53 protein-coding genes (1 of these 53 cut by a window edge) are annotated in these 56,422 nt (G+C 66.9%); 25 read left to right on the top strand and 28 right to left on the bottom strand.

What is annotated here, in order from left to right:
- Positions 1-193 carry the 3' portion of a fimbrial biogenesis chaperone gene (locus tag ARC23_RS01890; RefSeq protein ID WP_057495658.1) on the top strand. The gene continues 548 nt to the left of window position 1, outside the view, so only the last 193 of its 741 coding nucleotides appear in the window; the start codon falls outside the window, past its left edge; the stop codon is at positions 191-193.
- A gap of 19 nt (positions 194-212) precedes the next feature.
- On the opposite strand, the gene ARC23_RS01885 is transcribed toward ARC23_RS01890, so the two are convergent.
- The 9 genes from ARC23_RS01885 to ARC23_RS01845 all read right to left on the bottom strand — a co-directional run bounded on the left by ARC23_RS01885 (position 213) and on the right by ARC23_RS01845 (position 9,026).
- The gene (locus ARC23_RS01885) at positions 213-956 is read right to left on the bottom strand and encodes a fimbrial biogenesis chaperone (protein WP_057495657.1); all 744 of its coding nucleotides are present in this window, start codon (positions 954-956) and stop codon (positions 213-215) included.
- Between the two features lie 14 nt (positions 957-970).
- Positions 971-2,035 carry a hypothetical protein gene (locus ARC23_RS01880; protein ID WP_152985183.1) on the bottom strand — a complete coding sequence of 355 codons (1,065 nt, stop codon included), beginning with the start codon at positions 2,033-2,035 and terminating at the stop codon, positions 971-973.
- A 14-nt stretch (positions 2,036-2,049) separates the two neighbouring features.
- The gene (locus ARC23_RS01875) at positions 2,050-4,623 is read right to left on the bottom strand and encodes a fimbria/pilus outer membrane usher protein (protein WP_238985163.1); all 2,574 of its coding nucleotides are present in this window, start codon (positions 4,621-4,623) and stop codon (positions 2,050-2,052) included.
- Between the two features lie 90 nt (positions 4,624-4,713).
- Positions 4,714-5,454, bottom strand: a complete 741-nt coding sequence (locus ARC23_RS01870; protein WP_057495654.1) for a fimbrial biogenesis chaperone — start codon at positions 5,452-5,454, stop codon at positions 4,714-4,716.
- A gap of 62 nt (positions 5,455-5,516) precedes the next feature.
- Positions 5,517-6,038 carry a fimbrial protein gene (locus tag ARC23_RS01865; protein ID WP_057495653.1) on the bottom strand — a complete coding sequence of 174 codons (522 nt, stop codon included), beginning with the start codon at positions 6,036-6,038 and terminating at the stop codon, positions 5,517-5,519.
- A gap of 167 nt (positions 6,039-6,205) precedes the next feature.
- Entirely contained in the window at positions 6,206-6,889 is a 684-nt protein-coding gene (locus ARC23_RS01860) for an outer membrane protein (RefSeq protein WP_057495652.1), read from the bottom strand.
- Positions 6,890-6,973: 84 nt separating this feature from the next.
- The gene (locus ARC23_RS01855) at positions 6,974-7,894 is read right to left on the bottom strand and encodes a hypothetical protein (protein ID WP_057495651.1); all 921 of its coding nucleotides are present in this window, start codon (positions 7,892-7,894) and stop codon (positions 6,974-6,976) included.
- Between the two features lie 126 nt (positions 7,895-8,020).
- A complete protein-coding gene (locus ARC23_RS01850; protein WP_152985182.1) occupies positions 8,021-8,254 on the bottom strand; it encodes a hypothetical protein in 234 nt (77 codons plus the stop codon).
- Between the two features lie 82 nt (positions 8,255-8,336).
- Positions 8,337-9,026, bottom strand: a complete 690-nt coding sequence (locus tag ARC23_RS01845) for a response regulator (RefSeq protein WP_057495649.1) — start codon at positions 9,024-9,026, stop codon at positions 8,337-8,339.
- 83 nt (positions 9,027-9,109) lie between these two features.
- Between ARC23_RS01845 and ARC23_RS01840 the strand changes: the two genes are divergently transcribed.
- Complete coding sequence (locus tag ARC23_RS01840; RefSeq protein ID WP_057495648.1) at positions 9,110-9,757, top strand: response regulator; 648 nt, start codon at positions 9,110-9,112, stop codon at positions 9,755-9,757.
- A gap of 26 nt (positions 9,758-9,783) precedes the next feature.
- On the opposite strand, the gene ARC23_RS01835 is transcribed toward ARC23_RS01840, so the two are convergent.
- Together ARC23_RS01835 and ARC23_RS01830 are read right to left on the bottom strand one after the other, a co-directional pair.
- Positions 9,784-13,161 carry a hybrid sensor histidine kinase/response regulator gene (locus ARC23_RS01835; RefSeq protein WP_057495647.1) on the bottom strand — a complete coding sequence of 1,126 codons (3,378 nt, stop codon included), beginning with the start codon at positions 13,159-13,161 and terminating at the stop codon, positions 9,784-9,786.
- A gap of 32 nt (positions 13,162-13,193) precedes the next feature.
- Positions 13,194-15,875, bottom strand: coding sequence for a sensor histidine kinase (locus tag ARC23_RS01830; protein ID WP_057495646.1), 2,682 nt, complete (start codon positions 15,873-15,875; stop codon positions 13,194-13,196).
- Positions 15,876-15,956: 81 nt separating this feature from the next.
- On the opposite strand from ARC23_RS01830, the gene ARC23_RS01825 reads away from it, so the two are divergent.
- Positions 15,957-16,979, top strand: coding sequence for a hypothetical protein (locus tag ARC23_RS01825; protein WP_238985162.1), 1,023 nt, complete (start codon positions 15,957-15,959; stop codon positions 16,977-16,979).
- 36 nt (positions 16,980-17,015) lie between these two features.
- Here the strand turns inward: ARC23_RS01825 and ARC23_RS01820 are convergent, their stop codons facing one another.
- Entirely contained in the window at positions 17,016-17,441 is a 426-nt protein-coding gene (locus ARC23_RS01820) for an organic hydroperoxide resistance protein (RefSeq protein WP_057495644.1), read from the bottom strand.
- Positions 17,442-17,773: 332 nt separating this feature from the next.
- On the opposite strand from ARC23_RS01820, the gene pip reads away from it, so the two are divergent.
- On the top strand, positions 17,774-18,733 hold the full coding sequence (gene pip / locus ARC23_RS01815; protein ID WP_057495643.1) for a prolyl aminopeptidase: 960 nt from the start codon (positions 17,774-17,776) through the stop codon (positions 18,731-18,733).
- Between the two features lie 74 nt (positions 18,734-18,807).
- Here the strand turns inward: pip and ARC23_RS01810 are convergent, their stop codons facing one another.
- Positions 18,808-21,294, bottom strand: coding sequence for an autotransporter family protein (locus ARC23_RS01810; protein WP_057495642.1), 2,487 nt, complete (start codon positions 21,292-21,294; stop codon positions 18,808-18,810).
- A 356-nt stretch (positions 21,295-21,650) separates the two neighbouring features.
- Here ARC23_RS01810 and ARC23_RS01805 point away from each other — a divergent pair, with 356 nt between their 5' ends.
- The 6 genes from ARC23_RS01805 (at position 21,651) to ARC23_RS01780 (ending at position 27,977) form a co-directional block, all read left to right on the top strand.
- A complete protein-coding gene (locus tag ARC23_RS01805) occupies positions 21,651-21,950 on the top strand; it encodes a hypothetical protein (protein ID WP_057495641.1) in 300 nt (99 codons plus the stop codon).
- Positions 21,951-22,013: 63 nt separating this feature from the next.
- A complete protein-coding gene (gene mgtA / locus ARC23_RS01800; protein ID WP_057495640.1) occupies positions 22,014-24,773 on the top strand; it encodes a magnesium-translocating P-type ATPase in 2,760 nt (919 codons plus the stop codon).
- 30 nt (positions 24,774-24,803) lie between these two features.
- Positions 24,804-25,541 carry an MgtC/SapB family protein gene (locus tag ARC23_RS01795; RefSeq protein WP_005416700.1) on the top strand — a complete coding sequence of 246 codons (738 nt, stop codon included), beginning with the start codon at positions 24,804-24,806 and terminating at the stop codon, positions 25,539-25,541.
- A 198-nt stretch (positions 25,542-25,739) separates the two neighbouring features.
- A complete protein-coding gene (locus tag ARC23_RS01790) occupies positions 25,740-26,795 on the top strand; it encodes a sensor histidine kinase (protein WP_057495639.1) in 1,056 nt (351 codons plus the stop codon).
- Entirely contained in the window at positions 26,788-27,429 is a 642-nt protein-coding gene (locus ARC23_RS01785) for a response regulator transcription factor (RefSeq protein ID WP_057495638.1), read from the top strand. Before ARC23_RS01790 ends, ARC23_RS01785 begins: the two co-directional genes overlap by 8 nt.
- The gene (locus tag ARC23_RS01780; RefSeq protein ID WP_057495637.1) at positions 27,426-27,977 is read left to right on the top strand and encodes a DUF1697 domain-containing protein; all 552 of its coding nucleotides are present in this window, start codon (positions 27,426-27,428) and stop codon (positions 27,975-27,977) included. The genes ARC23_RS01785 and ARC23_RS01780 overlap by 4 nt, the downstream gene beginning before the upstream one ends.
- A gap of 69 nt (positions 27,978-28,046) precedes the next feature.
- On the opposite strand, the gene ARC23_RS01775 is transcribed toward ARC23_RS01780, so the two are convergent.
- Together ARC23_RS01775 and ARC23_RS01770 are read right to left on the bottom strand one after the other, a co-directional pair.
- On the bottom strand, positions 28,047-29,219 hold the full coding sequence (locus ARC23_RS01775; RefSeq protein WP_057495636.1) for a low temperature requirement protein A: 1,173 nt from the start codon (positions 29,217-29,219) through the stop codon (positions 28,047-28,049).
- 9 nt (positions 29,220-29,228) lie between these two features.
- Positions 29,229-29,495: a hypothetical protein gene (locus ARC23_RS01770; protein WP_057495635.1), complete on the bottom strand. Its 267-nt coding sequence runs from the start codon at positions 29,493-29,495 to the stop codon at positions 29,229-29,231.
- A 204-nt stretch (positions 29,496-29,699) separates the two neighbouring features.
- Here ARC23_RS01770 and ARC23_RS01765 point away from each other — a divergent pair, with 204 nt between their 5' ends.
- From ARC23_RS01765 to blaL1, 4 genes are all read left to right on the top strand, one after another.
- Complete coding sequence (locus ARC23_RS01765) at positions 29,700-30,224, top strand: RNA polymerase sigma factor (protein ID WP_057495634.1); 525 nt, start codon at positions 29,700-29,702, stop codon at positions 30,222-30,224.
- Positions 30,221-31,066, top strand: coding sequence for a FecR family protein (locus ARC23_RS01760; protein ID WP_057495633.1), 846 nt, complete (start codon positions 30,221-30,223; stop codon positions 31,064-31,066). The genes ARC23_RS01765 and ARC23_RS01760 overlap by 4 nt, the downstream gene beginning before the upstream one ends.
- 70 nt (positions 31,067-31,136) lie before the next feature.
- Positions 31,137-33,566 (top strand): TonB-dependent receptor, encoded by a 2,430-nt coding sequence (locus ARC23_RS01755; RefSeq protein WP_057495632.1) that lies wholly within the window; start codon positions 31,137-31,139, stop codon positions 33,564-33,566.
- Between the two features lie 95 nt (positions 33,567-33,661).
- Positions 33,662-34,534 carry a L1 family subclass B3 metallo-beta-lactamase gene (gene blaL1 / locus ARC23_RS01750; protein ID WP_057495631.1) on the top strand — a complete coding sequence of 291 codons (873 nt, stop codon included), beginning with the start codon at positions 33,662-33,664 and terminating at the stop codon, positions 34,532-34,534.
- A 142-nt stretch (positions 34,535-34,676) separates the two neighbouring features.
- Here the strand turns inward: blaL1 and ARC23_RS01745 are convergent, their stop codons facing one another.
- Entirely contained in the window at positions 34,677-35,216 is a 540-nt protein-coding gene (locus ARC23_RS01745) for a DUF411 domain-containing protein (protein ID WP_080392989.1), read from the bottom strand.
- Positions 35,217-35,698: 482 nt separating this feature from the next.
- Positions 35,699-37,984 carry an FdhF/YdeP family oxidoreductase gene (locus ARC23_RS01740; RefSeq protein WP_057495630.1) on the bottom strand — a complete coding sequence of 762 codons (2,286 nt, stop codon included), beginning with the start codon at positions 37,982-37,984 and terminating at the stop codon, positions 35,699-35,701.
- 243 nt (positions 37,985-38,227) lie between these two features.
- On the opposite strand from ARC23_RS01740, the gene fdhD reads away from it, so the two are divergent.
- The gene (fdhD, locus tag ARC23_RS01735; protein WP_057495629.1) at positions 38,228-39,076 is read left to right on the top strand and encodes a formate dehydrogenase accessory sulfurtransferase FdhD; all 849 of its coding nucleotides are present in this window, start codon (positions 38,228-38,230) and stop codon (positions 39,074-39,076) included.
- Positions 39,077-39,115: 39 nt separating this feature from the next.
- Here fdhD and ARC23_RS01730 read toward each other — a convergent pair whose 3' ends face one another.
- Positions 39,116-39,652, bottom strand: a complete 537-nt coding sequence (locus tag ARC23_RS01730) for a carboxymuconolactone decarboxylase family protein (protein ID WP_057495628.1) — start codon at positions 39,650-39,652, stop codon at positions 39,116-39,118.
- 106 nt (positions 39,653-39,758) lie between these two features.
- Between ARC23_RS01730 and ARC23_RS01725 the strand changes: the two genes are divergently transcribed.
- Entirely contained in the window at positions 39,759-40,640 is an 882-nt protein-coding gene (locus ARC23_RS01725; protein WP_057495627.1) for an AraC family transcriptional regulator, read from the top strand.
- A 92-nt stretch (positions 40,641-40,732) separates the two neighbouring features.
- Here the strand turns inward: ARC23_RS01725 and ARC23_RS01720 are convergent, their stop codons facing one another.
- From ARC23_RS01720 to ARC23_RS01685, 8 genes are all read right to left on the bottom strand, one after another.
- Positions 40,733-41,293 carry a TetR/AcrR family transcriptional regulator gene (locus ARC23_RS01720; protein ID WP_057495626.1) on the bottom strand — a complete coding sequence of 187 codons (561 nt, stop codon included), beginning with the start codon at positions 41,291-41,293 and terminating at the stop codon, positions 40,733-40,735.
- Between the two features lie 4 nt (positions 41,294-41,297).
- Positions 41,298-42,830: an MFS transporter gene (locus ARC23_RS01715; RefSeq protein ID WP_057495625.1), complete on the bottom strand. Its 1,533-nt coding sequence runs from the start codon at positions 42,828-42,830 to the stop codon at positions 41,298-41,300.
- Positions 42,831-43,012: 182 nt separating this feature from the next.
- Positions 43,013-43,759 carry a hypothetical protein gene (locus ARC23_RS01710; RefSeq protein WP_057495624.1) on the bottom strand — a complete coding sequence of 249 codons (747 nt, stop codon included), beginning with the start codon at positions 43,757-43,759 and terminating at the stop codon, positions 43,013-43,015.
- Complete coding sequence (locus ARC23_RS01705) at positions 43,759-44,379, bottom strand: DUF3299 domain-containing protein (RefSeq protein ID WP_057495623.1); 621 nt, start codon at positions 44,377-44,379, stop codon at positions 43,759-43,761. Before ARC23_RS01705 ends, ARC23_RS01710 begins: the two co-directional genes overlap by 1 nt.
- Positions 44,369-44,920, bottom strand: a complete 552-nt coding sequence (locus ARC23_RS01700; RefSeq protein ID WP_057495622.1) for a DUF3299 domain-containing protein — start codon at positions 44,918-44,920, stop codon at positions 44,369-44,371. The genes ARC23_RS01705 and ARC23_RS01700 overlap by 11 nt, the downstream gene beginning before the upstream one ends.
- Before the next feature lie 2 nt (positions 44,921-44,922).
- Positions 44,923-46,176, bottom strand: coding sequence for an ABC transporter permease (locus tag ARC23_RS01695; RefSeq protein WP_057495621.1), 1,254 nt, complete (start codon positions 46,174-46,176; stop codon positions 44,923-44,925).
- Positions 46,169-46,864, bottom strand: coding sequence for an ATP-binding cassette domain-containing protein (locus ARC23_RS01690; protein WP_057495620.1), 696 nt, complete (start codon positions 46,862-46,864; stop codon positions 46,169-46,171). The genes ARC23_RS01695 and ARC23_RS01690 overlap by 8 nt, the downstream gene beginning before the upstream one ends.
- Positions 46,861-47,394, bottom strand: coding sequence for a ZrgA family zinc uptake protein (locus tag ARC23_RS01685; protein ID WP_057495619.1), 534 nt, complete (start codon positions 47,392-47,394; stop codon positions 46,861-46,863). The genes ARC23_RS01690 and ARC23_RS01685 overlap by 4 nt, the downstream gene beginning before the upstream one ends.
- Before the next feature lie 32 nt (positions 47,395-47,426).
- Here ARC23_RS01685 and ARC23_RS01680 point away from each other — a divergent pair, with 32 nt between their 5' ends.
- A complete protein-coding gene (locus tag ARC23_RS01680) occupies positions 47,427-47,900 on the top strand; it encodes a MerC domain-containing protein (protein WP_057495618.1) in 474 nt (157 codons plus the stop codon).
- A gap of 64 nt (positions 47,901-47,964) precedes the next feature.
- On the opposite strand, the gene ARC23_RS01675 is transcribed toward ARC23_RS01680, so the two are convergent.
- Positions 47,965-48,867, bottom strand: coding sequence for a LysR family transcriptional regulator (locus tag ARC23_RS01675; protein ID WP_057495617.1), 903 nt, complete (start codon positions 48,865-48,867; stop codon positions 47,965-47,967).
- 118 nt (positions 48,868-48,985) lie between these two features.
- On the opposite strand from ARC23_RS01675, the gene dkgB reads away from it, so the two are divergent.
- The 8 genes from dkgB (at position 48,986) to ARC23_RS01635 (ending at position 55,533) form a co-directional block, all read left to right on the top strand.
- Positions 48,986-49,789 carry a 2,5-didehydrogluconate reductase DkgB gene (gene dkgB, locus ARC23_RS01670; RefSeq protein ID WP_057495616.1) on the top strand — a complete coding sequence of 268 codons (804 nt, stop codon included), beginning with the start codon at positions 48,986-48,988 and terminating at the stop codon, positions 49,787-49,789.
- Between the two features lie 11 nt (positions 49,790-49,800).
- Positions 49,801-50,748, top strand: coding sequence for a TIGR03571 family LLM class oxidoreductase (locus ARC23_RS01665; protein WP_057495615.1), 948 nt, complete (start codon positions 49,801-49,803; stop codon positions 50,746-50,748).
- Between the two features lie 19 nt (positions 50,749-50,767).
- A complete protein-coding gene (locus ARC23_RS01660; RefSeq protein ID WP_080392987.1) occupies positions 50,768-51,706 on the top strand; it encodes a cyclase family protein in 939 nt (312 codons plus the stop codon).
- Positions 51,703-52,026, top strand: a complete 324-nt coding sequence (locus ARC23_RS01655) for a MoaF-related domain-containing protein (RefSeq protein ID WP_057495614.1) — start codon at positions 51,703-51,705, stop codon at positions 52,024-52,026. Before ARC23_RS01660 ends, ARC23_RS01655 begins: the two co-directional genes overlap by 4 nt.
- Positions 52,027-52,152: 126 nt before the next feature.
- Positions 52,153-52,530 (top strand): copper homeostasis periplasmic binding protein CopC, encoded by a 378-nt coding sequence (gene copC, locus ARC23_RS01650; protein ID WP_057495613.1) that lies wholly within the window; start codon positions 52,153-52,155, stop codon positions 52,528-52,530.
- Between the two features lie 10 nt (positions 52,531-52,540).
- A complete protein-coding gene (gene copD / locus ARC23_RS01645; protein ID WP_057495612.1) occupies positions 52,541-53,425 on the top strand; it encodes a copper homeostasis membrane protein CopD in 885 nt (294 codons plus the stop codon).
- Between the two features lie 45 nt (positions 53,426-53,470).
- Positions 53,471-54,169, top strand: a complete 699-nt coding sequence (locus ARC23_RS01640; protein ID WP_057495611.1) for a heavy metal response regulator transcription factor — start codon at positions 53,471-53,473, stop codon at positions 54,167-54,169.
- Positions 54,166-55,533 (top strand): heavy metal sensor histidine kinase, encoded by a 1,368-nt coding sequence (locus tag ARC23_RS01635; protein WP_057495610.1) that lies wholly within the window; start codon positions 54,166-54,168, stop codon positions 55,531-55,533. The genes ARC23_RS01640 and ARC23_RS01635 overlap by 4 nt, the downstream gene beginning before the upstream one ends.
- 65 nt (positions 55,534-55,598) lie before the next feature.
- Here ARC23_RS01635 and ARC23_RS01630 read toward each other — a convergent pair.
- On the bottom strand, positions 55,599-56,422 hold an 824-nt coding region (locus ARC23_RS01630), incomplete at its 5' end, for a LysR family transcriptional regulator (RefSeq protein WP_057495609.1).

The following is a 56,422-nucleotide window of genomic DNA, read 5'->3' as shown; positions in this document are numbered from 1 at the left end:
CCAGCTGATCCTGGATGGCCGGCCGGTCGCCATCGACCCCGGCTCCGCGCAGGTTCCGCCGATGGGTAGCTGGACCCACGAGGTTGCCGAGACCCTTCCCGGTCGCCCGCAGCATGTGCCATTGACGTTTGTGTGGATCGACGCACGTGGCGTCGAGCACTCGGCTGCTGGCGACGCCGTACACGCCGAGTGACACGCCCTGGCGAGCACTCTCATTCCCGGGTGCCGCTCTCAGCGTGCCCAGTCCATTCGTGGACCAGGCCTTCGTCATCAATCCAGGCGAGCTGCAGCGATGGATGCGAGGAATAGGCAGACGGCTCCTGGTCCAGCTCTCGGCTCCACTCACCGAATGGGGGAATAGCGGCGTCAATCGCGCTCACAGGAAGTGCCCGCCCGTTCAGCGTTACCGTTCGTAGACTGACATAGTACGGGCACGGGTTGAGCGCGCGAAGCACAGGCGCGCCCGACGCCGAGCGCCCGATACGCCATTGCAGCGCGTCAACGGCCGCCTCGGGCTTGCCAGGCAGGCCTGCAGGCCGATGGAAGACCTTCAGTCGCACATGCACCGCCTGCTCGACAGTCGTGCGGCTCTGATCCGACGTACGAGCAGGAACATCAAGAATATTCAGCCAGAACAGAGATTCACGGTTCAACGGCAGCTGCCCAGGTTCAACCACGCGCACGTTGATGTTGCGACGCTCACCTGGATTCAAGCGAAACATCGGCGTCGTTGCAGTCAACGGCACACGCAGCAGCTCCGGCTTCGTGTCAGCGTCGCCGCCGCCAACCCAGCTCTGCACAAGTACCGGCGCATCACCGGTATTGCTGATCCGGATGGCACCCGCCTGCACAGCGCCATCCAGTACAACCCGCGTGCCATGTAGCTTCAGGTCCGCTGCCACTGGAAATGACAACAACAGAAGCAGAACGTAACTGATGACATTCAATGGGCGCATCGGCCTACCTCCAGCTAGAAGAACGACAGATGCACCGTCATGCTGCTGCTTGCATTTCCTGGCTTGAGAACGTCCTTGTTCCTGCGGAATCGAACCTGCATCTCCTGGCTGCCTATGTCCGGCAAGGGAGTTCCCCGGCCGTAGTGATGCGAGGCCCACCAGTGTGTACCCAGTGGAACCGGCATCTGGTTCCCATACCTGTCTTTCATTGTGACCAGCATATCGACACCACTGGCATCCCCGTCTACACGCAGCAGGCCGTTTGACGTGCCCAGCGCCTTGCTTGAGGTGAACTGGAAATCAGCGCCACCTCCACGGTCATCCCCTCCCTCGCATCGCCATGCGAATGAGAAATCCACCGCCGGCCCAACGTCGCCTTCCGCCCGCAGATTGACCACACTGGTGCTCGCCAGCGCCAGCGTACTGGGTGGACTCCGCGTGTAGTCACAGGACGCATACACGTAAGGACGAACCAGGAAGCCTGTTACAAACGCGCCGGAAAGGTCCTGGCTGTAGCTGTGGTCCTGAAGTTCGAACGGCGGATCCAGTTCACCGACCTCGATGCGCTCAGTGCTGCTGACATCACGCAGCGCGATGAAGAACACCTCGACCCGCAGGGGGAGACCCGTCAGCGGGATGTTCCTGTCAAAGACCGGTTTCGCGTTAAATCGCCGACTGCTGCTACCCACGTAAGCCCAGTCTGACCACGTCTCCGTACCAAGGTGGGCCGCTTCCAGGTATTGGTAGCGCAACTGGACGCCCACAGCGTCACTTGAAGTACGAAACGTCGGGGCTCCATCTACTTCACCGAGATAGGACAAGGTCGGGCCAATGCTGAGATCCGCACTGCTGTATCGGTCACAGTCCTTGAAGATCAAAGGGGCCGCCCCTGTTCCAGTCACCCGCTCGCCAGATCTGAAGCCTTCATGAGGCACACTCGGAGGCGTACTCATGAAATGAGTGCTGTTCGCCGTGCAGGCAGCCGAGGCGGTGGCGGTGGCAATGCACAGCGCTGCGGCCACTGCGCTCCTGAGGGCGTAGCGCTGAATGCGTGGGTGAATGTTCGTCGTGATGTTCATGCAGGTATCCACTGTTATCTGGCTGCGCCGTTTGCGCTGCTCGCGATGTCACTGCTGGCGCGAAGGCACTGGGAAATGTAGAGCACGCCCTCGGTGGCAATGGACAGGTCGTAGTCGATGCCGCAATGGCTCGCCACGTCATCGCCGCGCTTGATCCGCAGCGTCCCCTTCTCGTTGATGCCACGCACCCACATGCGACTGCCCTGCCCGACCACGCCCACCACCTGGTCGGCTTCGTCGTAGACATCCTGGCCGAATGCCAATGGCTGCCCGTCAGGATCCAGCGCCTCGATCAGTGCACTGCGGCCGCTCGCGGTGGGAATGACCGCCTTGATAACGGCACCGGCGGTCGGCACGGCAGAGGCCGAGCCCGCCTTCAGTTCAACGTCCAGTGACAGCCCGGCCGGGTCAATCGCGATGTCGTTCATCCGATAGGCACTCAGATAAGGCACGACCGCATAGCCCCGCTTGTTGGTCCGGACGCCGCGTTGATTGCCCACACCCGCGCCGGCCGCATCCGGTACATGCACCAGGCCGACCGTGTCACCCATGCGCTGGGACAGCGTCAACCCGCCTGCATGCAGGAGCACGCCGCCGGACGCCGAGAGGCCCAGTTGCTGGCTGCTCTCGCCCCGGTTCCAGGATGCGGACAGATTCGCCGCCGGCGCGATGTAGCCGACGCTCATCCCCACATCCCGTCCGGCCGGCGACTGGCTCACCGACGCGTTGTAGTTGCCCTGCCTGTTCTCACCAAAGTTGCCACTGAGTCCGGCGCGGTAGTTGCCGCCGTCCTGGCCGCTGTTCGCGCTGGCACTCAGGCGCGGCGCTGCCGGCGCCCGGCCCAATGGCACGCTCACGCTCAGATACGCGCCGGTCGTCTGCTTCTGTGCGCCGCCCAGCAGGGAGGATTCCAGCGTACGACGCGCGCTCAGACTGTATGACGCGCGCCCCAGCCGACCGTTGTAGCCCAGCGAGAAATTCGTAGTCCGGCGGTTCTCGCTCCAGTAGTCCGCGGTACTGCCATTGAGAAACAGTGAGCCCTTCGGCAATTGCTGGTTCAAGGTGAGATCCAGGCGGCTGCGCTGGCGGGACAGGGTGGTCCCGGCACGCCCCGCCTCCAGGTCGCTACGCAAGCGCGCCGCGTCTTCGAGGTTCAGATAGCCCTCGGTCGAGTAACGATACGCGGCCAACGTGAAGCTGGTCGCCGTATTGAAGCTACGGCTGTAGGCCAGACGGTAGGATTGGCCACGCATGCGCTCGCCAAAGCCTTCAATCGCCAAAGGCAGGCGTGTATCGGAGAACGTCACATCACCGGAGAAGGCGCCGATCCGCGTGTTCAGGGCGCCACCGAGAATGATCGCGTTATAGCCCTCCGATGACGTCGCGCCACCAAAGGCCGTGAATGCGCTGCCGACACCGCGGCGCAGCGTTGCTTCCACGAACATCGGCGCGTCCGCCAGGTCCGCGTGGCGCAGTTCACCCACGGTCAGGCTTGCACGCTGCTGACCCTGGCGCAGCAGTTGCGGCACCGCGGCGAACGGGACCACGAATGACTCCACGCGGCCATCGGCTTCGCTGACCTCCACTTCAAAGTCGCCCGAACCGGAACGCTGGGTCAGGTCGTCAATCTCGAACGGCCCAGGTGCCACCGTGGTTTCGTAGATCACCAGGCCCCGCTGGCGGATAGTGACGCGCGCATTGGTCTGCGCCACGCCGCGCACCACCGGTGCGTAGCTGTTCAGTGCGTCAGGCAGCATTCGCGGATCGCTGCTCAGGTTGGCACCCAGATAACTGACAGTGTCGAACAGGTCACCGCGAGTGAACGATTCACCTACCGTCAGCTGTGCATTCCATGCCCGTAGTTCCCGCTGCGCATAGGTGCGGCCAGCGCGGTAGGCGTAGTCGCCGTTTTCAGCCTGCGACAGGTAGCCGTTGTGCCTGAGGCGCCACGCACCCAGGTTCAGTCCGGCATCGAGCGTCGCACTGGTGCGGTTGCTGTGGTGGCCTGCGTAGTCGGAACGCGTATGGTTGATGCTGTAGTTCAGCAGCATGGCATTGATGCCATGATCCCAGCGATCCGAGTTCACCCAGCCCATACGATTGGAGCTCAGATAGATCTGCGGGACGCTGATGGACAACACCTGCTCTCCGGCATCCAGCTCAAGACTGGCACCGGGAAGGAAGCGTTCGATGGATTCACAGCTCGGTTCATCAGGCAGGGCCAGCATTTCACCCGCTTCGCGCTTCGCGCGTTGGGCCTCCACCTTTCTGGCGTCAAGCCCCATCAGCTCAAAGAGCTCGGCGTTGAGACAGATTCGCGATTCACCATCAATCAGTCGAACTTCCACGTCCTGGCGGCCTACGATCACGCCATTGACAGTCACGTCAGCGGAATAGGTTCCCAGTGCGGGGCCCGCCTGCAGGTAGCGGCTGATATCAAGGTTGGCGCCGCCACCCTGCAGGAACTCTGCATTGAATTCCAGCGCAGGCGCGGGCGCTGCGGCGACCATCATTGGCCACAGCGCAACCAGCACGGACGCGGCAAGTCGATGGTGGCGCAAGGCATTGATTTGCACGGATCGGCTCACGAGGAACTCCAGAAGAGAGGCAGCAGCGGGCTGCGGGCCCGATGGCGGGCCCTTGTAGCAGCGTTAAGGATCGAGCGACTCCCGATGAAGTCAGTTCGACGTCAGTGGCACCTTCACTTCGTGAAGCGCACCATGATCATTGGTGTAGGAGAAGCTCACGTGCGTGCCCAGTGCGTTGTACTGCGTCTGGGTCAGGCGGTAGGACGTCGTGGCAAACGGCGGCGCCACGTCTGCGGCCACCTTCGAGCCTGCGGTGATATCAGCAATGGCGACGTGGTAAGCGGTCGGATTGTCCGCCTGCAGCGCCCAGCCCAGATCATCCTTCACGACGCTCCACTTCAGCTTCCGGGGCGCTTGCTGTGCTCCCTCGCGGGACAAGCCCTTGGGCCGGTAGAACAGCTTCAGCTGCGTGCGTACGATCAGACGGACCTCCGGGGCACCTCCATCCGAAGCGGGCGCCTTGTTCGCCGGGACATCCAGAACGTTGAAGTAGTAGAGGCTCTCACGATCCTGGGGCATCGGTTCGCCGCTATGTACCACGCGGAGTACCTGGCTCCGCCCACCGTCGATGCGGAAGATGGGCGGACGGATCAGGAACGGAACCTTGGCGGCACCAGCGTCGTTCGCAGTGCCCTCGCCGTTGTCAATCCATGCCTGGACAAGCGAAGGGATCTCGCCATTGTTCTCAAGCCGAACGCTGACTTCGCGCTTCTCTGCAGGGAACACCACACGCGTTCCCGAGATGACAACGCCAGCTTCAGCGCGGAAGGCGCCAAATGACATGGCCACGGCCAACGTCGCCATGATGAGGTTTTTATCAACGCGCAGCATGTGAAGTGCTCCCGGAAGGAGGCGAAGGCCCTGCAATGCATGGACCTTCGCCTTGTAGTTACTCAGTACTTGACGCTGACATGCAGGGCGGACTTGAAGGCGCCCGGGCCCGGCGTACCGCCGGCGGTCGGTTCATAGCTCGCGACCAGCGGCCACGACGCGACACCGACCGTACCGTCGATGACCTGGGTCAGGGTGGCGGTTTTCAGATTCAGCGCGCCGCTGGCATCACGGATCGCCATGCGGACGTCCGCCGCACCCCCCGCTACGGTATTGGTCAGATAGCCATCGGCATCGAGATTCACGTCCTCGAAGGAGATCTCGACATTGCCCCCAGCGCACTTGGACGCGTCGGTACCCATCGTCAGATTGAAGGCCTGCTGGCGGGCGGCGGCACCGCTGGAGATCGCGGTCGGCGAGATGGTCGCCATGGTCAGAGTGTCGGTCACGCCAGCACCCACGCCGATGGAGCAGGTCAGCGCCTTGATCTCACCTTCGAAGTTGATGACGGCATCTGCGGCGGACGCCGTGGAGGCAGCGCCCAGCGACAGCGCGGCCGACAAGGCAATTGCGAGCTTGTTCATGATGTTGAATTTCCTGTATTTGGGTTGGTGTCTAAGGTCAAGCCGCGCTGTGCCGGGCTTGGGCGAAGGAGCATTCCCTTCGAGAACAAATGCTAGAGAAGCCCGGCAATCCCAGGCATAGGACGATGACTAGATTTCGCGCCCGAAGATCTTCCCGGGCGAGCGGCTCAGAATGCGAAGCGCAGGCCCAGCGTCACTTCACGCGACACCAGGTCCAGCTGCATCTTTTCGTCCTGCAGGCCGCGTGCGTTGCCGAAGGTGTTCCAGCCGCTTTCGGTCGTGCCCAGATCCACGTAGCGATAGCCCAGGTCCAGCGTGGTGTTCCTGCCGGCAGCCACGGAAATGCCGGCACCCAGCGACCAGGCCAGGTGGGTGCGGGTCGCCTTGGCATACTGGCGGCCTGCATTGCCCTGCCAGCCGCCCGACTGCAGGTGCGAAAGGCCTGCGCCAGCCATGCCGTACAGCGACCACGCATCGTTGATGGCAATGTCGCGATAGATGTTGAGCATCAGCCGCTGCGAGCGCACGTCGTGGTGGTTGAAGCTGGTGGCAAACGCACTGGAACCGCTGGTGTAGGTGTCGGTACGGCGGACCACGTATTCGCCTTCAGTTCGCCAGCCGTTGCCGCGGGCATGCCCGAACGCAGCCGAGCCGGTCGCGAAATGCTGGCGCTGGTCACCGGCCACGAACTGGCCGACGCCCGGTCGCGCGCTGGCATCCATGTTGCGGGCCTGGTGGTGGGCATCGATGGCACGCACGGTGGCGTAGTAGCCGCCGCTGTCTTGCGCCAACGCCACCATGGGCAGGCAGGTGCAGGCCGCCGCGCAGGCGGCCGCAATGAGATTCTTCATCTGTAGGAGTTCCTGGTGAGGCGCAGAATCGTCCAGGGCGCGCTGCGTGCAGGCGCCCTGGACCTGTTCAGGCGGTGCGTGTGGTCAGCGGGCGCCCTGGTGGATCCAGCGACCGCGAGCGCCGTCGAAGCGGAACACGTACTTCAGGCCCTTCTTGATGACGGCGTCCTTGTTCAGGCTGGTGTTGTCCGAGGACACGCGGCTGAAGGTCGCATCGTGCGTGTTGGTGAACTGATAGATGTCACCGCACACGGCTTCGGACGGCAGGTGCACGACCTGGGGCAGCAGCGGGTCCTGTGCCGGGTTGCCAACAAACACATCGGTGAAGCGCTTGTCCGGCGTCGGCAACTGCGCGGCAATCCGCTCCTGTCCATGGCCCAGCCGCACATGCCACGCGCCGTCTGCACCATACACGTAGCCGCAATTGCTGCCTGCACTGCAGGTGCCATTGCCGGGACCGCCCTGCACGCCCACATTGGCACTGGACGCATTGGCCACCACCAGCACCGCGCCGTTTGGTGCCCAGCTCGGCAGGCTCACGGTGTTGGCGCGCTTGGTGTCATACAGGCTCACCTGGGTCACGGTGTGCTCGGTACTGGGCACGTTCAGCACGTCACGGTTCTGGCCGTAGACAACGCGCGCGCTCAGGCCACCAATCACATCCCAGCGGGCATGCTTCGCGCTCCAGCGGAATTCGGCGTTGCTGAGGCTGTCCACCGGAATGTAGACCTGGTCAGCGAACACGGTCTGGCGGCCGTCCAGCAGCGCGTAGGTGTCTGCCAGCGAACTGAGCGTCACGCGATCGCCGGCCTTCGGGCGCGCCGGCAGGCTCAGCTTGCCGGCCCAATCGCCGTTGGACAGCTCGAAATACAGCTGCGAGTAGCCCGAAGGCATCTGGCCACTGCCGCCATTCTTGCCCGGGGTAAGATAGCCGTCCTGCGCTGCAGCAGCGAAGGGGGCCAGGCATGCCAGGGTGGCAGCGCACAACATCTTGCGATTGATCATGTATCGGTTCCTGTTGAAGGGTCACCGTAGTGCTCCACTCCGTGTGGAGGAAGCACCAGGGCGCCGATCAAGGTGACCGATCCACGTCAGCGGAACACTCTGACTCGTACGAATTTCACGGGAAATTCACACCTTGGAGCCGTCGTCATCCGGCAGCTCCGGCACAGGCACGCTGCCTGTTCTGGCCGAACCGCACAGCGCCAACGCCTCCAGCCAAGCACGCCGCATCTGCCGACGCTGCGCAGGCGATGCGAACGTGAAGGCATTGAGCACCTCCATGAAGCGCCGCTGCCCTTGCGGGGTCAGCTGCGAGTAGCCGGACATCAAGGCTGCGATGCGTGCATTGAGCGCAGGGGGCACGGCGGCTCCAGAAATGAGGGTCAACTCCACCCTAGCCCCGGCCATGGATGAGTCCATCGGACAATGCCTGTTTGTGGCCAGCTCAGGCTGCATCATCGCCATCGGGGGCTTCGCCGCGGCGTGCGCGCATGGCCTGTGACGCCGAGACGATGCCGTTGTCCACGGCATACTCGAAGATATCGGCCGAGCGCTCCAGCCCCAGCTTGCGCATGGCCGAGTGCTTCTGCGTGCTGATGGTCTGCCGGCTGCGCTTGAGTTGCGCGGCAATCTCCTTCTGGCTGAGCCCCTCGGCGATGAGCCGCAGCACTTCGGCCTCGCGTCGGGAGAGCGCGGCGCCGTCGGCAGACACTGCGATCTTCTGCAGCTGGCGTTGAACCTCCGCGGAATCGGCCCGCTCGCCGCGGCGCGCCAGGCGGATGGCTGCCGCCAGCTGCTGCACGGGGTCGACCTTGGCAATGATGCTGGTCGCCCCCGCCTTGCGGATGCCGGCCAGGATCTGCGTACCCCCTACGCCGGTCAGCACGACCAGCGGCAAGCGCGGGAAGCGGCGGCGAAGGAACCCGATCAGCGCCACGCCATCACCGTAGTCGCCCCCGGGCATGGAATAGTCGGTGACGACCACATCCACTTCAGCAGCACTCAGCACCTGCACCAGTGACGTAGAATCTGAAACCGCCGCAACGATCTGCAGGTCTGGCTCGGCGTCCAGTGCTTCACGGACACCCGCCAGGATGACGGGATGGTCGTCGGCAATGACGATCCGGATGCTCATGCTACGTTCCTTTTGAATGCATTCGTGATACTGATAGTCTCTTCCGGCCTCACCGCCCTACTCCTGACCGGCCCCGCCCAACCATGACTCCATTGGCCATCCGCGTTGCGCTTGCTGACGATCACCCGGTCATCCGCCTGGGCGTGCGCAGCGCTCTGGATGAGGCGCCTGCCATCCACTGCATCGGCACCGCATCCAACTCCACCGAGCTGATGGAGCTGCTGCAACGCGAAGCATGTGATGTGGTGGTGACCGATTACGCGATGCCCGGCGGCGCGTATGGCGATGGGCTGGAACTGCTGGATTACCTTCACGCACGCTTTCCGCAGCTGCGCGTCGTAGTGATGACCGGGCTTGACCAGCCCAGCCTGCTGGCCGCGCTGGACGCGCGCGCGGTGCCGGGCATCCTCAGCAAGGGGGATGACCTGCAGCATGTACAGGCGGCGGTGATGGCCGCTTACGCGCAACGTCGTTACGTTTCGCCCAGCGTGGCGCAGGTACTGAACGACAAGGAGCGGCGGCGTGTCACCGAGCTTTCGCCCAGCGAGCAACGGGTCATTGCACTGTTCATTTCCGGCTTGAGCATTGCCGAGATCGCCGCGCAGCTGGACCGGAAGAAGCAGACCATCAGCACGCAGAAGATCAATGCCATGCGCAAGCTTGGCATCGCCCGCGATGCGGAACTGTTCACGCTCGCCGCAGACCTTGGCCTCAAGGACAGCACTGGCTGAGCGCAGGCTCGGATGCCGGCAACCGCTCACCGCCCCTCCTCCAGCGTCGCACGGTAGTCGTCCAGGCAGGACCGCAGTGCGCGCTGCAACGTGTCGAGTTCGTGGTCGGAAACGGGTTCGCCAGCGCGCAGGCGCTGTTCGACGGCACCGCACTGCTTGGCCTCCTTCTCCTCGCCGAGCATCTGCAACACCCCCTTGAAAGCGTGCACCCGATCCAGCAGGCGCGCGGCATCGGCATTGGCCCGCGCCTGTTCAATTGCCGCAAGGTCCTTCTCGCCCGTTTCGACAAACAGGCGGCGGATGGCTACAGAGGCTTTCGAGGGCTCGCGCGCCGAAATCCCTTCCTCCGGACGCGGGGAAGCCGGTAGGCGCGCCTTGTCCAGGCCCGCCTCCAGGCGTTCCAGGTTCAGCGGCTTGAGCAGCAGATCATCAATGCCGGCGGCCAGGCAGCGTTCGCGCTCGCTGGCCAGTGCGGTGGCGGTGATCGCCAGGATGGGCAGCGTGTGCCCGCGCTGGCGCAATTCGCGTGCCAGCGCGTAGCCGTCCATGACCGGCATGTTGATGTCAGTAAGCACCGCACGATAGGCGTCGTCCTGCCACATCGCCAGTGCCGCCTGGCCGTCCTCGGCAGCATCCACGGCAAAGCCAAGCTCCTCCAGCTGCTGCTGGATCAGTTCGCGGTTCACTGCATTGTCCTCCACCAGCAGTACCCTGCCCCGCGCATGCTTTGCCGGCTCTCGTGCCAGCTGCGCGGATACCGGAACGCCGTCATCCACAGCGAACGCGGCCAGCAACGCATCGCTGGCATAGCAGGTCACCTCGGTGTAGTCACCGCGCTGCTCCGGAATCAGTGGACCCTGCGCATGGGCGAACACCGTACGCCGGTGTGCTGCCGACAGCGTTCGCTCATCGGCACGCTCCCACGGGCGGTGGTCGCCAACGATCAGCAGCACATCGCCACCGGTATCGGCCTGTAGATGGTCCAGCACCGTGGTCTCGGCACCCCATTGGCACAGCAGGCGCCCGAACGCGTCGCGCCATTCCGGAATGGACGACAGCACGGTCACGTGCCGGCCGCGCAGCGGCTGCGCGGGTGGATGTGCGGCTGCCTGCAGCCGCACCGGCAGCAACAAGGTGAAACTGCTGCCCACACCCACCGTACTCTGCACCGAGACCTGGCCTCCCATGGCCTGCGCCAGCTGCTGGCACAACGCCAATCCCAGGCCGCTGCCACCGAATCGGCGCGAGACGCTGGCATCGGCCTGCTGGAAAGGCTGGAACACCTGATCCGCCTGTTCGGCGGTCATGCCGATGCCAGAATCGACCACCTGCACGCGCAGCTGGCTGTTGTCTTCGGACACCACGGCACGCAGCAGGATGCGGCCGGAAGCGGTGAACTTCACCGCGTTGCTGACCAGGTTGTTGAGAATCTGGCGGACGCGATGGACATCGCCGACGCAGTCCTGCCCGGCCGGGGCATCGATGTCGAAGTACAGGCGAACGCCTTTGCGCAGCGCGTCGGGCGCATACAGCAGCGCCACGCTCTCGATCAATGGCCGCAGCGCAAAGGGTGCCGGCTCCACATCAAGCTGGCCGGCCTCGATCTTCGAGAAATCCAGCACGTCGCTGATGATCCGCATCAGCGCGTCCGCCGAGAACCGGATGCGATCCAGGCGCTCGCGCTGGCTGGGCTGCAGCGGCGATCGCCCCAGCAGCTCCAGATGGCCGAGCACGCCATTGAGCGGCGTGCGGATCTCATGGCTCATGGTGGCCACGAAAGCGGATTTCGCGCGCGTGGCCGCCTCGGCCGACTGTCGAGCCGCTTCCGAATCTTCGCGGGCTCGCCGCAGGTTCTCTTCCAGCTCCACCTGCGCGGTGACATCGCGCAGGGCGCAGACCCAGACCGGCTGATCGTGATACCTGGCCAGCGCCAGGCTGATCTGCAGCTGGGTGGCTCGGGCCGCTTCCGGAGACCACTGCATGTCCAGCGATTCATCGCCCTGCACCGCATGCCCCGCTTCGGCCAGGCGCGCATACAGCGGCGGCACCTCGCCCTCGGCGCCCTCTGCATTCCCCCCGGCGGCGCGCACCAGCTGCCGGGCGGTTTCGTTTTCCAGCAGGGGGCGACCACTGTCCTGGGCCAGCAACGCCAGCCCGATCGGTGCGGTTCCGATGATGGCGCGGCTGAGTGCCTCGCTTTCGTAGACCCGCGACGCATCGGCCAGAGCTGGTGCGAACACACGCCGGTCGATGCGGCGCAGCAGCCACCACAGCAGGCCGATGATCAGCAGCGCACCGATCCAGCGCGCCAGCAGATAGGCCCCCTGCGCCATCCAGATATCCGACCCGTCATAGACATGGCTGAGCGTCCAGTCAACGCCGGGCAGTGTGCAGGCGAGAATGAAGCGGCCCTTGACATAAACGCGTGTGGGCCTGGTACCCAGGTCGTGGGTTGTCGCTGCCAGGGCGAGTGCCTGCTCGTCGCTGGTCAGTCCACCCGTGCTGAGCACCACGCGATGATCGCCGGTCGCGACCAGGTAACGGCCCTCTTCGCGCGCTTCCAGCCGCGCACGTATGGCATCGACGGGCTCGAACACCACCCGCCGGAAGTACGGCGTGGTGCCCTCAGCCATCGTCACCACGCCCGCCAGCGACGGCTGGCCGTTGAAGGGATTGATCACGAAGCGCGAGCGCAGCCGCCCCTCGCGGGAGGCCGACCGGATCGGCCCGGGGCGGGGTGCCAACCGCCGCACCTCCGGCTCGTCGTGCAGCAAGCGGGCAAAGGCCTGCTGGCGCGTGGCTACGCCCAGCATCTGCAGCAGCTGCGACTCGTCGCGCACGTTGGATACGGCCAGCAGCCGACCCTGCGGTTCATAGGCATAGGCCATCACCGCACCCGGCGCCTCCTGCGAGGTGATCGAATCGGCGGTATAAGCCGAATACATCTCGATCATGCCCAGATACGCACTGAGCTCATCGGGTGGCAGCGGGTTGTCGGGCACGCCCAGTACCAGCCACGGCACTGCGGTGCGGCCTTCGGCGCGCACCACCGCCTGTTGCCCCTGGGCCAGGAACTGTCCGGCCAGCGCGGCACCGGCGCGCTGCAACACCGGGCGCTGATCGCGCCAAAGCACATCATTGCCGTTGATGACCGCCGCATAGGCACGATCACGCTGATAGAGGAAGTAATCCAGCGCTGCCCGTGCTTCCAGGAAAGACTGGCGCTCGCGGCCATGGAATTCTTCAATGTCGGCAACCGAGCTGACCACAGCCGTCAGCAGGACCAGCACGCTGATCAAGGCGCCGCCGCCTGCCAGCAGGCGCTTGCGCAGCCGGCGGAGGTCGTCCAGGCGAGCCGCCGCAGCCGAACTGCCCGCGTTGGACGCTGTTCCGGAACCTGCCATGACCTTGATCCTGAATTGAGTGCCCATGCAATTTATCCTATTGCGTCACATGCTGACGGTTTCGGCGCACCCTGCGCCTTGACGCTCAGCAGGGCCTGGCACAGCGACTGGCTGGCAAAGCAGGACACCACCCACCCCTCACCTTCATGCTGCGGGCGTAGCGGACCGTCACGGCAGACACGTACCCAGGCGTGACCGGCGCGCTGCACGCCGGCCTGTTCCGCCGGGCTCGGCTCAAACATCACCACGGCTGCTTCGGCGGGCAGCTCCGGCCATGCGTCGTCCTGCACGAGCAGCGGCACCACCTGCGCCCCCCACCCGCGCAGGCGCCGTTTCAGCTCGGTACGCCACGGGCCTGCAGCCACCAGCAACGCAACGATCTGGCCGGACAATGGCAGAGCGGCGCCCTGTGCGATCGATGTGGACAGCGGCACCTCGACAATGAAACGACTGCCGACGCCGGTGGTGCTTTCCACCCAGATCCGCCCTCCCATGCGCTCGCACAGCTGCTGGCACAGCGCCAGGCCGAGGCCGGAGCCACCGAATCGCGACAGGATGGTGGTGTCGGCCTGGACGAAAGGCCGGAACAGGCGCTCGCACTCAGCCGGGCTCAGCCCAATGCCCGAGTCGGTGGCTTCGAAGCGCAGCCAGGCCTGCCCTTCTTCACGCCGGCACGCCACCGCCAGCTGTACTCGGCCGGAGGCGGTGAATTTCAACGCATTGCTGGCCAGGTTGCGCAGCACCCGCTCGATCGCGGCCATCGGCGCCACTGCCGCCTCGGGGACCTCCTGGCCTACCACGCAATCCAGTTGCAGGCCCTTGGCGTGGGCAACGGGTGCGAACAGCAGTGCCACCCGTTCGAGCATGGCCGGGGGCGAGAATCGCTCCGGGGTCAGCGTCCATTGCCCGGATTCGATACGCGACAGGTCCAGCACATCGGTGATGATGTCCATCAGCGAGTCGGTGGACTGGCGCAGGCGCAGCACGCGCTCCATCGCTTCGCCGGGCAGCGGTGAGCGCGAGAGCAGCTCCAGGTGGCCAATGATGCCGTGCAGCGGCGTGCGGATTTCATGGCTCATGGCCGCCACGAAATGCGACTTGGCACGGCTGCACGACTCGGCGGCGGCGGTCTGTTCGCGCTCGGCCTGCAGGGCAAGCATGTCGTCAGTGATGTCTTCCACCATCAGCAGTGCGCCGCCAGGCCAGGCGCGTCCTCCGCTATGAATGCGGGTGCGATGGAACATCCGCTGCTGCGGATCGGCGGCCAGTACCAGCTCACCCTGCGTGCTGGCAGGACCATTGGCCAGATCGGCCTGCACGGCGGCGGCCCGCAGCTGCGCGATCAGCTTTCCACCGCACGCACGGTCCATCCTGCGCAGCGGCGCATTGAGGTCGCGCACCTCGCCGCTGCGTGCATCCAGCAGTGCCACCCCGACCGGCACATACTCCAGCAACAGGCGCAGGCGCTGATCACGCGCATAGATGGTCTTCACCTGGTGCAGCGCGGGCAGGTACATGCGCCGGTGCAACCACAGCAGGAACATCCATAGCACCGCCAGCGCCGCCAACAGCGCCGCCCCCCCTGACAGCAGCATGGGGGCGATACCACCGAAGATGTCGCGCCAGCTGTAGGTTTCCACCAGCGTCCACGGCGTTCCATTCACGGCCAGAGCCAGGGTGAAGCGCCCATTGTGGTAACGCGCGCGGGTGGCGTTGCCCAGCAGTATCCAGTCCGCCTGCGCAGGCCTGCCCTGGGCACCGGCATTGCCGTCATTGCTGGACAGCACCCGCAGCCCGTCGCCATCGAGCAGCTCCAGATGACCCTGGCTGTTGCGCCGAAGCAAGGCTTGCAGCCGCGCAAGTGGCTCGTAGGCAACGAACGTGGCGATCGGCGCATCCGCCACGCTGGCCTGGAACACCGAAACCAGCGATGGCTCACCACTGATCGGGTGCCGGCCAAAGGTGCGTTGCGGCGCGTCACTGCGTGCCAGGCTTTCCAGCAGCGGCACCTGGTCATGCAGCGATGCCGGTGCCAGCAGTTGCGCGGGCGCGCGCAGGTGCGCGAACACTTCGTCGCGCGAAGCGGTGCCAAGCGCCTCGGCCAGGCTGCGCTCGGTCAACCCGTTGTCCAGCGACAGGTACTGGCCACTGGGATCGAAGAAGTACGACGCAGTGGCCGGCTCGCCGTCATCCGCGGTCCGGGTCAGGCGCTGGATCAACGACACCGCGGCACTCAACTGCAGGTAGCGCTGCACCTCCTGCGGCTGCCACTGCAGCGTTTCCAGGCCAAGCGCCATCTGCGGCCGGCTGCGCTCATCGGCCACGACCACCAGCCGTTGGCCGCCCTGCAGGTAGGCCTGGTACATCCCCTCCGCACTGGACTGGCCCAGCTGTGCGTCATGGCCCCAGGCGTATTCGGCCATGTTGGCCAGGCGGGCGTAGCTGGCGTCCTGGCGAGCCAACTGGATCTGCAGGGCATTGTGGGCGCGCCGGAAGTCGGCAATGCGACGCGCCTCGTAACCGTTCACCTGCACCACGATGAGCGTGATCAGCACGCTGATGGAGAGCAGGCTCAATACCGCACCACAGGCCAGCATCAGCCGTCGCGGATAGCGGCGCAGCGCCTGCAGCCCACCCTCGTCGGATGCGACCGGGGCCGCGGAGGAATGCGGACGATGCAGGGACTCGACGATGGGAGGGGTGGACACGGGCATGACAGAAGGGTGGAGGCCACCCACCGGGGCATTGGACAGAGCACCAGCATGCGATGAGCTTGCCCGGCCAGATGTAGGACGATGTCCAAAAACCACACGTACGCTGACGCATTCCCCCCCAACCTTCATACCCGCCACAATTCGTACTTGTCCTGTTCTCCACTACCCGGCCCCACGCGACGCTATCTCCTCCTGAACGAATGGGTAGCGCCAATGCGGGTACGACGACTCGGCCAATGCTGGTGGGTGATGCGTCTGGTACACCGGCATGCCCTGCATCAAGCCGGCCTGCATCTGGGCAGCCTGGCCGCGCGCCTGCTGCCCCTGCCGCTGCAGCACCGCACGGCGCAGTGGGCCTTTGCAACACTGGGCCCGCTGCTGCACCGTGCACGCCGCAGGCGCACGATGACCGCCCTGCAACGACTTGGCCTTCCCCGGCATGCGGCGGCAAGGCTGAGCACGGCGTTTCTTGCCCACGCATGGTTGCGCCGTGGACGCCTGCGCCATCTGCAGGCACTGCCGTTCCCGGCACTGAAGCATCATCTCCGCTCCATTGCCTGGCAGGATCCGCTGGCGCTCTGGCCGGCCGGCGCCGGGCGGCGGCGCGTGATCTGCGTGCTCCCCACGGGCGACCTGGAGGCGGCCATCGCCGCCCTGCTCGACCGGCCCGGTGCGCCGGCCCACTACTTCATCAACTGCCCGCATGCGGCCTGCTCCCCGCAGTACCGCACACTGATGGCACTGCAGCGCCAGAGCCATCGCCTCGACATCGGTTCACGTGCCCAGCCTGGCCTGGGCTGGCGGCTACTGAAACGCGGGGCCACCGTGGTTACCGTGCTGGATCCTGTCTTGATGGCAAGTGCGGTTTCAAGGGAAGGACGCTGGCCAGCACCACTGCGGCTGGCCCGGGCCGCGCGTGTACCGGTACTTCTGGTCGGGCATCGCCACGACAACGGCAGCGCAGGCACCCTCCACGTGCTGGGTGAATTCAGCCTGCATCCCGACGTACCGGGCTTCGCTGCGCTCTGCGACGCGGTGCACGGGTTTCTTGCCGGCTCACCGCTGGACTGGGCGGATCTGGATGGCTGGGCTGAAGCGCGATAGGCCGCAGCAGGCAGCACCTGCTGCGGCCCCGCCACATCACGCCACGATCAACGTCACCTTGATGTTGTTGCGAGTGGCATGCGAGTACGGGCACACCACGTGAGCCTTGCCGACAAGATCACGGGCCTGCTCACTGTCGATACCCGGAAGCGAGATGGTCAGTGCCACTTCGATGGCAAAGCCGGTGCTGACTGCACCAATGCCGACGCGGCCGGCAACCGAGGCGTCTTCCGGAAGGCTCACGCCTTCCTGTCCGGCCACATAACGCAATGCACCGAGGAAACAGGCCGAGTAGCCCGCCGCAAACAGCTGTTCGGGATTGGTGCCCTTGCCACCGGTGCCACCCAGCTCGTTCGGCGTGGAAAGCATGACGTCGAGTGCCTTGTCCGACGACGTGGCGTGGCCTTCGCGGCCGCCAACGGCGGTAGCCTCGGCTGTATACAGAATGGATTCGATGCTCATGGCGTGGTTCCTTTGTCTGTTGGCATGACCGCTGCTGCGGTCACGCCACCATCGTGAGAACGCGCCACTCGGCATTCCATCGGACAGCGACGATAGACCCCCACCAGAAAAGAGGCTCCAGGCGCGCAGGCAGGTGGAGGCAGCCAGCACCGCCAGATGCCCCGCGTAGTACCCATAAAACGCCCAGCGCCAGACGTCCCGGTCGTGGTCGCTTGCATCGCGGAAGCTCATGCGCATCGGCCAGCGTCTGTCCAGCGCCACGCAGGGGCCCACCGCTGCAGCCGGGAGGTGGCGGCGCTATGCTGGCCGCCCCTGCTTGTGAGACGCCCGCCATGCGCACCCTGTACCCCGCCATCGAACCCTACCGCGAGTTCACCCTGCCGGTGAGCGATCTGCACACGCTGCATGTCGAAGAGTGCGGCACACCGGAGGGCATTCCGGTGGTGTACCTGCACGGCGGCCCCGGTGCCGGCATCTCACCGACCCATCGCCGCTTCTTCGACCCGGCGCGCTACCGCATCGTGTTGATCGACCAGCGCGGCAGCGGCCGCTCCACCCCGTTCGGCGAGCTGCGCGACAACACCACGCAGGACCTGGTGGCCGACATCGAGAAGGTGCGTGTGCACCTGGGCATCGAACGCTGGCTGGTCTATGGCGGATCGTGGGGTTCGACGCTGTCGCTGGCCTACGCGCAGGCGCATCCCGAGCGCGCCACCGGCTTGATCGTGCGTGGCGTGTTCCTTGGCCGCGAGATGGAAAACCGCTGGTTCGCCGAAGCCAACGGCGGTGCGCGCTGGATCTTCCCGGAGCGCTGGGACGGCTACGAGGCCTACATCCCCGAAGCCGAGCGAGGCGACATGATCGCGGCCTACTGGGCGCGCATGGATGGCCCGGATCAAGCGACCCGCATCGAGGCCGCACAGGCCTGGCTGGGCTGGGAAGACAATGCGGCAACGCTGCAACATGACGTGGATGCGGAATCCACCGATGATCCGCTGGATACGCTGGCCAAGGCCCGCATCGAAGCGCACTACTTCCGCAACGGCATCTTCCTGGAGCCGGACCAGTTGCTGCGCAACATCGATCGCATCCGCCACCTGCCCGGCGTGATCGTGCAGGGGCGCTACGACATCATCTGCCCGCCGCGCAGTGCGTGGGACCTGTCCAGGGCCTGGCCGGAGGCACGGCTGGAGATGGTGACCTCCGGCCACAGTGCGAACGAGCCGGCCACGGTGGATGCACTGGTGCGCGCCACGGATGCGTTTGCCGACCGCATGGCCGATGCTGGCTGACAACGAAGAAGGGGCGCATCTTCTGATGCGCCCCCCCCTCTGCTGGCCTTCCGGCAAACGGAAGGCCTATCGGCTTACCAGGCCAGGCGCAGGCCCAGCTGGGCACCGACGTTACGGTAGCCCCGTTCGCCGTGTTGCACGTTCATGCCGCCCCATGCCCCCATACGCTCACCCAGCTGCAGCTCGGCACCGGCCTGTACTTCGTAGCGGTCGCGCGGCATGTCCGCACCCATTGCCTCACCATTGAACTCCAGGCGGCTGGTGCGGCTGCTGCGCAGCCAGTTCAGGCCGAGGTACGGCTGCACCTGGTTGATGCCTTCGCTGGCATGGCCAAATACACGCACACCTGCGCGGCCGCTGAGACCACCGGCGTCTGCATTGGCCACCACCGTACCGTTGTCCTCGACATGGCGGTCAGCGCGGAAGTGGTTGTACGACAGCTGCAGCTGCGGCTGCACATACAGGTTGGCCGCTGCACTGGTCCATACCGGTACCGTGTAGCCGCCCTCCACCGAGGCGCTGCTCATGCGCGAGTCATAGCGCTCGGCCTGCAGGCCGATGCCCTGCACACTGTTGCGGAACCGGCCGTGCTGGATGCTGGCATCCATGTACGCACCCGCACCCTGCGCGGCATTCTGCAGCCAGGTCGCGTAGGCGCCGATGGCATTGCCCTGCACCCGGCCCTTGGCGCTGTACTGCGTCAGGCGCGAGGCAACCGTATTGTTGGAACGGCCACTGCCCAGCATGATGCCAAACGCTGCGTTGCCCTTGCGCAGCAGGTCGCTGCCGACCTGCAGCACGGAGCCGTCGCCATCAACGGTCAACTGGCCGCCCACCGCGCTGAAATCGGCCTGCTGGCGACCGACACGTGCCCAGGCATGGCGGACCTCATCGCTGGCCAGTGCACCCTGGCGATCAGCCAGGCGATGGCTGAACATGCCCAATGCCGCAGACTGGTTGGCAAGATAGGCACCCACTTCGGGACGCAGCACCGGTTGCGGCGGCACGATCGGGTTCACCGGGTTCACCGGGTCGATCGGGTCGACGGGATCAATCGGATCGGTCGGATCAATCGGATCTACCGGCACGCAGCCCGGTGCGGTTGGATCGGTCACGCACGGGTCTGGCGCGGTCGGCAGCTCTGAACGCAGGTACCAGTTGCCTTCGCCGCCCGGCACGCCACCCTTGTGCAGGAAGTACTCATAGGTGCCAGCAACCGCACGGCCGTCGAGCGTGAACGCTGCATCGGACGCGCCATCGACTTCGATGAGCGGAATGCCGTCAATGGTCTGTGCACCGACGCTGCCATCGAGGCGCTTGACGCTGACAGTACCGTTGCCCAGCGAGTCACCCTTGACGTGCAGGCGACCGGCCTCCGAATCGTCTGCTCCCAGCTTGGCCGCAAATTCGAAGTGGGTGTCCTCGATGTCCAGATTGCCATCGACGATCAGCGCGTGATTGTCCAGTTCGACCCGGCTGTTGTTGCGCGCCTGCAGCGTGCCGACCATCGAGGCGCCACGCAGCGACCAGCTGCTGTTGTCCAGGGTCACGCTTTCGGCGATGGTCGTACTGCCCTGCCAGTCCGATCCCCCCTTCAGGTCGATATGCACCTTGGATTGCGGCGTCAAGCCCGCATCGAGATCCGCCGCGGTGAACACGACATCGCCCCGCAGCCAGGACGCATCCAGCGCGACCGTGAAGCGCCCTTCCACCGCCGCATCCACCGACACCGCAGTACCGCCATCAGACCTTACCTCTGACTTCTCGGCGATGACCAGCTTCGTATCCCTGCCGCCGCGCACCCAGACGCCGCCTCCCTGCTCGCCGGACAAGACCGAACCCTGGAGCCGCAGTTTACTGGCGTCGTCCACCACCGCAGCCCAAGCTTCCTCGCCCTTAGCGGTCAACCACATGTTGTACAGGGAGACATCGGCGGCACCCTCCGACACCAGTGCATGGGCCGCTGCCCCCTCCGTCTGCACGAAGCCATTATCAAGCCCCAGCATACCGTCAGTCGCCTTCACACCGACCGAACCGGCCCCCTTCGTCGCGATGGTGCCTCCGCTGAAGGTCAGGGACTGCCAACTGTCCTTGAGCAGGCCGATCGCATTTTCTCCCTCTGTAATGATGACGCCGTTCTTGACGTCGGCCCCCCCCTTTTCAACCCAGAAACCCGTCGCATTCTTGCCCTTGGTGTTCACGTTGAACGTATCGATGCTCGTTCGCGCAGCATCGACAACGTGAATGCCGAATGCCCTTTCGCCGGTTGTATTGACCCAGAAATTCGTGCCCTTGACATCGATCGTGCCGAGCCCTTCCACGCGGATGCCAGCCGCATCGTTGCCTGACGTCTTCAGTTCATAGTCGCCGCGGGCCGTAATTGAGCCCCTATTCAGGACGTGGAAGGCGTGCTCGTCATCATTGGCGGTTTCGTATTTTCCGGCAGCGGGCACCTCAGCGGTCCCGTCCGCGACGAGCTGGCCGGCCATCGCCGGTGCTGCGGTGAAGAGTACGCTGGCCATGGCGACGGCCAGCAGCGAGTAGTGCGGGGTGCTACGCATATGTTCAGATCTCGTGAGGAACTGATTACATCGTCCTCAAGGGCACTTATCCGCTCCATCGGACCCGTACGAGTTTCCCTGACCGATGCGCACTGTCGCCGGCTATACCCAGGTATAGCCCGGCTAACCCACGAGCCTCTAGGCCTGCCCCATTCAGGGGCAGACAATAGCGCCACTGGCCAGGGCAACCGCGGCTGGCACCCTTCCCTCATGGAGACGCAGATGGACCCCGACCCTGCCGGGCGCACCGCGCCCCGGATGACCGCTTGTTGCCTGTTCCTGGCGCCTGCCCGCCGGTCCCTGCCTGCCTGAGTGACGGGGGACCGCCAGGCGCCGCCTGCCTGGAGTTCGCCCCCATGTCCTACAAGATCCTCTACATCACCCTGCGCCGCCTGATTGGCGCGCGCGATGTTGCCGCGCTGCGCAGCCAGCTGCTGCAGCACGGGCCCGTGATGTTTGCCCGCTCGCTGTCGCTCGGTTCACCGCGCGTGGTGGCCGATGCACTGTCGCTGCTGCCGATCAGCGAACGCATCACCGTGCTGCGCCACCTGCCCTACCCACTGCGCGATGCGATGAAGCCGCTGTGCATCGGCGGCAGCCAGCGCCTGCACATGCAGCCGTGGTCGCCGGCGGTGCTGGCCATGCGCCACGCCTGACCTGTCTCACCCATTCCGTTCGTGTTCCGGCTGCGGCCGCCTCCGACATTCAAGGAGCACCCCATGAGCCTGCTCAACGCCTGGTTCAACGCCTTCCTGCGCAGCCGTCGCGCAGGCAACCTGTTCCGCCGCCGCGCGATGCCCGAGGCCGGGTTCGGCGCGGGAAGCGCCGAGGCCGCGCCGTTCGCGCTCACCACCGGCCTGGTCACCCTCGCCCAGCAGGACGAAGCCCAGCTGCTGGCCACGCTGGATTCGCATGCCGATGGCCTCAGCCCGCATGAGGCCGAGGCACGGCTGGCCTCGCTGGGCCCCAACGAGGTCGATCACGAAAAGCCGCTGCCGTGGTGGCGGCACCTGTGGCAGTGCTACCGCAATCCGTTCAACCTGCTGCTGACCGTGCTGGCGGCGGTGTCCTGGCTGACCGAGGACATCAAGGCGACGATCGTGATCGGTGCGATGGTAGTGCTGTCCACGCTGATCCGATTCGTGCAGGAAGGGCGCTCCAACCGGGCCGCCGAGCGGCTGAAGGCGCTGGTCGGCAACACCGCACGCGTGCTGCGCCGCAATCCGGGCACCGAAGCGGCCGATGTGGCCGACCAGTACTTCGGCGCGCACCTGCACAGCCGCGGCCCGGCGCGCCTGCTGGACCTGCCGATCCGCGAGCTCGTGCCCGGCGACCACATCCTGCTGTCGGCCGGCGACATGATTCCGGCAGATTGCCGTGTGCTGACCGCCAAGGACCTGTTCGTGGCGCAGGCCGCAATGACCGGAGAATCGCTGCCGGTAGAGAAATTCGCGCACCCCGGCGACGGCCTGGCCGGCCTGCTGGAACAGCACAACCTGCTGTTCATGGGTACCAATGTGGTGTCCGGCACGGCCACCGCAGTGGTGCTGGCCACAGGCAACCGCACCTACTTCGGCACGCTGGCCCAGCGCAGCACCGCCACCGACCGTGCGCCGACCGCCTTCCAGGCCGGCGTCAACAGCGTCAGCTGGCTGTTGATCCGTTTTGCGCTGGTGATGGTGCCGATCGTGTTGTTGATCAACGGCTGGACCAAGGGCGACTGGACCGAGGCATTCCTGTTCGCGCTGTCGGTGGCAGTCGGCCTGACCCCGGAAATGCTGCCGATGATCGTCACCTCCACCCTGGCCAAGGGTGCGGTGCTGCTGTCGCGGCGCAAGGTGATCGTCAAGCGGCTGGATGCGATCCAGAACTTCGGCGCGATGGAAGTGCTGTGCACGGACAAGACCGGCACGCTCACCCAGGACCGGATCGCGCTGGAGCGCCACACCGATGTGTTCGGTCACGATTCGGAAGACGTGCTCAAGTTCGCTTACCTCAACAGCCACTTCCAGACCGGGCTGATCAATCTCCTGGACCGCGCGGTGCTGGAGCACGTGGAGCTGCAGAGCTCGCTGCGGCTGTCGCAGGACTACCACAAGGTGGACGAGATTCCGTTCGATTTCGAGCGCCGCCGCATGTCGGTGGTGGTCTCCGAGCGCGAGGACCACCACGAGCTGATCTGCAAGGGCGCGGTGGAAGAAATGCTGGCGGTCTGCAGCGCCGTGCGTGAGAACGGCCAGGACATGCCGCTGGACGAGCAGCGCCTGGCCCGCGTGCGGCAGACCACCGAGGAACTGAACGAACAGGGCCTGCGCGTGGTGGCGGTGGCGATGAAGGAGACCGCTGCCAGCCAGACCACCTACTCGCAGGCCGACGAGTCCGGCCTGACCCTGGTCGGCTATGTGGCCTTCCTAGACCCGCCGAAGGAATCGGCCGCGCAGGCGCTGCAGGCGCTGGCCGCGCATGGCGTGGAGGTCAAGGTCTTCACCGGCGACAACGAACTGGTGACCGCCCGTGTCTGCGCACAGGTGGGCCTGGACGCCGACACCATCCTGACCGGCCCGCAGATCGAGCGCATGGACGACGGCGCGCTGTCGCGTGCGCTGCACCAGCACCGCGTGTTCGCCCGCCTGACGCCGCTGCACAAGGAGCGCCTGGTGCGCGAGCTGCGCGCACAGGGCAAGGTGGTCGGCTTCCTCGGCGACGGCATCAACGATGCGCCTGCGCTGCGCGCGGCCGATATCGGCATCAGCGTGGACAGCGCCGTGGACATCGCCAAGGAGGCCGCCGACATCATCCTGCTGGAAAAGAACCTGATGGTGCTGGAGGAAGGCGTGATCCAGGGCCGGCGCACGTTCAACAACATGCTGAAATACATCCGCATGACCGCCAGCTCCAACTTCGGCAACGTGTTCTCGGTGCTGGTGGCCTCGGCGTTCCTGCCGTTCCTGCCGATGCTGCCGTTGCAGCTGCTGGTGCAGAACCTGCTGTACGACATCTCGCAGATCGCCATCCCGTTCGACAACGTGGACGAGGAACTGGTGCGCAAGCCGTTGAAGTGGAACCCGGCGGACATCGGACGCTTCATGGTGTTCTTCGGGCCGATCAGCTCGCTCTTCGACCTGAGCTGCTTCGCGCTGATGTGGTACGTGTTCGACGCGCGTACCGCTGCCGACCAGAGCCTGTTCCAGTCCGGCTGGTTCGTGGTCGGGCTGCTGACCCAGACCCTGATCGTACACATGATCCGTACCCCGAAGGTGCCGTTCCTGCAGAGCATCGCCGCGCCGCCGCTGCTGCTGATGACCGGCCTGATCATGGCGATCGGCGTGGCCCTGCCGATGAGCCCGTTGGCCGGCTACTTCAAGCTGCAGGCGCTGCCGGCCGGCTACTGGCCGTTCCTGGTGGCGATCCTGTTCGGTTATGCGGTGCTGACCACTGCGCTGAAGCGGTTCTACATCCGTCGTTACGGCTGGCAGTAAGTGCCCGTCGCTTGTCCAGGGAGAAACGCAATGGACATCAATCCGAACCTGCCGGCGTTCAACGCCGGCGCCACGCTCAGCTCGCTGATCAGTCTGTCGGTGGCCTTCGTACTGGGCACGGTCATCGGCCTGGAGCGGCAGCTGCGGCAACGCACCGCCGGCCTGCGTACCAATACGCTGGTGGCGGTGGGTGCGGCAGTGTTCGTCGACCTGGCGGTGCGCTTCCATGACCTGTACGGCGGACCACCCTCGCCGCTGCATGTGGTGGCCTATGTGATCTCCGGCGTCGGCTTCCTCGGCGCCGGCGCGATCATGAAGGACGGCGCCCAGGTGTCCGGCCTGAACACCGCCGCCACCCTGTGGGGATCGGCGGCGGTGGGAGCCTGCGCGGGTATCAAGCTGCTGCCCGAAGCAGTGCTCGCGGCCGTGTTCGTGCTGGCCGCCAATACCCTGCTGCGGCCGGTGGTCAACCGCATCCAGCGGCAGCCGCTGCCGGAAGCGTTCAGCGAGGCGACCTATGCGATCAACGTGGTCTGCCAGCGCGAGCAGCAGGCCGAGGTGCTGGACCAACTGTTGCTGCTGCTTGAGCAGGCGCAGTACCCGGTGCGCGCGGTGGACCAGCGCCCGTTCGGCGAGCGCGATGTGGAAATCGAAGCGGTGTTGTATGCCACCACGGTGGACGCCGGCGAACTGGATGCCGTTCTGGCCACATTGGCAACCACGCCCGGCGTGCTGCAGGGGTTCTGGAACGCCAGCCTGGAGGAGTAGTGCCGGCCGCTGGCCGGCACCCCCGTGATCTCCGGACGCACCGTGCAGTTGCCGGCCAGCGGCCGGCACTACCAGGCATCGTTCTGGTTTGTGCCGACCAACGGTCGGCACCCACAGCACAAGAGCAAGCCGACCCGGGTCGGCATCCACCGCTGGCGGCTTTGCTATCCTTTCCGCCCACGCCAGGGAGCTGTCCCGATGCCATCGCTGTCGCCCCGCCGCCCACTGGTGCTGCTGGCCCTGATCGTCGTGATGGCGGCGATCTTCCTGGTCGATACCGTCACCGATTACGCCGTCGCGGCTGCCTGCTTCTACGCGGCAGTCATTCTTGCCGCCTCGCGCGTGCTGGGCCGGCGCGGTCTGATCACCCTGGCCATCGCCTGCGTCGCGCTCACCGGCCTGAGTTTCTTCCTGACCCGCTTCGGCACCTACCGGATCGGCCTGGTCAATTCGGTGATCGGCACGCTGGTGATCGGCATCACCACCTATCTCGCGCTGCACATGGAAGCGGCCAAGGCGGCGGTGCAGGAAGCGCAGGGCCGGCTGCTGCGGGTCGCTCGCGCTTCCACCGTGGGCGAGCTGACCACCTCGATCGCGCATGAGGTGAACCAGCCGCTGGCGGCCATCGCCAGCAGCGCCGAGGCCTGCCAGCGCTGGTTGGCACAGGACCCGCCGAACGTGGACAAGGCGCGGCAGACCGTGGCCCGCATCCTGGCCGACGCGCACCGCGCCGGCGATGTGATCGCACGCATCCGGGGCCTGACCCAGGGCGCGGCACCCGAGCGTCGCGCCTTCGACCTCAACCAGGCCGTCGAGGAAATGCTCGCCCTCTCGCGCACCGAACTGGATCGGCATGGCGTGGCCGTCGCCCTGCTGCTGGAGGCCGATCTGCCCCCCGTGCAGGCCGATCGCGTGCAGGTGCAGCAGGTGATCGGCAACCTGATCCTCAACGCCGTGGACGCGATGGAGCCGGTGCCCAGCGCCGACAGGCGACTGTCGCTGCATACCCGGCGCGACGGCCCCTGGATCAGCTTCAGCGTGCGCGACCGCGGCGTCGGCCTGCCGGCCGACCGGCCCGAGCGCGTGTTCGATGCGTTCTGGACCACCAAGTCACACGGGCTTGGGCTCGGCCTGAGCCTGAGCCGTTCGATGATCGAGGCCAACGACGGCAGGATCCGCGCCGAGCGCCCCGCCGGTGGCGGCGCCTGCTTCGTCTTCGAACTGCCCGTCGCCACGGAGGCGCGCCATGCGTAAGCCCACTGCCGCCCGCGCCGATCCGGCACCCATCGTCTACGTGATCGACGACGATCCGTCAGTGCGCGCCGCGCTGGAAGACCTGCTGGCCTCGATGGGGTTACAGGTGCGGGCCTTCGCCTCTACCCAGGCCTTCCTCCAGCACCAGCGCGAGGACGCACCGGCCTGCCTGGTGCTGGACGTGCGCATGCCCGGGCAGAGTGGCCTGGAGTTCCATCGCACGATGGGCCATCACGGCCTGCAGCTGCCCGTGGTGTTCATCACCGGCCACGGCGACATCGCGATGGGTGTCAACGCGATCAAGGACGGTGCCATCGAGTTCCTGACCAAGCCCTTTCGCGACCAGGAACTGCTGGATGCGATCCACAAGGGCATCGAGATCGACCGCCAGCGCCGTCGCGACGGCGAGGCGCTCGATGCCCTGCAGCAGCGCTGGAACACGCTCAACGCGGGTGAGCGCGACGTGGTCGATGGCGTGGTGCGTGGCCGCCTCAACAAGCAGATTGCCGGCGACCTGGGCGTCAGCGAGATCACGGTGAAGGTGCGTCGCGCGCAGGTGATGCGCAAGATGGGCGCACGCACCCTGGTCGATCTGGTACGCATGTACGACCGTCTGCAGGCGGGAACGCCATGAACGTCCACGTCGCGCTGCTGCGCGCGGTCAACGTCGGCGGCACCGGAAAGCTGCCGATGCGGGATCTGGTGGCGATGTGCGAGGACGCAGGCTTCGCCGATGTCCGCACGTACATCGCCAGTGGCAATGTCGTGCTGCGCAGCGCGCTCGACGAAGCGGGCGTGCGCCAGGCCCTCGCCCAGCGGCTCCATGCGTACGCCGGCAAGCCGGTGGGCGTGCTGGTGCGCTCGGCCAGCGAGATCGCCGGCGTGGTGGCGCGCAATCCATTTCCGCAGGGCGCCGGCAACCGTGTGGTCGCCCTGTTCCTCGACAACAGCCTGCCGGCCGATCCGTTGGACGGAGTGACCGGCCGGCGCGACGAACAGCTTGCACTCGGCACGCGCGAGATCTTCATCCACTACGGTGCCGGCATGGCCGACTCGCGCCTGCGGGTGCCCTGCGCCCAGCACGGCACCGCCCGCAATATGAACACAATCGGCAAGCTTGCAGCGATGGCCGCAGCGCTTGCCTGGCCTGCCAGCAATCCGCGTCGCGGCCGGAGGCGGTAGCGTCGACCTTCAGGCACTGCGCCGCGCTCGCGCTCCGTGAAGGCTGAAGCAGTGGGCGGACGCAACGGATCACGCCCGCTGCAGGCGGCGCTTCAATCGCGTATCCAGCAGCCCCACGCCCAGCAGCACCAGGCTGGTCAGCCATCCGGCGGCCAGCAGGTGCATCCATGGCAACACCAGGTACAGCACCAGCAGCGCGGCGGCGCCCAGCAGGTGCGAGCGCGGCGCGCGCCCATAGACCACGCGCTTGTAGAGGGCACTGCCCAGCAGATAGATCAGCGGGCCCGCCACCATCACGGTGGCGTACACCGCCGTGACCGCCGCGCCAGGGTGGTCCATCACCAGGTCGTTGCCGACCGCGGTGGCGATGATGCCGGCGATCAGCAGCGCGTGCACGTAGTGGAAGTTGGCGCCCATCCGCCCCGGGTCGTCGGCATGGGTGATCGCCTCGGTGGCGTCACGGCTGGAGATGCCGAAGTACAGCCACCACATGGCGATGGTCCCGGCGAAGGTGGCCAGCACCGCCGATACCACCTCCAGGCTCCAGTGCTCGACGTCGCTGAGCACGCCCCCGGTTGCCAGCAACGTCTCACCCAGTGCGACGATGACGAACAGCTGGCAGCGTTCGGCCAGGTGACCGCCCTCGATGGTCCAGTCGCGGGTGTGCGACCGGCCCATGCCCGGGAACGCGAAACCGAACATCGGCGAGATGTATTCGCACGCCACCGCCATCGCCCACAGTGCCAGCCGCAGATCGCCCTCGGCCGCCGCGCCCGCCAGCCACAAGCAGGCCGACACGCTGACCCAGGCCAGCATGCGACGGAAGTTCGGCGCCAACGGATGGTTGCGGCCGACCTCGCGCAGCACGAACGCGGTGCGTCCGACCTGCATCGTGGCGTACGCCCCGGCAAAGATCCACGCACGATCGGCAAACGCCTGGGGAATGGACGAGGACATCAACAACGCCAGCAGCATGGTGGCGAACATCAGGCCCCGGATGCGCGGTGCCTCTGGGTCGAACCAGTTGCTGACCCAGCACGCGTACTGCCAGCCGAGCCAGACCGCGAACCACAGCACCAGGGTCTGCAGTACGCCAGCCAGGCCAAGGTGGTGGAGCAGCTGGTGGCTGAGCTGGGTGACTGCGAATACGTAGACCAGGTCGAAGAACAGTTCTTCGTAGGTGACGCGGGCATGGTGGCCGTCACGGTGGCGCAGCGCGGGCAGGCGCGGTCGGGTACTCATGGAACTCCTTCAGCGCGCCAGGCGCCAGTACAGGAAACCGGCCAGCAGCGCCGGCACGGCGAACACCAGCAACAGGATCGGCAGCTCCTCACGTACCGCGTAGCCGGCCTTGCTGACCCCCACCCACATGTTGGCCACGGCCATCAGCAGCCAGGTGGCGATGAAGGCGATCAGCGCCGTGGGCAGCTGCGAGGTGCCCACGCTCCATAGATGGCCAAACAGCAGGAACACCCCCAGCAGCAGCACGCCTGCGGTGATCACCAGAATCACATGCATCGGTCTGTCTCCTTGAGCCTGCGGGCAGGCTAGCCCGGGCCGATTCTGCGCTCCAGCCGATGATTGTGGTTTCACCTTCCAGCCGCCGCGAACAATCCGCGCGGCCGCCCGCGCATGGCAAACGCGAACAGTTCCCATTAGTATTGTTTCATCGTGCGGGGATGCTCTCTCCGCGCCCGCCCCTCGCCCTTGCTGCCGGTCCGGATGCCTCCGCTGCCCTCCCCCCACCCACCTGCGTTGCCGCTGGTGTCCTCGCTGGTGCACCACTACGAAGAACTGGTGGATTACCTGCGTCGCCGCTTCCGCTCGCCCAGCCTGGCCCGTGAGGTGGTCCATGATGTCTGCGTGCGCCTGCTGGAGCGTCCGCCCGTGCACGATGCACGACAACCGATCGCGCTGCTGCGCCGCATCGCCCACGATGCGGCGGTGGACCGCTGCCGCGCCGAGGACCTGCGCCGGCATTGGGTCGAACCGCGCGCCGAACTGCCGGAGGGCGCCTGCACGCGCCCCGGGCCCGAGCAACAGGCGCAGGGCATGCAGGCACTGCAACGCTTGAGCAGCACCATCGAGCGCATGCCCTGCCGACGCCAGCAGGTCTTCATCCTGCACAAGATCCATGAGCTGCCGCAGGCCGAGGTTGCGCGGCGCATGGGCATTGGCCTGAAGGCAGTGGAACGCCACCTGCGCCTGGCAATGGCCGACTGCCGCCTGCCTGCAGGGTTGCCATGAGCCGCGCGCCCGACCCCACCGATCCGCAGCCGCCGCCGGGTTCCACCGATCAGCTGCTGGAGCAGCACCGCGATGCCTTGAAGCAACGCTTCCCGATGCCGGGTCCCGAGCTGCTGCAGCGAAAGCGTGGCGGCCGCCCGATCAAGGCCGTGCTGCCGGTGTTGCTGGTCGCCGCTGGCGCCCTGCTGCTGATCGACCCGGCCTGGCAGGTGCGCGATCACCATACCGCCGCCGGCGAACGCCGCACTGTCACCCTGCCCGATGGCAGCCAGGTGCTGCTCGATGCCGGCACCCACCTGCAGGTGCGCCGTCACCTGCGCTCGCGGCAGGTGCTGCTGGCACGCGGCCAGGCGCGCTTCCAGGTACAGCACTCGGCGTGGCGCCCCTTCCAGGTCGATGCCGGTCCAGTACACGTGCGCAATTACGGCACCGTGTTCGATGTGGACCGCCAGGGCGATCTGAGCGAGGTGACGCTGTGGCGCGGCGAGGTGGGCGTACGCGTCGACGGCAGCGAGGCCGAGCAGCGCCTGAAGCCGGGCCAGCGCCTGTTGGCCCAGGCAGGGTCACTGTCACCGCCCGAAGCGGTCAGCCCGGACCGTGCCGACTGGACCACCGGGCGGCTGCAGTTCGATCGGTTGCCGCTGTCGGAAGTGCTGCGCATCCTGCAGCGCTACCACGACCGGCCGGTCGTGCTGGATGACCCGGCGTTGGGCCCGTTGCTGGTCTCGGGGGTGTTCGATGCCGACCGCGCCGAAACCGCCATCGCGCTGCTGCCGGAGATCCTGCCGGTACAGGTGCATACCGCCGCCGACGGCAGCCTGCACCTGCGCGCGCGCCCGTGATCAACCCCGCAGGGGTGGGTCGCGCAACGTCCCATCCGGCAGGTATCTGAACCCCTCCGAAGGACCCTGCATGACCCGCCACGTTCCGCCTGCTGCCCTGTGCCGGCTGGCCCCCGCCCTGCTCGCGGCCTGCCTGTGCGCCGCGCTGCCCGCTGCCGCGCAGACCCGTGCTCCCGCCACAGTGCAGCTGCACCTGCCGGCCGGGCCACTGCAGGGGTCACTGAACGCACTGGCCCGTCAGACGGGCATCCAGCTGCTGTTTGCCGCCGACAGTACCCGCGGCCGCAGCGCGCCCGCGCTTGACGGCCGCTACACTCCGCGCGAAGCGCTGCAACGCCTGCTGGCCGGCCACGCGCTGACCCTGCAGGAACGTTCGCCCGGTGTGTTCGTGGTCAGTGCCGCTGCGGCACCGGTACCGTCCAAGGCCAGGCCCAGCGACCCGGCGCGGGCCACCCCGGCCGCAGGCCCGACCTCACTGGAGCGCGTCACGGTCTCGGCCTCCACCGCGCGCATGCCGCAGGGTGAAACCGCCATGCCCAACACCATCACCGTACTGACCCGCGAAGACATCGCCCAGCAGCTGGCGCTGGGCTCGGACGTATCGCGGGTGTTGTCGGCGCAGATCGCGGCCTTCGCGCCCGCGCGCGAGAAGATGTCCAACTACGGCGAGAGCATGCGTGGCCGCGGCATCCTCTACATGGTCGACGGCGTGCCGCAGTCCACCCCGCTGCGCGACGGCTCGCGCGATTCGCACACCATCGACCCGGCGATGATCGAGCGCATCGAGGTCATCCACGGTGCCAACGCATTGCAGGGCATTGGCGGCACCGGCGGCATCGTCAACATCATCACCCGCAGCGCCCCCACCGAGCCCGGCGCGTTCCTGCTCGACAGCAACCTGACCTACAGCAGCGCCCTGCCCAGCCGCCACGATGGCAACGGCCAGCGTGCCTCGGCGCTGGTGGGCGTGCGCGGCGATCGTTTCGACCTCGTCGCCGGCCTCGCCTACGAGCGCCAGGGCCTGTTCCATGACGGCGAAGGCCGCTCGATCGGCACCAATGCGCAGGGCGAGCTGATGGATTCAACCTCGTCCAACGTGTTCGCCAAGCTGGGCTGGAACCTGGCCGAAGGCCATCGGCTGCAGGTGATGGCCAACCGCTACGAGCTGCGCGGGCTGGACAACTACGTGGCGGTGAACGGTGACTTCCGCACCGGCCGGCCGACCATTTCGGTGCCCGGTGATACGCCACTGGACCCGCCGATGAACCGCTCGCGCTCACTGACCGTCGATTACAGCGCCGCCGACCTGCTGGGTGGCCGCTTCCAGGCCCAGGCCTTCGCGGTGGACTTCGAAGGACGCTATGGCGCCAGCCAGTGGGACCCGTGGGGCAATACCGGCGCCAACGCCGCCTGGGACCAGACCCAGAACGAATCGGACAAGCGTGGCTTCAAGCTGACCCAGAGCTGGACCCGCATTGCCGATACCGCGCTGGACGTGACCGTGGGCCTGGATGGCCTGCGCGACCGTACCCATCAGGTGCTGCTGGCCAGCGGCATGAACTGGGTACCGCTGACCACCTACCAGAGCCTGTCACCACTGTTGCAGCTGCACTGGTGGCCGACCGACCACCTGATGCTGTCCGGTGGCCTGCGTTACGAGAAGGGCGAGCTGGACGTGGGTGACTACACCACGCTGCCACGCTACGGCGCGCGCAGGGTGGCCGGCGGCAAGCCGGCCATGAGCGAGACCCTGCCCAACTTCGGCGCGGTCTGGTATGTCACCGATCGCCTCAACGCCTATGCCTCCTACTCGGAGGGATACACCGTAGCCGACGTCGGCCGCGTGCTGCGCGCAATCAACCGCGACGGCCAGCGCGTGGACAGCCTGGTCGACCTGTCGCCGGTGGTGTCGGACAACCGCGAGATCGGCCTGGAGTACGACGATGGCCGGCTCAGCGGTGACATTGCCTACTACACCTCTGAATCGAAGCTCGGTTCGGTGCTGGTCTACGATGCGGGCATCGACGCCTACAACGTGCAGCGCCAGGCCACCCGCGTGGAAGGCTTCGAAAGCAACCTGCGCATGAGGCTGGGTGACGCCCGCCTGGGCCTGGGCTATGCGCGCGCCAACGGACGCTACGACGCCAACGTCGATGGCCGCCTGGACAGCGACCTGGCCGGCGTCAACATCGCGCCGAACCGGCTGACCGCGTTCTGGGAACAGAACTGGACACCGCAGCTGAGCACGCGCCTGCAGGCCAGCCATGCCTTCGACCGCGACTTCGACCAGCTCGGCAACCGCGTGGCGACGTTCAACGGTTACACGACGATGGACCTGGTGGCGCGCTACGTGCTGGACAAGCACAGCTTCACCCTGGGCCTGCAGAACCTGGCCGACAGGCAGTACATCAGCTATTACTCGCAGACCACGCCGTCGAACCCGAGCTACTTCGCCGGCCGTGGGCGGGTGCTGAGCCTGGGCTGGCAGTACCGGTACTGAGCCATGGCGCCCTTATGGGAGCCATGAAATCTATGCGCGACGTGACGAAGGAGGCCCATGCTAGTTTCTGGGCCTCCTTCAAATGGACATGCACCATGCGCAGTTCCCTGCTTGCTTTCGCCCTGGCCGCCACACTGCCTGCCCACCAGGTGCATGCCGGACAAGCGCCGTTGCCACAGCTGCGGGCCTATAGCGTGGATGCGTCCTGGCTGCAGCCGATGGCGCCGCTGCAGATTGCCGACCACACCTGGCAGATCGGCACCGAGGACCTGACCGCGCTGCTGGTGCAGACCACCGAGGGCGCCGTACTGCTGGATGGCGGCATGCCACAGATGGCCGGTCACCTGCTGGACAACATGAAGCTGCGCGGCGTGGCCCCGCAGGACCTGCGATGGATCCTGCTCAGCCATGCGCACGCCGACCACGCCGGGCCAGTGGCGGAACTGAAACGGCGTACCGCTGCGCATCTGGTCGCCAATGCCGAAACGGCCGTGCTGCTGGCACGTGGCGGCAGCAACGACCTGCACTTCGGCGATGGCATCACCTACCCGCCGGCCAGTGCCGACCGCATCATCATGGATGGCGAAGTGGTCACGGTGGGCGGCATCGCATTCACCGCGCACTTCATGCCAGGGCACACCCCGGGGAGCACCGCCTGGACCTGGACCGACACCCGCGATGGCAAGCCCGTGCGCATCGCCTACGCTGACAGCCTGAGTGCACCGGGTTACCAGCTGAAGGGCAACCCCCGTTATCCGCGCCTGATCGAGGACTACCGGCGCAGCTTCTCCACGGTGCGCGGCCTGCCCTGCGACCTGCTGCTGACCCCACATCCAGGCGCCAGCCACTGGAACTATGCCGCCGGCAGCAAGGCCAGCGCCAACGCCCTGACCTGCAAGGCCTACGCGGATGCGGCCGAGAAAAAGTTCGACGCGCAGCTGGCCAAGGAAGCAGCCACGACCCGCTGAATCTGTAGAGTCGAGCCATGCTCGACTGAAACAGAGCAGTCGAGCATGGCTCGACTCTACAAGGGGCAAGCCGAGCATAGGCTCGGCTCTACACAGGACGCGCCGAAGAGTGCCGGTCAGGACGACCGGCACCCGCGGTCTATCAGCCACCCTGCCCGTGCTGGGCGAACGGTTCGGTGCTGCCATCGGTGCGCACCAGCTCGACGGTGTACGGCTGCACGTAGCCATCGGGCATTTCCATGCCCGGCGAACCTGCCGGCATGCCGGGCAGGACCAGGCCGTGCGCCGCCGGGCGCTCGGCCAGCAGGCGCTTGATGTCCCCGGCCGGAATGTGGCCTTCCACAACGTAGCCGCCGATCTCGGCGGTGTGGCAGGACGCCTTGCCGACCGGCACGCCAAGGCGGACCTTGATCGGATTCATGTCATCGGTGTCGCGCACGTCCACCTGGAAGCCCGCAGCCTTCAGATGGTCGACCCAGATGCCGCAGCAGCCACAGCTGGCGGTCTTGTGCACGATGGCCACCGGCAAGGCCGGATCGACCTTGGCCGGGCTGGCCTGGGGCGCTGCGGCCGGTGCCTCGCTGGCGACCGTTGCCGCGGAGGATTCTTCGGCGGCGCGCGCGCAGGCGGTCGTGGCCAACACAGTGCCCAGCAGCAGGCTGAGGGAGAGCGTACGGTTCATTGAGTGATTCCTTTGCAAAGACGGGCAACGTGGCCCGCCGCCCGCGCATCGAAGGCGCGGGCAGAGTCGAGAGAAAGTCGAGCAGTCATGGCAGGCGCTTGAGGCCTGCGGGGAGTCACGCGATGGGGGGACGCAACGGATCCAGCATCGGAGGCGATGCGCGTTGCTGGGTGTTGGCCGGAACAGGCGCTTCGCGCCAGGGCGAAGCCGGTGTTCCGTTCAACGTCGCCAGCATGCCGAGACAGGCGGGCGGGCATTCGCACTCACCGCTCTGGCAGGCAGCCGGGGCCGCATCATCGCAGCAGCCCGCCGCCGCCATCGCGGCCGAATGCGGTACAGCGCAATGCTCCTGGCTGGCCGGACCGCTGTACGAAGACGCAGCGAGCGCCAATGCCGGTGCATTCAGCACCAGGGCGACAAGCAACATCCAACGCAGCAGCAGATCAGTCAGGTTCACACGACGATGATAGCCGATGCACGCACTACGCAATCGCCGCCGCCATCGCCTGCACCCGCACCGGAATCGACTTCGCTGCAGGCGTGCCGCTGATGCGGTCGTAGTAGTCCAGCGGCAGCAAGGGGTTCAGTTCCGGGTAGTAGCCGGCCAGCGCACCGCGCGGCATCGGGTAGTCCAGCACGGTCAGGCCCTCGATGCGCCGCTGCACGCCATCGCCGCTGATCGTCTCCAGGCTGACCCGCGCTTCCTTGTCCAGCCCGCGCGCCAGCCGGTCCTCGATGTTCATGAACAGCACCATGCGGTCGTTGTACACGCCGCGATAGCGGTCGTTGTAGCTGTAAATGGTGGTGTTGTACTGGTCATGCGAGCGCACGGTGGCCAGCCGCAGCATGTCCGGATCGTGCACGGGATCGTCCACGTCCAGGCCAGGCATCACCAGAATGTTGGCCTTGCCATTGGGCGTGGGCCAGACGCGGCGGCGCGGCGGGATGTCCAGATGGAAGCCCTGCGGCTGCCGGATGCGCTCGTTGAAGCCGGTGTAGATCTCCGGGTACACCGCAGCAATCAGCTCGCGGATGGGGGCGTAGTCGTGCATGCAGCCGGCCCAGTCAACCCGGCTGTGCGGCAGCGTAGCCATCGCCATGCGGCAGACGATCTCGACCTCGGGCAACACATCGGCACTGACCGGCTCCAGTACCCCGCGCGACGCGGTGACATTCGACATCGCGTCCTCGATGGTGACGAACTGCTCGCCGGCCGGCGTCACGATACGTTCCGAGCGCGCCACCACTGGCAGGATCAGGGCATCACGTCCATGCACCAGATGCCCGCGGTTGAGCTTGGTGGCGATGCCCACGGTCAGCTCCAGGCCGCGCATTGCCTCGTACGCTCGCGGCGTATCGGGTACCGCATGGATGAAGTTGCCACCCAGGCCGATGAACACCTTGGCACTGCCATCCAGCATCGCCTCGATGGATTCGACCACATGGTGGCCGTGCTCGCGTGGCGGGTCGAAGCCGAACACCTGCTGCACGCGGTCCAGATAGGCCTGCTTGGGCTTTTCGTCGATGCCGACGGTGCGGTCGCCCTGCACATTGGAATGGCCCCGGATCGGCCCGATGCCAGCACCGGGCTTGCCGAAATTGCCACGCAGCAACAGCAGGTTGGCGACCTGCTGCAGCAGGCGCGAGCCGTACTGGTGCTGGGTCAGCCCCATGCCGTAGCAGATCACGGTGGCATTGGAACGGATGTAGATCTCCGCGCAGCGACGGATCTGCGCCTGCGAAATGCCGGACACCTGCACGATCTGGTCCCAGTCCTGCGCCATTACGTCTTCGCGCAGTGCCTCCAGGCCCAGCGTGTGTTCGGCCAGGAAGTCGTGATCCAGGACACGCTCGCCCTGTGCTTCGCGCTCGAACATCACCTTCATCATGCCCTTGATCAGCGCCAGGTCGCCGCCGATGCGGATGTGCACGAATTCGCTGGTGATCTCGGTCGAGCCGAACGTGGCCATCTGCACCACGTCCTGTGGTTCTGCGAAGCGGATCAGCGCGCGCTCGGGCATCGGATTGACCGCCACGATCGGGATGCCGCGCTTGCGTGCCTCGACCAGGTTGCTCATCATCCGCGGCGAATTGGTTCCAGTGTTCTGGCCGATCACGAAGATCGCCTCGGCGTGCTCGAAGTCCTGCAGCACGATGGTGCCCTTGCCCACCCCGATGGCCGGCGGCAGACCCCGGCTGGTCGGCTCGTGGCACATGTTCGAGCAATCCGGGAAGTTGTTGGTACCGAACTCGCGCACGAAGATCGAATACAGGAACGCCGCTTCATTGGGCGTGCGCCCGGAGGTGTAGAACTCGGCCTGATGGGGGCTTTCCAGCGCCTGCAGGTGGCGGCCGATCAGCGCGAACGCCTCGTCCCAGCTGCACGGCACGTAGTGGTCGGTGGCTGCGTCGTAGCGCATCGGCTCGGTCAGCCGGCCCTGCATCTCCAGCCAGTAGTCGGTCTGTGCCATCAGCTCGGTGACGGTGTACCGGGCGAACAGTTCGCGGCTGGCGCGGAACTGGGTGGCCTCCCAGGCCAGCGCCTTGGCGCCGTTCTCGCAGAACTCCAGCTTCCTGCGTTCGTCGGCATCGGGGAACGCGCAGCTCGGGCACTTGAAGCCGCCCGGCTGGTTCATCGCCAGCAGCGCCTTCGAGCCCTTGCCGATCACGCTCTGCTGCAGCAGCACCTTGGCTGTGGCACCGGCGGCACCCCAGCCTCCGGCCGGCTGGTCGTAGGGCTTGTAACGTGGCGGCTTCTGCTCGGACATGTCCGGTTACCTGGTCTGAGGAACGCGACAGCGAACGACCCACCCGGGAACGTCCGCCTGCGGGCACCCTGCCCGGCGCTTCAGTCAATCACGGCCCTTGCCGGCGCGCCAGAGGTCCGTGCTGCTTTCCAGCCAACCTGGCATGGCAATGGTTGCACCTGCGTCAGCGCCCGGGCTCTGCGCTATCCTCGATTGCGCAGGTACTCCGCTGCCTGCGCACCTTCCCTGCCCCGGATGCGCTGCATGCCCGACCCGACCCCGCCACCTGCCCCGCCTGCCGGCACGGCCCACCGCGCGCTGCACCGCTGGCGTGGCGGACGCCCGCAGCAGCAGCTCGACGTGGTGGCCGAGGAGGTACCGGTGGCGATGCGCTACAACGGCGCTGCGTTCTCGGTGATGATGGCCACGCCGTGTGACCTGGAGGACTTCGCGCTGGGCTTCTCGCTCAGCGAGGGCCTGATCACGGCGCCCGCGCAACTGCTGGCAGTCGAGGTGAGGCCGCAGCTGGAAGGCATCGAACTGCAGATGACCGTGGCCGGGGATGCGCCCGGCGCCGCGCTGGATCCGGCGGGAGAACGCCTGCTGCCCGGCCGTGGCGGCTGCGGCCTGTGCGGCACGCGCCAGCTTGAGGATGTGCTGCGGCCCCTGCCGTCGATCCACGAACGCCGCACGTACGCTCCGGCCGCGTTGCAGCGTGCGTTGGCCGCACTGGCACAGCACCAGCCGATGAATGCTGCCAGCGGCGCCATTCATGCCGCAGCCTGGGCCGACGCCAGTGGGCGGATCGGTTGGGTACGCGAAGACGTGGGCCGCCACAACGCGCTGGACAAGCTGATCGGCGCTTTGCACCACAACGAGCACGCCATCGACGGCGGCCTGCTGGTGATTTCCAGCCGCGCCAGCTACGAAATGGTCAGCAAGGCGGTGCGCGCCGGTGCCAGCGTGCTGGCGGCGGTGTCGGCACCGACCGCGCTGGCGATCGACCTGGCCCGCAGCGCCGGCCTGTGCCTGGTCGGGTTCGCGCGGGAAAGCGGGTTCAATGTGTATACGCATCCGGAACGGCTGCAGGCGGACGACGGCCACGCCCGCTGAGGATGGCCGGGAGCACAGCGTGCCCCGGCCCGGTACACCTCAGCGCAGCGCGACCTTCGGGAAGTCCACCGGTACGTCGAACGCTACGTTGACGTAGTTGGTGAACAGGTTGAGCGCCACATGCGCGAGCATCTCGACGATCTGCTCGTCGTCGAAGCCGGCCGCACGCAGCGCCTGAACATCGCCGTCGGCAATCTGCGCACGCTGCTCGACCACCTTCAACGCGAAGTCGAGCGCCGCCGCAGTGGCCGGGTCGCTGGACTGGCCGATCTGCGCGGCGGCCATCTGCTCGCTGCTGGCACCGGCCTTGCGGCCCAGCGCGGTGTGGGCGGCCAGGCAGTATTCGCAGGCGTTGCGGTTGGCGATGGCCACGGCGATCTGCTCGCCCAGCAGCGGCGACAGGCGACCGCCGCCCAGCGCGCCGAACGAACCCCACATGCTCTGCAGGGCAGCCGGCGAGTTGGCCACGGCGCGGAACATGGCCGGGGTGGCGCCGAAGGCGGCGTGGACCTGGCCCAGCAGGGCCTGGCGGTCGGCGGTGGTGTTGGCGGCATCGATCAGGGGGACACGGGACATGGTGGATCTCCTTGGGAAAGCGCCCGGGATTGGACGACCCGCTCATCGTAGGTAGACTCCGTGGACGCATCAGGCGTAATTCGCCACACATGTTGTCCATTCATCCATGAGCCTACCCTCCGACACTTCCGCACCCGACCGTCTCTCCTCCCTGTTGGAACGCTTCCGGGTGCAGGCCGCGCTGTTTCACAGCGGTCCGCTGTGCGGCCACCATGTCTTCGAGCCGCAGCCCGGTCGTGCCTTCCTGCACATCCTGCGCCAGGGTGAAATGGAGGTCCGTCATCCCGACGGCGATATCGCGCTGCCCCGGTTGAAGATCGACACACCCAGCCTGCTGCTGTATCCGCAGCCGGTGCACCATGTGTTCTTCAATGCACCGCTGGATGGGCCGGATTTCACCTGCGCCACGCTGGACTTCGACGGCGGAGCGCGCAATCCGATCGTGCAGTCGCTGCCACCGGTGATGGTGGTGCCACTGGCGGCGATCGGCGAATTGGATGACACCCTGCACCTGCTGTTCGCCGAGGCCGATCGCCAGCGCTGCGGGTCACGGCTGCTGACCAACCGCCTGTTCGAGGTGGCGCTGATCCAGATCCTGCGCTGGGTGGTGGACCACCCGGATGCGGCGGGCGTCAGTCATGGGCTCATGCGAGGCCTGTCCGATGCACGGCTGGCACGCACACTGGTGGCGATGCACCAGGCGCCGCAGGAGGAGTGGACGCTGCCGCGCATGGCCGCGACTGCCGGCATGTCGCGGAGCGCGTTCGCGGCCGTGTTCAAGGACGTGATGCAGGCAACGCCAGCCGCTTATCTGCTGGACTGGCGGCTGAGCCTGGCCTGCGCGCAGCTGCGGGCCGGCGTGGCGGCCAAGCAGGTAGCCATCGAGGTGGGGTTTGCCGATACCGCGTCGTTGTCGAAGGCGTTCCGCAAGCGGCTGGGGGCTTCGCCGAGGGCGTGGTTGGCCGCGGGCGCAGCGCAGGCTGGGTAAAGGGTGAGGGGTAGAGTCGACTGTCAGTCGACTATCGCGCGAAGCGCGGGGTTTCGTTGTCTGAGCGACGAGCAGTCGACTAACAGTCGACTCTACGAGTGCGGCGATCCATCAGACTTCGCCAGCAGCCCGGCGATCCGTTCGGCCACCTGGGCGCGCACGCTTTCATCCAGCTGGCCTTCGTACATTGCCTCGTAGATCCATAGGCCATCGGCGGCCAGCCGCGCCACGAAATTGTCGAGCGCGGCGCTATCTTCCGTTGCACCTGCCTCCGGCGGCAGCGGTGCCCAGCGACGTACCGCCGGCCCCCAGGGACGCTCGGCATCCGGGTCGGCCGATTCGAGCATGAACATCAGTTCGGCACGGGTGGCACTCTGTGCCGATACGCGCACGAAGGTCTGGTAGCGCTCCAATGCCGTCGCTTCATCCGCGCGCTTGCCGAGCAGCGTTTCCATCGACGTTTCCCAGGCCTGCACCAGGTGCTCGTCGATGCCGCGCAGCAGCGCCTCGCGCGACGGGAAGTGGTACAGCAGGCCGCCGCGGGTCAGCTGGGCCTCGGCCGCCACCGACTCGAAGGTCACCGCACGCACGCCATCACGATTGATCACGTTGACGGCGGCGTCGAGGATGCGGTCGCGCTTGCTGGTTCTCATTGCCTCATTTTACGCGATCGGCCGCGCCCTCGCGGCTGCCAACGCGGCCCCGCAGCAGGCGCGCCAGGATCGTCGCGCCCATCGCCAGCACCGCCGTGATCACCAGCAGCACGATCTGGTAGCCACGGTCATACGCGGCCGCAGCCAGCGCGAACCACTCGCCCTGCCCGCTCTCGCGCGCGGCATGCAGTGCCTGGGTGAAACCCTCGCGGGCAAGCGCGGGCATATCGGCCGAGACCGGCAGGAACGCGCTGTACATCGCGGCGCTCAGGCTGCCCAGCATCGCCACCGCCAGCAGGCCGCCGAACTCGTAGGACACTTCTTCCACCGAAGACGCCATGCCCGCACGGTGCGCCGGCACGTTATTGAGGATGGCAGTGGACGCCACCGAGATGGCCGAACCCATGCCGAAGCCGGTGATGGCCATGCCAGCCACCACCCAACCGAGGCCATGCGGAAAACCGAACGCCACCACGCCGACGCCCAGCGCACCTGCCGCCAGGCCGCCGCAGATCAGCGGGCGCAGGCCCACCCGGTGCAGGATGCTGCCACCCAGCAGCGCACTGGGCAGGCTGCCTAGCGCCGCCACCGATACCAGCAGGCCCGCCTGCAGCGGCGAAAAGCCTGCCACCAGCTGGAAGCGCTGGGTGGTGACCAGTTGCAGGCCGGCCATCGCGAACAGGGTGAACACCGCCGACAGCGTGCCGGCCAGGAACGCCGGATTGCGGAAGATCGCAAAATCCAGCAGCGGGTACGGCAGCTGCTGCTGGCGGCGTGCGAACGCCGCACCGCTGATGACGGCCAACAGCAGCGCGCCTGCGCCCAGCGCATACGACGGCGGCGTTGCGATCAGCGACTTGATCGCCAGCACCAGGCCGGACAGTGCAGCCAATGCCAGAACTGAGGACACCAGGTCCCATGGCCGCGAGGTGTCGCGCTGGCCTTCCGGTGCCAGCAGCAGCGTGGCCACGAACGCGACCACCACCACCGGCACGTTGATCAGGAACACCGAGCCCCACCAGAAGTGCTGCAGCAGCCAGCCGCCAATGATCGGGCCGAGCGCCGCACCGACGATGGCCACCGAACCCCAGATCGCGATGGCGATATTGCGTTCGCGCGCTTCGTGGAAGCTCAGACCGATCAGCGCCAACGTGGCCGGCATCATCGCTGCGGCACCGACCGCCAGGAAGGCTCGTGCGGCAATCAGCTGCGCTGCGGTGTCGGCGAACGCCGCTGCCAGCGAGGCGACGCCGAACACCACCTGGCCGATCAGGAACATGCGGCGGTGGCCGATGCGGTCGCCCAGCGTGCCCGCACCCAGCAGCAGGCCGGCCATCACCAGCGGATAGGCGTTGATGATCCACAGCGCCTGGCCAGCACTGGCCGAGAGTTCCCCGGTCAGGGTGGGCAGCGCGGTGTAGAGCACGGAGTTGTCGAGCGTGACCAGCAGCAGGCCGGCGGCGACGGTGAACAACAGTGCCCAGCGACGGGCACGCGACAGGGCCGGAGCACCGGCCAAGGGCTGGGACAAAGCCATGGGAGAACCTGATGGGGCTGGAATACGGCCATAACTATACAGGACGTCCTGTACAGTTATGATCTTCAAAGCCCACCGATTCAGCTTTTGTAGAGGCGAGCCTGCTCGACGGAACCGCCAGCCAGGCATGGCCTGGCTCCACTGAAACGGGCCTGCGGTGGCCGGGCTCCACTGGCGGACGTCTACCGGCAGTCTTCCGGCAGCGCAGCAATCGCCGATACCACCGCCGCCTGCATGCCCTGCCCGACGGCCGTGTCCAGCTCCCCACCTGTACTCCCATGCTGGCGCCGCAATTCGTCCTCGCACAGCCCGCGTACGCGCGCCCGCGCATTCGCGCGCAGGCTGCTGCACCGCCAGTCGGTGCCACCCAGCGGCAGCACCGAATACACCACGCTGTTGCAGGCGTTGCCGGCGCGCTGCTGCAGCGACAGCCCACCGAAATCCCGCGGTTCACTGCTGCGTTGCGGGTCGAAGTAGCTGTCCGGGAACGTGCGCGCATACTGTTCGATGTCCACGGCCATGCTGCGCCCACCGGCCAGCGGCATCTTCAGTGGCTGCCCGCACTGCGTCGCATCGGCGCGGTGCTGGATGTACTGGTAGATCGGCCGGTCCAGCGATGGGTCCTGCTGGGTCACCGCGCTGACTGCGGCCAGCACCGGCAGCGATGCACGATTGGCCATGCGCGCCAGCAGCCCCGCCTGCGCCGGCTGGCAGCGGTCGCGCAATGTCGCCGCGAGCAGGAACAGCACGTCGTTGCGAAACGCGTGGTCGTCACCCAGGCGCTGTTCGATGCGCTGCCTGGCGTCGGGCGCCGGTGCCGGAAACGCGACCGCCGGCGGCGCGGTGGGTGCGCGCTGCCGCTGCCACCACACCAGCAGCACCAACGCGCCCAGCAGTACCCCGGCAGCCATGATCCATCGCCTGCGCATCAGTTGCGGATCGCCGTCAGCGTCGCCGCCGCGGCATCGTAGGACGCGCTGGCGATGTCCGCGTCAAAACGCTTCACCTGCAGGCGGCCGGCAAGCCGGTACGGATCCCACAGATCGCCCAGCGCGATCGGTGTCGCCAGGGTCACGTGGATGATCTGATTGGGTGGCGGCGGCGGCACGTGGATGCAGGCACCGTAGAACGGCACAAACAGCAGTTCATCCACCAATCCTGCGTCGTTGGTGCCGAGCGGCACCACGTAGCCATCCAGATCCACCGCGCGACCATCGACAGCATCGACCACGCGCGAAGAGCCGAACTGCTTGGCGCGGTCCGGGCTGGAATGGTCGATCTCCAGCCCCGGTGGCGTGCCCGAGCCAGTGTCGTCGATCAGGCCACCCACGCCGTCCATGCCATTGCGTGACAGGCCGATCTGCGGGGGTGGGCGCTGGTAGGACACTTCGTCGGGCCGCAACGCATCCCAACGGTCGATGGAGGCTTCGGCAGTGGCGGAGGGCGCCGGTTTGCCCTCCAGCGTGACCACCACGGCATCGCCGCCTGACCCCGTGCAACCCGCCAACCACAGGCATCCCAACGCCAGCAACAGGGGACTACGGTTCATAGGGCCTCAGCTGTGCGTTACGCATGGTGTAGGCCGAACCGGCCAGATCGTCATCCAACCGTTCGGCGCGCAGGGTGCCCGCCAGGAAGAACGGCGAGTACATGTCCGGCATCTCGATCGGGCGCGGCAGCACCACGTGCACGATCTGGTTCGGTGGTGGTGGTGGCACGTGGATGCAGGCGCCGTAGTACGGCACGAACAGGAATTCGGTCAGCCGCCCGTCCTGCGCGTTGGCCAGCGGCACCACGTAGCCCGGCAGGCGCACCGGCCGCTGCAGTACCGTGTCCACCGTGCGGAAGGTGCCGAACTGCGGCATGCGCCGGTTGCCGTTGTGCTCGACCTCCGGGCCCTCGCCCCGCTCCAGTGCCGCCAGCTCGTCCTTGGGCATCATCTGCAGCCAGTCCAGTTCCTGCTCCGCAGCGTCTGCAGGGTCATCGCGGTCAACAACCGGCGAGGGCGGCAGGGCCTGTACGCCGGTATCCACCGGACGCTCACAGGCGGCCAGTGACAGCACCATCAGCAGTGGCAGCATCCAGCGCATGCTCAGCCTCCCGCTGAAAGGCCATCGGCCAAGGTGCGCCGGTAAGCGAGCAACGCCGGCACCAGCCCGGCCACCGCGCTGACCGCCAACACGCCCGCAACCCATGCCAGTTCACGACCATCCGGCCAGACATGGGTGATCGACAGACCGAAGGTGGCCAGCACCCAGCCACGCCCGGCAATGCTGGCGGCCACCAGCAGCGACAGGGCCAGTACGCAGGCCACCACACTTGTCGCCACCGCTTCCACCACGAGCAGGCCGGCGATGTAACCCGGTCGCGCGCCGGTGGCACGCAGGATGGCCATCTCACGCCGCCGCTCCTGCAGGGTCGAGACCAGCAGCGCCACCATCGAGACCATGCCCAGCAGCACCACCATTGCACTGATCAGCTGCAGGGCGCGCTCGGCGGTGCCCAGCGACTGCCACAGCTGCTGCAGGGTCACGCCGGGCAGGATCGCCAGCATCGCCTCGTCCGGATATTCGTTGATTCTGCGCTGCACCGAAAACGTGGCAATGCGCGAGTTCAGGCCGAGCATGAAGGCAGTGATGCTGGCCGGGGTCAGGTCCAGGTGGCGCGCCTGCTCGGCGCTGACGCGCTGGCTGCGTAGCTGAACGCCGGAACGCCAGTCCACATGGATCGCCTCGATGGCCGGCAGCGAGACCAGCAGCGACGAGTCCACCGGCGTGCCGGTGCGCTGCAGGATGCCGGCAACACGGAACGGCTTGTCGGCATGCGTGGCCAGGGTGACCGCGCCGGTGCCGTGCGCCAGCACGATCTCATCGCCGAGACATACCCTCTGTGCCTGTGCCACCTCGGCACCGATCACCACGTCATACAGGTCATCGAACGGCCGTCCGTCCGCAAACGCAAGCGCGTGCCCGGCGCCGTAGCGGTAATGCTCGAAATAGCCACCGCTGGTGCCGACCACGCGGTAGCCGCGCCACGAATCGCCCAGCGACAGTGGCACCGACCACTTGACCTGCGGCAATGCGGAAAGCTCCTGGTAGGACTGCCAGGTCACGTTGTTGGTCGGGTCGCCGATATGGAACACCGAGTACAGCAGCAGGTTCACCGGTCCCGAACGCGCACCGACGATCAGGTCGGTGCCCGATACGGTGCTGGCGAACCCCTCGTGCGCCTGCGTGCGCACACGCTCGACGCCCAGCAGCAGCACCACGCTGAGGGTGATGACCAGCACGGTCAGGCCGACACTCAACGCGCGGCTGCGCAGGCTGGCCCAGGCTAGCTCAAGCATGGCCGGCTCCTGCCTGGTTGATCTCGGACAGTGAAATGGTGCGGTCGAACAAGGGCTGCAGGCTGTCGTCATGGCTGACCACCAGCACCGTGGTGCCGGCCGCCTGGCACTGCGCGGACATCAGCTGCAGGAAGGCGGTCGCCGCATCGCGATCCAGCGCTGAGGTGGGCTCATCGGCGAGCAGCAACGCCGGGCGACCGATCAGGGCGCGTGCCGCCGCCACGCGCTGTTGCTGGCCAACACTCAGCGTACCTGCGCGCCGCTGCATCAGCGCCGGGTCCAGCTGCAGGGCCTGCAGCAGACGGGCTATCTCGGCATCCAGTGGCCCACTGATGCGCGCACTGCGCAGGCGCGAGAAGCGCAGGCCCAGCGCGATGTTGTCGCGCACGGTGAGGAACGGCAGCAGATTGAACTGCTGGAAGATCACGCCCAGCTGATCGGCACGGAAACGATCCCGCGCCGCACCTCCCATGTCCTGCAGTGCCTGGCGGGCCACCTCGACACGGCCCTTGCCGGGCAGCAGCACACCTGCCAGCAGCCCCAGCAAGGTGCTTTTACCGCCACCGCTGATTCCGCGCAGCAGCACGCTGCTGCCCTGCTCTATCAGAAGCTGTGGGATATCCAGCACCAGGCGTGTTGCGTAACCGAACTGCACATTCTCCAGCGCGATCACCGGTGACGTGCTCACGGTACCAGCACCACGCGCAGATTATCGGGCGTCAGCACGCTGCGATCCTGGCCATTGGTGGTTGCGCTGTTGACGATGACTTCGTGCAGACCCGGGAACAGCACGGGCAGGCGAATCACCAGGGCGCGAAGCGCCGCCGTATTCGCACAGCGGTATTGCAGGTTCGCACTGAAGCCGGCATGACGATGCTGCCCGGCCATGGGTGCGGCAGCGGTCGCATCGAAGCCTTCGGCCTTGGCATCACCACTGACCAGACGACAATGGGCCACCGTGGGCAAGGTGACCCAGCTGCCGCCCTTCAGCACGGCGGTGGCACGTGCCAGCGCGGCCTGCTCGGCTGCATTGGCCGGCGGTCGTTCGTAATCGAGGATGCCTATGCCGGGCGCCTGAAGGGCGATTTCCAGGGTCTGCTGGTCAAGCGCAACATCGACGGTGGCCTGGCCGTGCACATGTGCGCCCAGCTGACGCACGTCATGGGCCTGCGCGGCACTGGCAGCCAGCAGCAGGAAAAGAGCAGCGGGAAGCTTCATGGGAAAGACTCTAATTGTTACTATGTAACATTATGGACCACATTCCCACGACCCCCGCAAGGGCCCTGGCCCAGCCGCCAACTTCGGCACGCTGGCACCCCCGCTTCGATCTTGCCGGTGCCTGGCTGTCCCTGGCCTGCGCCGCCCACTGCATCGCCCTGCCCCTGCTGCTGGCCTTCGTGCCGGCAGCGATGATGGCGCTGCGCTCGTTCCAGCATCCCGGCCATGGCGCGATGACATTGCTGCTGATGATGTCGCGCTGGGAATGGCTGTTCGCGCTGCTGGCCTCCTCGTTGGCCTTGGCGAGTACCTCGGCCGGCGTGCACCGGCATGGGCGCTGGCGGCCTGCAGGATTGGCCTGCGTTGGCGCCATCCTGCTGCTGTCAGCCTCTCTGTATCTGCCGCTAAAGGAATCGCTGCTCTGGCATGGTGTGGCCACCGCGTGCGGCGGCGTGTTGCTGGCGGCGGCGCACATCGGCAATCGGCGGGCGTTGCGCACCCGGTAGCGCCGGGCGCTGGCCGGCAACCGCGAGGATCAGGCAGCCGGCCAGCGGCCGGCTCTACCCCTCCCTATTCGTCGAACGGACGCTGCCCCAGCGTCTGCGTCACATGGTCGACGAAACAGGTGATGCGCGCGGCCAGCGCGGTGTTGCGGTAGTAGACCGCGTTGATCGGCTGCCGCACCTCCTGCGTCTGCTTGGCGAACAGCTGTACCAGGCGGCCATCACGCCGGTCCTGGCGGGTCAGGAAGTCGGACAGGCAGGCGATGCCCAGCCCGGCCACCGCCATCTGCCGCAGTGTCTCGCCGCTGGATGAAGCAATCGCCGGCTCGATCACGAAAGGGCCGCCATCGGCATCCTGCAGCGGCCATTCGTTCAACGAACTGGGCTGGGTGAAGCCCAGCAGGTCGTGCTCCCGCAGCTGCTCCACCCGCGTGGGCATGCCATGCCGGCGCAGGTACTCGGGGCTGGCCACCACGCGGATACGGCTGTAGCCGATCGGCCGCGCATGCAGGGTCGAATCGCGCAGCACGCCGATGCGGAACGCTACGTCGGTGCGCTTCTCGATCAGGTCGGTGATGCCTTCATTGGAATTCAGCTCCAGCTCCACCTGCGGGTAGCGCTCACGGAACCCTTCAAGCAGCGGCACGATCACGTGCAGCATGAAGGGTGTGGCCGCATCCACGCGCAGGCGCCCGACCGGCTGCAGCCGCCGCGCGGCCATCTGTTCCTCGGCCTCGTCCACCGTGGCCAGGATCGTGCGCGCGTACTCCAGGAACGCCGCGCCTTCCTCGGTCAGCTCCAGCCGCCGCGTGGTCCGCCGCAGCAGCGTGGTCTGCAGCTTGTCCTCCAGCCGCGCCAGGGTGCGACTGGTAGCCGAGATGGTCAGTTCCAGCGCCTCGGCCGCCGCCGTGATGGAACCACTGTCGACCACGGCCACGAAGGCCTTCAGCTCATCCAGGGTGGTTTTCATTTTTTACCTCACCGCAAAAGCGTTTCCCGTATACACAGCTTAATCAACAAATGTAAAGCGCCCACACTTCGCCCTGTCCCGAGCCCACCGGCTCTCAACGAAGTCCCTGGAGTCCATCATGAGCGTTCCTTCCTTTGGCGTCGGCACCTTCCGCCTGACCGGCCAGACCGTCATCGACTCGGTGCGCAATGCCCTCGACGTCGGCTACCGTGCGGTCGATACCGCGCAGATCTACGGCAACGAAGCCGAGGTCGGCCAGGCCATCGCCGAATCCGGCGTCCCGCGCGACGAGCTGTTCCTGACCACCAAGATCTGGGTGGACAACTACGCCGCCGACACGCTGATCCCGAGCCTGCGCGACAGCCTGGCCAAGCTGCGCACCGACTACGTCGACCTGCTGCTGATCCACTGGCCGGCGCCGGGCAATGGCGTTGAACTGCGCGAGTACATGACCGCGCTGGCCGACGCCAAGGCGCAGGGCCTGACCCGCCAGATCGGTGTGTCCAACTTCAACATCGAGCTGACCCGGCAGGCCATCGAGGTGGTCGGTGCCGGCGAGATCGCCACCAACCAGATCGAACTGAGCCCCTACCTGCAGAACCCGGCACTGACCGCCTTCCTGCAGGACCAGGACATCACTGTCACCTCCTACATGACCCTGGCCTACGGCAAGGTGCTGAAGGACCCGGTGCTGGCCGCCATCGCCGGCAAGCACCAGGCCACTGTTGCCCAGGTCGCGCTGGCATGGGCGCTGCAGCGGGGTTACTCGGTCATCCCGTCCTCGACCAAGCGCGAGAACCTGGCCAGCAACCTGCTCGCCCAGGACCTGCACCTGGATGCCGATGACATGGCCGCGATCGCCGCGCTTGACCGCAACGGCCGCGAAGTCGATCCGCCGGGCCTGGCCCCGGCCTGGGACTGAGGAGCCTGGCCATGGGCAGTGCGTTGACGCGGCTGCAGGCCGGTGGTTTCAGCATCGGCATCGAAGCACCGCTGGACAATGACTGGACGCCACTGGGCGAACAGGCACGACGCGCCGGGCGACGCCGGCCCGGCGAACCGGACCTGCAGCGCCATGCGGAGCTGGCACGGTTGGCCGACCGCCTCGGCTTCCGTGCGCTGTGGGTACGCGACGTGCCGGTGTACGATCCGGCCTTCGGCGATGCGGCGCAGGTGTTCGAGGTATTCAGTTACCTCGGCTACCTGGCCGGCATCACCAATGACCTCCTGCTGGGCACCGGTGCGGTGGTGCTGCCGATCCGCGAGCCGTTGCTGACCCTGAAATCGGCGCGCAGCGTGCAGCGGCTGAGCGGTGACCGCCTGCTGCTGGGCGTGGCCAGTGGCGACCGCCCGGTGGAGTACCCGCTGTTCGGCCGCGACTTCGACAGCCGTGGCAGCCGCTTCCGCGAGCAGATCGCATTGCTGCGCGAAGGCGCCGCCGCGCACCTGCCGCAGGGCCTGGACGTGCTGCCCGCCGATGGCCCGGCCCTGCCGTTGTTCGTGGCCGGCCTGGCCCAGCAGCAACCGGCATGGATCGGCCAGCACATGGACGGTTGCCTGGCCTACCCGGGCACGTCGCAGGACCATGCGCAACGCGTGGCGTCGTGGCGCGCCGTGGCCGGCAACAAGCCGTATGCCAGCTTCATTCACCTGGACCTGGTCGCCGATGCCGATGCCCCCCTGCAGCGCTGGCGCTTCGGCCTGCGCGGCGGCCGCAACGCCCTGCTGGCCGAGCTGCACGCCATGCAGGCGGCCGGTGTCGACCACATCGGCCTGCAGTTCCGCCGCAACGAACGGCCCTTGGCCGAAACCTTCCACGAAATCGCCGAGTACGTGCTGCCGCACTTCCCGGCCCATGCCGGCGCCACCGCGACGGCCTGAACGTTACCGGAGCTTTGCCATGAAGATGAAGACCCTGGCCGCGCTTGCGCTGGCCACCCTGCCGCTGTCCTTCCAGGCCACCGCCGAGGAGTGGTATCCCTCCGCCTACGGCGCCAACGACGAGATCGGCGCGGCCAACCTGCTCACCGCTGACGTGGTCAAGCACGCGGTATCGCTGGTCAGGACCGGCAAGACCTATCCGCTGGCGGTGCCGGTGGACAAGAACCTGCCCGCGTTCCGTCACCGCAGCTTCCGCCTGTACAACGTGCAGGTCGGCCAGCAGGCCGGCACGTCGCTGGGCCCCAACAAGTTCACCTTCAACGATGAACTGGTGAACGCCTGGACCGGCGTTGGCACCCAGCTCAACGGCATCGGCCATATCGGCATCGACAACGTCTACTACAACGGCAACAAGGCCGCCGACTTCGTCACCGTGGACGGCGTGCGCAAGCTCGGCGTCGAGAAGGTGCCGCCGATGGTCACCCGCGGCGTCGTGCTGGACATGACCGCGTACTACGGCAAGGCGATCGTGCCCGGCGGCACCGAGTTCACCGTGGCCGATATCCAGGCCGTGCTGAAGAAGCAGGGGCTGAGCCTGCGCAAGGGCGACGTGGTGCTGTTCAACACCGGCTGGCTGGAACTGATCGGCAAGGACAACACGCAGTTCCTGGAAGTGGAGCCGGGTATCGGCATGGAGGCCGCGAAGTGGCTGGCCGACCAGGGCATCGTCGCCTTCGGTGGCGACACCTGGGCCTCGGAGGTCTACCCGAACCCGAACGGTGCCGAGGAGTTCCCGATCAACCAGTACATGCTGGCCAAGCGCGGCATCTACAACCTGGAGCTGATCGACAGCCGCGCGCTGGTGCGCGACAAGGCCTGGGAATTCCTGTTCGTGCTCGGCCAGCCCCTGTACGTCGGTTCGACCCAGGTCAACATCAACCCGGTGGCGATCCGATGAACACCGCCGCTGACCTTCCCGTGTTCGCCGGCCGCCGCTTCCGCGTCAGCTATGACGGCCTGGCCGCCGACAATGTCTACAGCGCCGATGGCCGCCACGTGCAGTACGCCATCGTCTCCGGCGCCTATGCCGGTGCGCAGGGCGAAGCCGCCTGCGAGTGGCAGCGGATCAGCGAAGGGGTCCATGCCATTTCATGGCAGGAAGCCGATGGCGCAACGGTCGTGCATGTCGATGACTTCGTCGGCGGGCGTTCGCTGGCCTGGTTCACCGCCACCGATGGCAGTTTCCATCGCATGCAGGGATCGCTGGAAGCGCTCTGATCCCGGCCAGCGGCCGGCACCACCGGTGAGTGGACGGAACATTACAGATCGGTAATGTTCGGGTCAGGGCAGCGAAAGGCGCTGCCCTCCACCCTGTGGGCCACGTCTTCCACAGGTGTCCCGCGCATGGCCCGTTCCCTGCTCCGCTCCGCTTCCCTTGCTCTTCTCCTGTCCGGCCTCGCGGTTGCGCCGCTGGCGCTGGCCCATCCCAGTCTGGTGCGTTCGACGCCGGCCGCCGACGCCACCACAGCCCCGGCGACCGAGATCACGCTGCAGTTCAGCGAGAAGGTGATGCCGCGTGCCACCCGCATCGAACTGAGCATGGACCATGGCCGCATGAAGATGGCCATGCCCACCGCCGCTCAGGACATTTCCGAAGATGGCCACACGCTGCGCGCGCGTTTCGCCAAGCCGCTGCCCGCAGGCAGCTACGCACTGCAGTGGCGCGCGGTCGGCCAGGACAGCCACCCGATCACTGGTACGTACCGTTTCACGGTGAAGTAAGGCTGCCGTCGTGGCCGAGCTCTCGCCGTATGCGCTGCGGCTGGCGCTGTACCTGGTGCTGATGCTGCTGTTCGGGCGGATGCTGTTCGTCCGTCCGCAGCTGCCGCGCGGCGTCTCGCTGGCGCTCGCCCTGATCGCGTTGGCCGTGGTGGTCATCGATGCCATCACCCGGTTGTGCGGTGTGCTCGGCATCGCGCCGGTCGACATCGACCCTGCAACGGCCCACTGGTTCCTCACCGGCACGCCGGTGGGTGAAGCCGGCCTGCTGCGCACCGTGGCGGTGCTGGCGATGCTGCCCTTGCTGGCATTCGCCACGCCGCTACGGGGCCTTCGCCGCCTGGCGCTGCTCGCGCTGTCCGCCACCGCCCTGGCCAGCCTGTCCTGGAACGGCCATGCCGCCGCCGGGGATGGCTTCGGTGGCGCGTTGCGGCTGGTGGCCGGCATCGTGCACCTGCTGGCCGCTGGCGCCTGGGTCGGCGCGATCGCCGCCATCCTGCAGCTGGCGCTGCGTCCGCAGGGCCTGCGCCTGCGCGAACGCACCCGCGAGCTGTGGCAGGCCGCCCACAGCTTCGCCCTGCCCGGCACGATCATCGTCGCCCTGCTGGCGATGACCGGCACCTATACCTATGTCGATCTCGGCGGTTCCATACAGACCCTGACCGGCACCGCACATGGGCGCTGGCTGCTGCTCAAACTCGCCCTGGTCGTTGGCATGCTGGGCCTGGCCGCCCTGCATCGCTGGCGGTTGGTGCCGGCGCTGGCCGTCTCCATCCGTGGCGGCTGGCAACCCAGGCCGCTGCGCTCGCTCCGCCACAGCCTGGCCTGCGAATCGGTGCTGGCGCTGCTGGTGCTGGCCTGCGTCGCGGTGCTTGGCACGCTGGACCCGCTGGCATGACCGATCCGTTCCGGTACGGGCCCAAGCTGCGATGATGGGCGCATCATGAAACTGCTGATCGTCGAAGACGAACCCAAGACCGGCAACTACCTGCGCCAGGGCCTGATCGAGGCCGGCTACGTGGTCGATCTCGCCTGCAACGGCGTCGACGGGCTGCACCTGGCCGGCAGCGGCGAGTACCAGCTGCTCATCCTGGACGTGATGCTGCCCGGCCTGGATGGCTGGAACGTGCTGTCGCGGCTGCGCGAGGCCGGCTGGCAGGTGCCGGTGCTGTTCCTGACCGCGCGCAGCAGCATCGCCGACCGCGTGCAGGGCCTGGAACTGGGCGCCGACGACTACCTGGCCAAGCCATTCGCCTTCGCCGAGCTGCTGGCGCGCGTGCGCACCCTGCTGCGTCGCGGCCAGGCCGTGCCGCAGGCCGAACGCATCGTCATTGCCGACCTGGTGGTGGATACCCTGCGCCGCCGGGTCGAACGCGGCGGCCAGCGCATCTCCCTCAGCCAGAAGGAGTACACCCTGCTGGAGCTGCTGGCGCGCCGCCGTGGCGAAGTGTTGCCGCGGTCGCTGATCGCTTCGCAGGTGTGGGACATGAACTTCGACAGCGACACCAACGTGATCGACGTGGCGATCCGCCGCCTGCGCGCGAAGATCGATGATGGCTTCGATACCAAGCTTATCGTCACCGTGCGCGGCATGGGCTATGTGCTGGAGGCGCCGGACGACGGTGCAGTGCACAGCGAATGAGCCTGCGCCGCTCCATCGCGGTACGGTTGACGCTGCTGTTCGCCATCGTGGCCACGCTGGTGCTGGCCGCGTTGGGCGTGGCGATCTATGTCAGTGCCCGCCACGACCTGGTCGCCCAGGATTTCGTCGAACTGGAGAACAAGGTCGCGTTGATCCGTGACCTCGCCGATAACGGGCCTGCGTCCGCGCGCGGGCCGCGGTTGGCAGAGGCGCTCGGCCATCATCCGGATATCGCCTTCCACATCGTCGATGGCCCCGGCACCGTGCTGTTCTCAACAGCACCGGCACTGCTGCGCGAGCATGCACGCGGCCAGCCGATCGACGCCGCGCCACGGCGGCACGACTGGATCCTCGCCGATGGCCGCTGCATGCATGCCCTGCACCTGCGCCAGACCCTGGCCGACGGCAGCCAGCTGGTCACCCTGCTGGCCATCGATGACGACCGCCATGCCGATTTCCTGCAGCGCTTCCGCCATCTGCTGGCGATCGCGATCATCGGTGCCGCCCTGGCCAGCAGCCTGCTCGGCGGCTATGTGGTGCGGCGTACGCTGCGACCGCTGCGCACGCTGGCCGATGAAGCCCGGCAGATCACCGCCGGCCGCCTGCAGCGGCGCTTGAGCGCACGCAGCGCCCCGGCCGAGCTGGAACAGCTGGCGCAGACCCTCAACGGCATGCTGGCACGTCTGCAGCAGGACTTCGCGCGGCTGACCGGGTTCTCCGGTGACCTCGCCCACGAGCTGCGCACGCCCATCACCAACATGCTGACCCAGGTGCAGGTGGTGCTGGCGCACCCGCGCAGCAACGAGGCCTATCGCGAGACGCTGGCGTCCTGCGCCGAGGAACTGCAGCAGCTGGCGCAGACCGTGGGCGACCTGCTGTACCTGGCGCAGGCCGAGGCGCCGGGTGCGCTGCCTTCGCGCGAGCCGGTGGCGCTGGATGGGGTGGTGGATTCACTGCTGGAGTTCTATGAGTTGCTGGCCGAGGACCGGCGGCTGACCCTGCGCCGCGAAGGTGTGGCGAGCGTGGAAGGCAACCGCTTGATGCTGCACCGGGCGATCGCCAACCTGCTGTCCAACGCGTTGAAGCACGCCACTGCCGGCAGCGAGGTGCGGGTGCGGCTGGCCGACACCGATGGCATGTGCAGCGTCAGCGTGCACAACGTCGGAACCGTGATTGCTGAAGAAGCGCTGCCGCGCCTGTTCGATCGTTTCTACCGCGGCGAGCGCGGCCGCCACGAAGGTGCAGGGCTGGGCCTGGCGATCACCCGCGCGATTGCACAGGCGCACGGCGGCAGCGTGAGTGTTGCCTCGGATGACACCGGCACCGTGTTCGAGCTGGTGCTGCCGGGCGCGCCACGTCGGTAGTGCAGGCCGCTGGCCGGCACCCCGGGAGCATCAAGCGCACTGCAGTTGCGGGCCAGCGGCCGGCACTACCGCGCGCGGTCGGACAGCTTCGCGTGCTGCTTCGGTCGTGCCGGCCGCTGGCCGGCAACCGCGGCCTGCTCGAACACCCCGGCCACCCAGTCGATGAACACCCGCAAGCGGGGCGACGGCGTGCGGTTGCGCGGGTAGACCAAGCTCAACGGGCTCGGCGTCGGCGGCGCCTCCGGCAACAGCTCCACCAACTGCCCGCGCGCGATATACGGGTCCATCCGGTAACGCGGTGCCTGGATGATGCCCAGGCCCGCCAGCGCGGCACCGAGGAATGCATCCGCACCGGAGACACGCACCCGTGCCGGCAGCGGCACGTAGTGCACCTGCCCGGCCTGCTGGAACTCCAGGGGAATCAGCTGGCCGGTGGCGCTGGAGCGATAGCCGACCATTTCATGGCCGTCCCGCAGGGACGCGATGCTGCCTGGCACACCCTTGTCCTGCAGGTAACCTGGCGCGGCCACCGTGACCTCGCGCAGCATCGTCAACCGGCGCGCCGCCAGATCGCTGTCGGCCAGCGTCCCCACCCGCAACGCCGCATCCACCCCTTCGCGCAGCAGGTCGACATAGCGGTCGCCTTCGCTGACGTCCAGTTCGATCTCCGGGTAGCGCTGCAGGAATTCCGGCAGGTGCGGGAACAGCAGGTGCCGGCCCAGCGTGCCATGCACTTCGATACGTAGTGGGCCGCGCGGCGGCGCATCACGGAACGCGGCCTCGGCATCGTCCATGTCGGCGATCAGGCGCAGGCATCGCCCGTAGAAGGCCTCGCCTTCCAGCGTCGGCACCACCAGCCGCGTGGTCCGGTGCAGCAGGCGCACGCCCA

The sequence above is a fragment of the Stenotrophomonas beteli genome, assembly GCF_001431665.1.
Classification (GTDB): Bacteria; Pseudomonadota; Gammaproteobacteria; order Xanthomonadales; family Xanthomonadaceae; genus Stenotrophomonas; species Stenotrophomonas beteli.
The sequence above is the reverse complement of the archived record's forward strand: the minus strand, read 5'-3'. Positions and strand labels throughout refer to the sequence as shown.

Coding starts and splice junctions, on each gene's coding strand:
- ARC23_RS01740 (WP_057495630.1), bottom strand. CDS start 37,984: ATGTCCGAGCAGAAGCCGCCACGTTACAAGCCCTACGACCAGCCGGCC.
- ARC23_RS01770 (WP_057495635.1), bottom strand. CDS start 29,495: ATGCATGTGATTCTGGTGATCACCGCAGGCGTGCTGCTGCTGGGGGTG.
- ARC23_RS01700 (WP_057495622.1), bottom strand. CDS start 44,920: ATGCGCTGGATGCTGCCACTGCTGATGGTGCTGTCACTGGCCGCCTGT.
- dkgB (WP_057495616.1), top strand. CDS start 48,986: ATGAGCGTTCCTTCCTTTGGCGTCGGCACCTTCCGCCTGACCGGCCAG.
- ARC23_RS01790 (WP_057495639.1), top strand. CDS start 25,740: ATGCCATCGCTGTCGCCCCGCCGCCCACTGGTGCTGCTGGCCCTGATC.
- ARC23_RS01745 (WP_080392989.1), bottom strand. CDS start 35,216: ATGAACCGTACGCTCTCCCTCAGCCTGCTGCTGGGCACTGTGTTGGCC.
- ARC23_RS01860 (WP_057495652.1), bottom strand. CDS start 6,889: ATGAAGAATCTCATTGCGGCCGCCTGCGCGGCGGCCTGCACCTGCCTG.
- ARC23_RS01805 (WP_057495641.1), top strand. CDS start 21,651: ATGTCCTACAAGATCCTCTACATCACCCTGCGCCGCCTGATTGGCGCG.
- ARC23_RS01680 (WP_057495618.1), top strand. CDS start 47,427: ATGGACCACATTCCCACGACCCCCGCAAGGGCCCTGGCCCAGCCGCCA.
- ARC23_RS01635 (WP_057495610.1), top strand. CDS start 54,166: ATGAGCCTGCGCCGCTCCATCGCGGTACGGTTGACGCTGCTGTTCGCC.
- ARC23_RS01775 (WP_057495636.1), bottom strand. CDS start 29,219: ATGAGTACCCGACCGCGCCTGCCCGCGCTGCGCCACCGTGACGGCCAC.
- ARC23_RS01870 (WP_057495654.1), bottom strand. CDS start 5,454: ATGCTGCGCGTTGATAAAAACCTCATCATGGCGACGTTGGCCGTGGCC.
- ARC23_RS01795 (WP_005416700.1), top strand. CDS start 24,804: ATGGACATCAATCCGAACCTGCCGGCGTTCAACGCCGGCGCCACGCTC.
- ARC23_RS01675 (WP_057495617.1), bottom strand. CDS start 48,867: ATGAAAACCACCCTGGATGAGCTGAAGGCCTTCGTGGCCGTGGTCGAC.
- ARC23_RS01840 (WP_057495648.1), top strand. CDS start 9,110: ATGACTCCATTGGCCATCCGCGTTGCGCTTGCTGACGATCACCCGGTC.
- ARC23_RS01715 (WP_057495625.1), bottom strand. CDS start 42,830: ATGGCTTTGTCCCAGCCCTTGGCCGGTGCTCCGGCCCTGTCGCGTGCC.
- ARC23_RS01710 (WP_057495624.1), bottom strand. CDS start 43,759: ATGCGCAGGCGATGGATCATGGCTGCCGGGGTACTGCTGGGCGCGTTG.
- ARC23_RS01665 (WP_057495615.1), top strand. CDS start 49,801: ATGGGCAGTGCGTTGACGCGGCTGCAGGCCGGTGGTTTCAGCATCGGC.
- copC (WP_057495613.1), top strand. CDS start 52,153: ATGGCCCGTTCCCTGCTCCGCTCCGCTTCCCTTGCTCTTCTCCTGTCC.
- ARC23_RS01845 (WP_057495649.1), bottom strand. CDS start 9,026: ATGAGCATCCGGATCGTCATTGCCGACGACCATCCCGTCATCCTGGCG.
- ARC23_RS01835 (WP_057495647.1), bottom strand. CDS start 13,161: ATGGCAGGTTCCGGAACAGCGTCCAACGCGGGCAGTTCGGCTGCGGCG.
- ARC23_RS01785 (WP_057495638.1), top strand. CDS start 26,788: ATGCGTAAGCCCACTGCCGCCCGCGCCGATCCGGCACCCATCGTCTAC.
- ARC23_RS01720 (WP_057495626.1), bottom strand. CDS start 41,293: ATGAGAACCAGCAAGCGCGACCGCATCCTCGACGCCGCCGTCAACGTG.
- ARC23_RS01765 (WP_057495634.1), top strand. CDS start 29,700: ATGCCTCCGCTGCCCTCCCCCCACCCACCTGCGTTGCCGCTGGTGTCC.
- ARC23_RS01760 (WP_057495633.1), top strand. CDS start 30,221: ATGAGCCGCGCGCCCGACCCCACCGATCCGCAGCCGCCGCCGGGTTCC.
- ARC23_RS01885 (WP_057495657.1), bottom strand. CDS start 956: ATGCGCCCATTGAATGTCATCAGTTACGTTCTGCTTCTGTTGTTGTCA.
- ARC23_RS01660 (WP_080392987.1), top strand. CDS start 50,768: ATGAAGATGAAGACCCTGGCCGCGCTTGCGCTGGCCACCCTGCCGCTG.
- ARC23_RS01655 (WP_057495614.1), top strand. CDS start 51,703: ATGAACACCGCCGCTGACCTTCCCGTGTTCGCCGGCCGCCGCTTCCGC.
- ARC23_RS01685 (WP_057495619.1), bottom strand. CDS start 47,394: ATGAAGCTTCCCGCTGCTCTTTTCCTGCTGCTGGCTGCCAGTGCCGCG.
- ARC23_RS01705 (WP_057495623.1), bottom strand. CDS start 44,379: ATGAACCGTAGTCCCCTGTTGCTGGCGTTGGGATGCCTGTGGTTGGCG.
- ARC23_RS01830 (WP_057495646.1), bottom strand. CDS start 15,875: ATGCCCGTGTCCACCCCTCCCATCGTCGAGTCCCTGCATCGTCCGCAT.
- blaL1 (WP_057495631.1), top strand. CDS start 33,662: ATGCGCAGTTCCCTGCTTGCTTTCGCCCTGGCCGCCACACTGCCTGCC.
- ARC23_RS01820 (WP_057495644.1), bottom strand. CDS start 17,441: ATGAGCATCGAATCCATTCTGTATACAGCCGAGGCTACCGCCGTTGGC.
- ARC23_RS01825 (WP_238985162.1), top strand. CDS start 15,957: ATGTCCAAAAACCACACGTACGCTGACGCATTCCCCCCCAACCTTCAT.
- pip (WP_057495643.1), top strand. CDS start 17,774: ATGCGCACCCTGTACCCCGCCATCGAACCCTACCGCGAGTTCACCCTG.
- fdhD (WP_057495629.1), top strand. CDS start 38,228: ATGCCCGACCCGACCCCGCCACCTGCCCCGCCTGCCGGCACGGCCCAC.
- ARC23_RS01640 (WP_057495611.1), top strand. CDS start 53,471: ATGAAACTGCTGATCGTCGAAGACGAACCCAAGACCGGCAACTACCTG.
- ARC23_RS01865 (WP_057495653.1), bottom strand. CDS start 6,038: ATGAACAAGCTCGCAATTGCCTTGTCGGCCGCGCTGTCGCTGGGCGCT.
- ARC23_RS01730 (WP_057495628.1), bottom strand. CDS start 39,652: ATGTCCCGTGTCCCCCTGATCGATGCCGCCAACACCACCGCCGACCGC.
- ARC23_RS01725 (WP_057495627.1), top strand. CDS start 39,759: ATGAGCCTACCCTCCGACACTTCCGCACCCGACCGTCTCTCCTCCCTG.
- ARC23_RS01780 (WP_057495637.1), top strand. CDS start 27,426: ATGAACGTCCACGTCGCGCTGCTGCGCGCGGTCAACGTCGGCGGCACC.
- ARC23_RS01695 (WP_057495621.1), bottom strand. CDS start 46,176: ATGCTTGAGCTAGCCTGGGCCAGCCTGCGCAGCCGCGCGTTGAGTGTC.
- ARC23_RS01755 (WP_057495632.1), top strand. CDS start 31,137: ATGACCCGCCACGTTCCGCCTGCTGCCCTGTGCCGGCTGGCCCCCGCC.
- ARC23_RS01810 (WP_057495642.1), bottom strand. CDS start 21,294: ATGCGTAGCACCCCGCACTACTCGCTGCTGGCCGTCGCCATGGCCAGC.
- ARC23_RS01855 (WP_057495651.1), bottom strand. CDS start 7,894: ATGATCAATCGCAAGATGTTGTGCGCTGCCACCCTGGCATGCCTGGCC.
- mgtA (WP_057495640.1), top strand. CDS start 22,014: ATGAGCCTGCTCAACGCCTGGTTCAACGCCTTCCTGCGCAGCCGTCGC.
- ARC23_RS01880 (WP_152985183.1), bottom strand. CDS start 2,035: ATGAACATCACGACGAACATTCACCCACGCATTCAGCGCTACGCCCTC.